This window comes from uncultured Polaribacter sp., assembly GCF_947495205.1.
GTDB lineage: Bacteria > Bacteroidota > Bacteroidia > Flavobacteriales > Flavobacteriaceae > Polaribacter.
This window is the reverse complement of the sequence record NZ_CANLXV010000016.1, coordinates 1-50,007: the sequence shown is the minus strand read 5'-3', so window position 1 is coordinate 50,007 and position 50,007 is coordinate 1. Positions and strand designations below refer to the sequence as shown.

The 50,007-nt window shown below is 29.6% G+C and carries 31 protein-coding genes; 17 read left to right on the top strand and 14 right to left on the bottom strand.

Features of this window, described 5'->3' with window-relative positions:
• Positions 1-93: 93 nt before the first annotated feature.
• Positions 94-1,800, bottom strand: a complete 1,707-nt coding sequence (dnaX, locus tag Q0762_RS13245; RefSeq protein WP_298767487.1) for a DNA polymerase III subunit gamma/tau — start codon at positions 1,798-1,800, stop codon at positions 94-96.
• Positions 1,801-2,085: 285 nt separating this feature from the next.
• Here dnaX and msrA point away from each other — a divergent pair, with 285 nt between their 5' ends.
• Positions 2,086-2,745: a peptide-methionine (S)-S-oxide reductase MsrA gene (gene msrA / locus Q0762_RS13240; RefSeq protein ID WP_298767484.1), complete on the top strand. Its 660-nt coding sequence runs from the start codon at positions 2,086-2,088 to the stop codon at positions 2,743-2,745.
• A gap of 159 nt (positions 2,746-2,904) precedes the next feature.
• On the opposite strand, the gene Q0762_RS13235 is transcribed toward msrA, so the two are convergent.
• From Q0762_RS13235 to Q0762_RS13225, 3 genes are all read right to left on the bottom strand, one after another.
• The gene (locus Q0762_RS13235; RefSeq protein WP_298767482.1) at positions 2,905-4,086 is read right to left on the bottom strand and encodes an aspartate aminotransferase family protein; all 1,182 of its coding nucleotides are present in this window, start codon (positions 4,084-4,086) and stop codon (positions 2,905-2,907) included.
• The gene (locus Q0762_RS13230; protein WP_298767481.1) at positions 4,087-5,694 is read right to left on the bottom strand and encodes an OstA-like protein; all 1,608 of its coding nucleotides are present in this window, start codon (positions 5,692-5,694) and stop codon (positions 4,087-4,089) included.
• A gap of 73 nt (positions 5,695-5,767) precedes the next feature.
• Positions 5,768-6,472, bottom strand: coding sequence for a DUF542 domain-containing protein (locus Q0762_RS13225; RefSeq protein WP_298767479.1), 705 nt, complete (start codon positions 6,470-6,472; stop codon positions 5,768-5,770).
• A gap of 134 nt (positions 6,473-6,606) precedes the next feature.
• Between Q0762_RS13225 and Q0762_RS13220 the strand changes: the two genes are divergently transcribed.
• Entirely contained in the window at positions 6,607-8,403 is a 1,797-nt protein-coding gene (locus Q0762_RS13220; RefSeq protein WP_298767477.1) for a hypothetical protein, read from the top strand.
• 68 nt (positions 8,404-8,471) lie between these two features.
• Here the strand turns inward: Q0762_RS13220 and Q0762_RS13215 are convergent, their stop codons facing one another.
• From Q0762_RS13215 to Q0762_RS13175, 9 genes are all read right to left on the bottom strand, one after another.
• Entirely contained in the window at positions 8,472-9,743 is a 1,272-nt protein-coding gene (locus Q0762_RS13215; RefSeq protein WP_298767475.1) for an adenylosuccinate synthase, read from the bottom strand.
• Positions 9,744-9,812: 69 nt separating this feature from the next.
• Positions 9,813-10,259, bottom strand: a complete 447-nt coding sequence (locus tag Q0762_RS13210; RefSeq protein ID WP_298767473.1) for a Fur family transcriptional regulator — start codon at positions 10,257-10,259, stop codon at positions 9,813-9,815.
• Between the two features lie 72 nt (positions 10,260-10,331).
• Positions 10,332-12,554: a RelA/SpoT family protein gene (locus Q0762_RS13205; protein ID WP_298767471.1), complete on the bottom strand. Its 2,223-nt coding sequence runs from the start codon at positions 12,552-12,554 to the stop codon at positions 10,332-10,334.
• A gap of 70 nt (positions 12,555-12,624) precedes the next feature.
• Positions 12,625-13,857, bottom strand: coding sequence for a M48 family metallopeptidase (locus Q0762_RS13200; RefSeq protein WP_298767469.1), 1,233 nt, complete (start codon positions 13,855-13,857; stop codon positions 12,625-12,627).
• A gap of 11 nt (positions 13,858-13,868) precedes the next feature.
• A complete protein-coding gene (ppgK, locus tag Q0762_RS13195) occupies positions 13,869-14,612 on the bottom strand; it encodes a polyphosphate--glucose phosphotransferase (RefSeq protein ID WP_298767467.1) in 744 nt (247 codons plus the stop codon).
• A 20-nt stretch (positions 14,613-14,632) separates the two neighbouring features.
• Positions 14,633-15,424 carry an RNA methyltransferase gene (locus Q0762_RS13190; protein WP_298767465.1) on the bottom strand — a complete coding sequence of 264 codons (792 nt, stop codon included), beginning with the start codon at positions 15,422-15,424 and terminating at the stop codon, positions 14,633-14,635.
• A gap of 221 nt (positions 15,425-15,645) precedes the next feature.
• A complete protein-coding gene (locus Q0762_RS13185; RefSeq protein WP_298767463.1) occupies positions 15,646-16,938 on the bottom strand; it encodes an amidohydrolase family protein in 1,293 nt (430 codons plus the stop codon).
• Positions 16,939-16,942: 4 nt separating this feature from the next.
• Positions 16,943-19,903, bottom strand: coding sequence for an amidohydrolase family protein (locus tag Q0762_RS13180; RefSeq protein ID WP_298767461.1), 2,961 nt, complete (start codon positions 19,901-19,903; stop codon positions 16,943-16,945).
• Positions 19,904-19,995: 92 nt separating this feature from the next.
• Positions 19,996-21,072, bottom strand: a complete 1,077-nt coding sequence (locus Q0762_RS13175) for a DUF3810 domain-containing protein (RefSeq protein ID WP_298767459.1) — start codon at positions 21,070-21,072, stop codon at positions 19,996-19,998.
• A gap of 138 nt (positions 21,073-21,210) precedes the next feature.
• Between Q0762_RS13175 and dnaB the strand changes: the two genes are divergently transcribed.
• From dnaB to Q0762_RS13110, 13 genes are all read left to right on the top strand, one after another.
• Complete coding sequence (gene dnaB, locus Q0762_RS13170) at positions 21,211-22,722, top strand: replicative DNA helicase (RefSeq protein WP_298767458.1); 1,512 nt, start codon at positions 21,211-21,213, stop codon at positions 22,720-22,722.
• Positions 22,723-22,784: 62 nt separating this feature from the next.
• Positions 22,785-23,042 (top strand): DUF6364 family protein, encoded by a 258-nt coding sequence (locus tag Q0762_RS13165; protein WP_298767456.1) that lies wholly within the window; start codon positions 22,785-22,787, stop codon positions 23,040-23,042.
• Between the two features lies 1 nt (position 23,043).
• Positions 23,044-23,463 (top strand): PIN domain-containing protein, encoded by a 420-nt coding sequence (locus Q0762_RS13160; protein WP_298767454.1) that lies wholly within the window; start codon positions 23,044-23,046, stop codon positions 23,461-23,463.
• 8 nt (positions 23,464-23,471) lie between these two features.
• Positions 23,472-24,731 (top strand): asparagine synthetase B, encoded by a 1,260-nt coding sequence (locus Q0762_RS13155; protein WP_298767453.1) that lies wholly within the window; start codon positions 23,472-23,474, stop codon positions 24,729-24,731.
• A gap of 234 nt (positions 24,732-24,965) precedes the next feature.
• The gene (locus tag Q0762_RS13150) at positions 24,966-25,811 is read left to right on the top strand and encodes a transketolase (protein WP_298767451.1); all 846 of its coding nucleotides are present in this window, start codon (positions 24,966-24,968) and stop codon (positions 25,809-25,811) included.
• 190 nt (positions 25,812-26,001) lie between these two features.
• On the top strand, positions 26,002-27,132 hold the full coding sequence (bshA, locus tag Q0762_RS13145; protein WP_298767449.1) for an N-acetyl-alpha-D-glucosaminyl L-malate synthase BshA: 1,131 nt from the start codon (positions 26,002-26,004) through the stop codon (positions 27,130-27,132).
• 87 nt (positions 27,133-27,219) lie between these two features.
• The gene (locus Q0762_RS13140; RefSeq protein ID WP_298767448.1) at positions 27,220-30,117 is read left to right on the top strand and encodes a sensor histidine kinase; all 2,898 of its coding nucleotides are present in this window, start codon (positions 27,220-27,222) and stop codon (positions 30,115-30,117) included.
• Positions 30,118-30,119: 2 nt separating this feature from the next.
• On the top strand, positions 30,120-30,875 hold the full coding sequence (locus Q0762_RS13135) for a LytTR family DNA-binding domain-containing protein (RefSeq protein ID WP_298767447.1): 756 nt from the start codon (positions 30,120-30,122) through the stop codon (positions 30,873-30,875).
• Between the two features lie 90 nt (positions 30,876-30,965).
• The gene (locus Q0762_RS13130; protein WP_298767445.1) at positions 30,966-32,009 is read left to right on the top strand and encodes a hypothetical protein; all 1,044 of its coding nucleotides are present in this window, start codon (positions 30,966-30,968) and stop codon (positions 32,007-32,009) included.
• A gap of 106 nt (positions 32,010-32,115) precedes the next feature.
• The gene (locus Q0762_RS13125) at positions 32,116-35,745 is read left to right on the top strand and encodes a T9SS type A sorting domain-containing protein (protein ID WP_298767444.1); all 3,630 of its coding nucleotides are present in this window, start codon (positions 32,116-32,118) and stop codon (positions 35,743-35,745) included.
• Between the two features lie 176 nt (positions 35,746-35,921).
• Complete coding sequence (locus Q0762_RS13120) at positions 35,922-38,825, top strand: sensor histidine kinase (protein ID WP_298767442.1); 2,904 nt, start codon at positions 35,922-35,924, stop codon at positions 38,823-38,825.
• Positions 38,826-38,832: 7 nt separating this feature from the next.
• Positions 38,833-39,585, top strand: coding sequence for a LytTR family DNA-binding domain-containing protein (locus tag Q0762_RS13115; RefSeq protein ID WP_298767440.1), 753 nt, complete (start codon positions 38,833-38,835; stop codon positions 39,583-39,585).
• A 165-nt stretch (positions 39,586-39,750) separates the two neighbouring features.
• The gene (locus Q0762_RS13110; protein WP_298767438.1) at positions 39,751-45,486 is read left to right on the top strand and encodes a choice-of-anchor Q domain-containing protein; all 5,736 of its coding nucleotides are present in this window, start codon (positions 39,751-39,753) and stop codon (positions 45,484-45,486) included.
• 84 nt (positions 45,487-45,570) lie between these two features.
• Here the strand turns inward: Q0762_RS13110 and Q0762_RS13105 are convergent, their stop codons facing one another.
• Positions 45,571-46,209 (bottom strand): DUF937 domain-containing protein, encoded by a 639-nt coding sequence (locus Q0762_RS13105; protein ID WP_298767436.1) that lies wholly within the window; start codon positions 46,207-46,209, stop codon positions 45,571-45,573.
• A 123-nt stretch (positions 46,210-46,332) separates the two neighbouring features.
• Between Q0762_RS13105 and Q0762_RS13100 the strand changes: the two genes are divergently transcribed.
• Positions 46,333-47,661, top strand: a complete 1,329-nt coding sequence (locus Q0762_RS13100; RefSeq protein ID WP_298767434.1) for a dicarboxylate/amino acid:cation symporter — start codon at positions 46,333-46,335, stop codon at positions 47,659-47,661.
• Between the two features lie 231 nt (positions 47,662-47,892).
• Positions 47,893-49,665 (top strand): translational GTPase TypA, encoded by a 1,773-nt coding sequence (typA, locus tag Q0762_RS13095; RefSeq protein WP_298767432.1) that lies wholly within the window; start codon positions 47,893-47,895, stop codon positions 49,663-49,665.
• Positions 49,666-50,007 lie beyond the last annotated feature (342 nt).

Genomic DNA, 50,007 nt, shown 5'->3' with positions numbered 1-50,007 from the left:
AAACCATCTAAAATTTATAAATTTTAAATGGTTTTTTTTAGAATTGTTATTTATAAGTCTGCTACTTCTGAAAGTGCCTTTTTAAAAGTGCATTTACAAATCCAGCTCAAAAGTTTGCCTTAATTTATCTAAAAGCGGATTTTTCTCTTTCAGTTTGTTGTATTTTTCTTGCGGAGTGTAAGCAAATTTCTTTTCAACTTTTTCATTAAGAATTACGTCTATGGCAATACCATAATTGTTTAGTTTTTCTCTTAGAAAATTTAATAATTTAGGTCTTCCTTTTTTAAATTGATCTTCCATCAATTTATTGGGTACTGTAAAATTGATTGTAAATTGTCCTTGTATTTTTGGCAAATCTGTACTTACAATAGAAGCCATACTTTTTTCGCCATTCTTAAATAACATGGCTGCGTAAGATTTCCAAAGTGTTTGCAGTGTTTGTTCATCAAAAGCATCTTTTGGGTGACTTTCAAAGTTTTCTTCTACAACTTTTTTCTTCACATTGCTTTGTTGATTAAAGCCTTTTAAAGAATACTTACTGGGTTGTTTACTTAAACGACCAATATTTTTAAGTATAGGTTTTTCTGCGGTTACTTTTGTGGGCGCACTAATTTTAGCTGTTTTTACAACTTCCTGTTCAGGTTTATTTGTTATTGAAGAAGATGGTTTCTTTTTTTTAGGAGAAAGTGCTTGGAAAAATGTTGCGGGAATTATGTAGTTAGCTGGCTTTTTTTTTTCTCCATCAAAAGTGATAGAGGCAATTTGCATTAAAGTCAATTCCACCAGCAAACGTTGGTTTTTACTAGCTCTATAATTCAAATCACATTGATTTGATTTTTCTATAGATTGCATTAAAAACGGAATACTTGCTTTTTCTGCTTGTTTTAAATATTTCTTTTTTGCATTATCACCAACTTCTAATAAAGGTATTGTTGCCTTATCTTTTGCTACTAATAAATCTCTAAAATGACTTGCCAAACCATTTATAAAATGATGGCCTTCAAAACCTTTGCTTAAAATGGTATTAAAAGCATTTAAAACGTCTGGTATTTTGTTCTCTAACAACAAATCTGTCATACCAAAATAAGTATCGTAATCTAAAACGTTTAAATTTTGTGTTACAGCTTCCCTTGTTAATTCTTTACCAGAAAAACTAACCACTCTATCAAAAATAGACAAGGCATCTCTCATAGCGCCATCTGCTTTTTGAGCTATAATATGTAAAGCATCATCATCTGCAGTAATATTTTCTTTTTCGGCTATTTTTTTAAGGTAATTTTTAGCATCTAAAACCCCAATTCTTTTAAAATCGAAAATTTGACAACGCGACAAAATGGTCGGAATAATTTTATGTTTTTCTGTTGTAGCTAAAATAAAAATAGCGTGTGCAGGTGGTTCTTCTAAAGTTTTTAAAAACGCATTAAATGCTGCTTGAGAGAGCATGTGCACTTCATCTATAATATAAACCTTGTATTTACCCGTTTGTGGCGGAATGCGCACTTGATCTGTTAAACTTCTAATATCATCTACAGAATTGTTAGATGCAGCATCCAATTCAAAAATGTTAAAAGCAAAATCTTCTTCTTCTGCATTTGTTGCTTCTTGCTGATTTATTTTCTTTGCTAAAATTCTAGCACAAGAAGTTTTACCAACACCTCTAGGACCTGTAAATAATAAAGCTTGCGCTAAATGATTATTTTTTATAGCATTTTCTAACGTATTGGTTATGGCTTGTTGCCCAACAACATCCTCAAAGTTTTTAGGACGATATTTACGTGCAGATACTATAAAATGTTCCATTTATTTTATTTTTTATTGACAAACCTTGGTTTACCCAAATAGTAATGATTTTAAAACCTTCAAACTAAAATTTTATAGAATAATTGTTTCAATTTTTAAGTAAATCAACAATTATAAGCGGTTCTATTCACAACCTTTTAACAAAAATAGCCATCTAAAACGGTTTAAGCAAAAAGGTTTCTTAACAAAACGCTAAAGTTGTAAACAACTGTAAAAAGTTGTGTAATTTAGCGTCAATTAAATAAAGAACCTTTTCTTTTACCTTTAATTTTAATAATAAAAACGATGAAAAAAAAAATAAAAAATATATCTATTGCAGGCTTTAGTATTTTGGTATTGGTTGTAATTTTTAGTTTTTCTATTGATACAGAAAAAGAAGAATCAATAAAAAACTATGAACCTACAAAAAAAACAAAAGTAGCTTATTTTGCAAGTGGATGTTTTTGGTGTGTAGAAGCCATTTTTGAAAGTGTAAATGGAGTTGAGGAAGCAATTTCTGGTTATGCAGGTGGCAATACTTTAAACCCAACTTACCAAAAAATAGGAACAGGAACAACAGGACATGCAGAAACAGTTGCAGTGTATTATAATCCCAATAAAGTAACGTTTAAAACATTGGTAACCGTTTTTTTTGGTTCTCATAATCCTACCACAGTAAATGGGCAACATCCAGATTATGGCACTCAATATAGATCTATTGCGTTTTATGAAACTGATCAAGAAAAACAAATTATTGAAAGTGCTATTAAAAACTTGAACGAAACGGTTTATCAAGGAAAAATAGCTACAGAAGTTGCTAAACTTAAAAAGTTTTATAAAGCAGAAGATTATCATCAAGATTTTGAAAGAAGAAATCCTAATCAGGGTTATGTAAAGGCTGTTTCTATTCCTAGATTAAATCGTTTTAAAAAGAAATTTCCAGAACTTTTAAAGGAAGAGCATTAAAATACTTAAATCTCTTTTATTTTAAGAATTATTAAAATTTATGAATTGAAATTGTTGTGAAAAACAATAATATAGCTTAAAAATTTTTACAATTCTGTGGAGATTTCAGAATATTTATAGAAATGAAAAGTTTTAATTTTTTTTACTGAAAATTTATGGTTAGCCTGTTACTTCATCTAAAGTATCTAAAATAATCTTACAACCTTGTATAATTTCATCGTCAGAAATGGTTAAAGGAGGTGTTATACGTATTGCTTTTTGTTCAAATAATAAAAAGAAAAGAATTAGTCCTTTATCTAAACATTTTAAAATGGTTTTTGTTGCTAATTCTGGTGTTTCTAATAATACTGCTAACATTAAACCTTTGCCTCTAATTTCTTTTATTGCTTTGTGTTGCAAGTGTTTTTTAATTAATTTTTCTTTTCTAAGACTTTCTTTAATTAGTTTTTCTTCTAAAATAGTATTTGCTGTTGCTAAACCTGCAGCAGCAATAACAGGATGACCAGCAAAAGTAGAAATATGACCTAATTTGGGGTTGTCTTTTAATAAATTCATATGATCAAAAGACGCCATAAAAGCACCAATTGGCATTCCGCCGCCCAAACCTTTGCCTGTAATTATAATATCTGGAACAACATTATAATTTTCAAAACCCCAAAACTTACCTGTTCTGCCAATTCCTGTTTGAATTTCATCTAAAATTAATAATGCACCTACAGCTTTACATTTTTTGGCTACTTTCTGTAAATAATTATTATATGGTTCTACAAAACCAGCGCCACCTTGTATGGTTTCTAAAATTACGGCGGCTGTTTTTGTTGTAATTTGTTCCAAACAAAAATCACAATTAAAAGCTATAAATTTTGTACCAGGAATTAAAGGTCTAAACGCTTGATTTTGTTTTTCTACACCAGAAACACTCATAGATCCCATGGTATTGCCATGGTAAGAATTTTTTGCGGCAATAATTTCTGCTCTGTTGGTAACTCTTTTAGCTAATTTTAGAGCACCTTCTGTAGCTTCTGTTCCTGAGTTAGTGAGGTAAACAGCGTTTAAATTTTTGGGAGAATTTTCTACTAAAACCTTACACAATTGTACTTGTGGTTGTTGAATAAATTCGCCATAAACCATTACATGTGCATAATTATCTAATTGGTTTTTAATAGCTTTTGATACTTTTGGGTGATTATGGCCCAAACTATTTGCAGAAACACCGGCAACAAAGTCTAAATATTTTTTACCAGATAAATCATAAATATAACTGCCTTTTGCATGATAAATTTCTATAGCAAGTGGGTGTGGAGTAGTTTGTGCTTGATATTTAAAAAAATCTGATTTCATCTACTTATTTTTAGAAGAAACGGCTTCTTTTTGCTTTTTTTCTTGATTTCCCAAAATAGGTTTTATAAGATCTTTATCACTTTTGGGTTTTTCTTGTTCGTTATCTTTTTTAAAGATGTCCTCTTTTGTTTTGGGTTGCTCATCTTCTCGCCAAACAAATCCTTTTAACTTTTTTACATCTTCTGGTAATAAAGAAGGTGGATAGGTTTTACCTTCTGATGTTTTTAAATATTTTATGGTTTCTATTTGACCATCTACCATAGTAAACTCAATGTTGCTAGAAATTTCTTTAGTAATGGTTTCTATTTTACGAGTTTCTTCACTTCTGTTATAATAAACAGATTCAGCATCACCCTTTACTAATAGCAATTTTAATTTATTATTATAAAATTTACCAAACATATTTCTACCTTTTATTTGGTTGTACTCTTCTACAGATAAAGAATCTTTAGAAACAATAAAGGCTTTATTTAAAACTTTTAAAGAGTCTAGTTGTTCTGTTTCTGTATTAGAAATTAAATAAATGGTATCTCCAGTAATTTGGTTGCCATCTGACCATAAAACAGGTTTTCTAAACATTTTGGTGTATCCTGTTTCTTGATTGGTGTGTATAGAATCGCATTTACCTTGTAAATCAGATTTAAAGATTTTTACGTGTGGATAAATACGTACAATTCTTTTTTCTGGAACACCTGTAACCAATAAAGTATCCCCATGAATAAAGGTAGAATCTAAATCTACAATACTTATAGCCACTGCTTTTTTTACAATAAAAAGAGAGTCTTCTTCCTCAAAAATTTCTGCGTAATTACCTTTGGTAACAAAGTTTTTTACGGTGTCTATAATTTGAATATTATTTGTTGCAGATGCAAAACCTTTATTTTTATCATAATACAAACTATCGCCTTCTATAGTTCTTTCTTTTAAAAATAATTTTGCGTTTTTCACAAAATAAGAAATGTCTGTTTTGGTATTGTAAAAACCTCTTTCACAATAAATTTTATTTTCATTTTTTCTATTTGTTATGGTAGAAGGACCATATAAATATGCCAAACCAGAGTTGGTATAATAATCTAAATGATTAGATTCTAAATTATGATTTGGGTTTACAAGGCTTACTTTAGTAGTCGCAGTAAATTTTTTAGTTTCTAAATAATAATTACCATTTTTACTTTTTAAAGTATTGGTTTGGTCTTTAATATTCGCAAAACTTTGGTAATATAATTTTTGGTTTAGTCTATCAAATTGCAAAGTATCTGTTGTTAGCGTCATTTCTGGGTCTTTTAAAACTACATTACCCCAAGACAAAGCCTGTTCAGAATTTGCATCATAATCTACATAATCACTTGTTTGTGTTATGGTATCGCCTTGTTTTATAATTACATTTTGCAGTGCAATAAAAAAGTTCTCCTTTTGATAATAAAAGGCTTTTTTACAAGTTAACACAATGCCTTTATGCGTCATTTTAACATTACCTGTTAATATGGTTGCACCCGGATATTTTTCTTCATCTACTTCTTGCAATGCAGCACCAAATGCCATTTTGTTAGATTGAGAAAAGCCTTGTAAAAATGATAATAAAAAGACGGAAACAAATATTTTTTTCAAAAAGAACTATTTTAAAACAAAAGTACAGAAAAGTTTAACGCAAGTCCTTAAAGAAATCTAAAAAAAAAAGGGTTTAAGCAATAGTTTTAACTCCTAAAATTAATTTTAATACTTTAGGAAAAAGAATATTATTTTCTAAGTGTAAATGTTTTTGAAAATCTAAGTCGAAACTTTTTAACGTATAAAAAAAAGCGTGAACCGTTTTACAATCAATTTCTGGCTGTTTGTAGTGGTTTGTTAATGCTCTTATTTTCTCAATTTTACGAAATAATTCAAAATGATCTTTTCTTGAATTTTCAATTTGAGTTTTAAAATCCTGATGATAATTTTGTTTGGTAATTATATCTGCAATAGCAGGAAAAACCACATATTCTTCGTATTTCATTTGCTTGGTTAATTCTAAAGAAAAATCAAGAAATATTTTTTGTATTGCGTAAAGTTTTGGAAAGGTATTACCGTGTTTTTCTGAAACTGAGTTGCTAAGGTTTATGGCAACAGGTATTCTGTCTTCTGCATATTGATGCTGAATTTTTAAAATATAATCTATTAAAAACTCTAAAGACCAACCGTTGTAATTTTTAAAAAAAGACAGTTTGCTATCAATAGTCTTTAATTCTTTTAGTAAACGTATTGGATTTACATCTTTATTCTTGCAAACCTCTATGAGGTTTTTATCACCATTTAAAGAATAATTGATGTGATACTTTTGAAATATCGATGCTGTTTTTATGTTTTCTACAACATAATTGGCTATGGTTTTGGTTTCTAAAGTCTGCATCTTATATGAATTTAGTTCTTACAAAGATCAACTACTTTACAGCTGTAAAATATGATATTAATCATATTATGATACTTATTTTAAAAATATATTGCGAACCTATTTAAAAATTAATAGAACTCTTAAATATAATAATGAAAAATACACATTCCTTTCATATTCCTGTAATGGGAATTGGTTTTACAATAGATTCTCCTTTAAAAGTTGCGCAATATGGCATTGACTCTGTTATTTCTTTAGTTGATGATATTCTGATAGAAAAAATGCGAAAACTGTACAGTGAAAAATTTAAACTTCCTTATAAAGAAATTACAGATAAGGTTGCAGATTTTAGAGCCAAACGAATTACAGCGTATTTAAATTTTTTACATGATCAAACTGAAGTAAAATTGAAACAGCTTAAAAATAAAGCTTTTGAAGATAACAAAAATTTAAAAGAATATATGGCCATGTTACCTGAGTATTCTACATTAAAAATAGATTTTTTTAGATTATTAGAAGCAGGTTTTGATTTTTCTGAATTAAAAAAATGGACTGCAGCCCATTTAAAAATGGGTAGTATTGATGTAAATATAATGACGAAGGTTGATAAAGATAATTACACCAAAAAAGAGTTATTACCAATAGAATATAATGATGCACATGCCGCTTTAAGAGGTTTTGCCAAAAGTAAATTGGCATCTTCTGTGGTACTTTCTGCAGGTATGAATCCAAGATTATATAGTTACATTAGTAATTTTAATGACTTTTTTCCCGATGAAAGTGGGTACATTAAAAAGAAAATTATATTAAAAGTAAGCGATTATAGATCTGCTTTTATACAAGGAAAATTTTTGGCTAAAAAAGGATTATGGGTTTCAGAATACAGAATAGAATCTGGTTTAAATTGTGGTGGTCATGCTTTTGCAACCGAAGGTTTTTTATTAGGGCCTGTTTTAAACGAATTTAAAGAAAATAAAGAAAAGTTAAAAAGTGAAACACAACAACTTTTAATAGAAGCTTTAAAAGAAGCAAATAAAGAAATACCAACCTTTAATTTAGATTTAAAAATAACTACACAAGGTGGCGTTGGTACAGACCAAGAACACGAGTTTCTAATAAAAGAATATCAATTAGATTCTGTGGGTTGGGGTAGCCCGTTTTTATTAGTTCCTGAAGCCACAAGTGTAGATGATAGCACTTTAGAAAAATTGGTGAAAGCTAAAGAAGAAGATTTGTATTTAAGCAACACATCTCCACTTGGTGTTCCATTTAATACGTTAAAAGGAAATACGAAAGACGCTGAAAAACAAAGTTTTATTGCTAAAAATAGACCAGGTAGTGCTTGTCCAAATAAATTTATTGCTTTAGACAAAGAGTTTAATGAGTCTGGTTTATGTACAGCATCTAGAACATATCAATTTTTAAAATTGAAACAATTAGAGGGTTTAGCATTACAAACTGATGAAAAAGAAAAAAGAAAAAATGATATTACTGCAAAATCTTGCATTTGTGTAGGCTTAAGCACATCCACATTATTGTTAAATAAAATGGATACCAAAAAAGTAGGAAATGGAGTTTCTGTATGTCCTGGCCCTAACATGGCTTATTATGATAAAATAGTAAGTCTGCGTGGTATTACAGATCATATTTATGGTAGAAAAAATATGATGACAAGGGCAGATAGACCAAATGTATTTGTAAAGGAATTGTCTCTTTACACAAAACATCTACAGGAAAAAGTAGAAAATATGAAAACAAATTTTGATAAAAAGCAACTTAGATCTTTGAAGAAATTTAAAAATAATTTAGAGGATGGTATCAATTACTATATAAATATATTTACCACACAAAAACAAACGTTTGTAAGTCAGAAAAAAATGCTTTTAGCATCTTTAAAGATAGCGCAAGATAAGTTAACAGTTATTAGTTTAGCTTTAGAAGAACTGTAATGTTTCACTATACAAAAAGCATCTTTTAAAAATAAAAGATGCTTTTTGTATAAAATTTAAGATTAAAATTATCTTACAATAGTTTGCTTTCTATCTGGACCAACAGAGACTATTTTTACAGGAACACCTGTTTCTTTTTCTATAAATGCTACATAATCTAATAAATTTTGTGGCAATTCTTCCGCAGAAGTCATTTTTGTTAAATCATCTTCCCATCCTTTAAATTCAGAATAGTTTACAGAAACATTTTCTGGTTCTATGTTATAGGGTAAATGAGAAATTTCTTCACCTTTATAATTATAAGAAGTACAAACCTTTAAAGTATCAAATCCAGAAAGTACATCACCTTTCATCATCATTAATTGGGTAACACCGTTTACATCTACAGCATATTTTAATGCAACTAAATCTAACCAACCACAACGTCTTGGTCTTCCTGTAGTTGCTCCAAATTCATGTCCAATTCTAGCCATATCTTCACCATCTTTATCAAATAACTCAGTAGGGAATGGGCCAGAACCAACTCTGGTTGTATAGGCTTTAAAAATCCCAAAAACTTCACCAATTCTGTTTGGAGCTACACCTAAACCTGTACAAGCACCTGCAGCAGTTGTGTTAGACGATGTAACAAAAGGATAAGTACCAAAATCTATATCTAATAAAGAACCTTGTGCGCCTTCTGCTAAAATTGTTTTTTTATCTTTTATAGCCTTATTTAAAAACTCTTCACTATCAATAAATTGTAATGTTTTTAATTTATCAATTCCTTTTTTAAATTCTGCTTCTAGTTCTGCAAGATTGTAATCTATTTTTACATCAAAAAACTCTAACATTTTAATATGCTTATCTGTTAAAGTATCGTATTTTTCTTTCCAGTTTTCTAGTTCTAAATCTCCAACACGCATTCCATTTCTTCCAGTCTTATCCATATAAGTTGGTCCAATTCCTTTTAAAGTAGAGCCAATTTTAGCTTTTCCTTTAGAAGTTTCTGATGCTGCATCTAATAATCTGTGTGTTGGTAATATTAAGTGTGCTTTTCTAGAAATTAATAATTTAGTAGTATAATCTATATTATGCTTGTCTAAATTTTCTAATTCCTTTTTAAAGATAACTGGGTCTATAACCACACCATTACCAACAACATTTAATGCTGTTTTATGAAAAATTCCTGAAGGAATAGTATGTAATACATGTTTTGTTCCGTCAAAAATTAAAGTGTGACCTGCATTTGGTCCGCCTTGAAAACGAGCAATAATATCGTAATTTTTAGTTAATACGTCTACTATTTTTCCTTTTCCTTCATCTCCCCATTGCAATCCGAGTAATAAATCTACTGCCATTTTTGTTGTGTAATTGTGTGTTGTTTGTGTAATTATTAAATTGTAAATGAATAAGCTGTAAATAACAGTTTATTTTTTCTTTTTAGTACCGTAAAAATAAAGTGAATGATTATGAATATCGATATCAAAAATATCTTCTATAGTTTTTTTTATGGTTTGTATTCTAGGGTCGCAAAATTCTTTTACATCTCCAGAATCTGTAAAAATTACATGATCGTGATTTTTATCAAAATAACTTTTTTCATAGCGTGCCATTGATTGTCCATCAAATTGATGTTTTCTAACCAAACCGCAATTTAAGAGTATTTCTATAGTGTTGTAAAGGGTTGCTCTACTTACTCTATAGTTTTTATTTTTCATTTTTATATAAAGAGATTCTATATCAAAATGTTCATCTGCACTATAAATTTCTTGCAAAATAGCATAACGCTCAGGCGTTTTTCTATGCTTATTTTCCTCTAAATACGTTGTAAAAACGTTTTTTACTACTTCTTGGTTTTCAAGAGAACTACTCATTATCTTAAAATTTTTCTAAATGACAAATTTACAGTTATTTCTGAATATACACTCTTTTTTTAAAAAGGATATTTATAAAGTATTAACACGTTCTACTTTTTTAATGCCTTCTATTTTTTGTAAGCTTTTTATCATTTTAGATAATTGTGTGCTATTCTTAACGCTTAGGCTAATTTTACCATCAAAAACACCTTCGTTTCCAGAGATATTTATACTGTTAATAAAAATATCCATATTGTTAGATATTACTTTTGTAACGTTGTTTACTATTCCTTTATTATCTACACCACTTAAATGTAAAATTGCTTTAAAATCTTGTTTTGTAGAATCTATCCATTTTGCAGGCATTATTCTATAAGCATAGTTAGATTGTAAAGAAATTGCATTTGGGCAATTTTTCTTGTGAATTTTTAAACCATCAGTAATGGTTAAAAAACCAAAAACTTTATCTCCAGCAATAGGGTTGCAACATTTAGAGAGTGTATAGTTTAATTTTTCTTCATCTTTTCCAAAAACTAAAGCGTCGTATTTATGGGTTACTTCTTCATTATCTATAAGATCTTTATTTGCAGTAGGTGATCTTTTTAACTTTGTTTTAAAGAAATTAATAATAGTGCTGCTTCTTTGTGTAACAAAAGCCTTTAATTGTGTATTATCTATGGCTCCATTACCAATTCTGTAAAATAAATCGAAACTTGTTTTCAATTGAAAAAACACAACCAATTCATTTATTGTTTTTTCACTAAAAGGTATTTTTAAATGGCGTAGTTTTCTTTTTAAAATAGCCTTACCTTCTTCTGCAATTTCTTTTTCTTCTTCTTTAAGTGCTGCTCTAATTTTTGTTTTTGCTCTTGCTGTAATTACAAAATCTAGCCATCTAGCGTTGGGTTTGTTGTTGCTAGATGTTATTACTTCTATTTGGTCGCCACTTTTTAAAATAAAACTAAGTGGTACTAGTTTCCCGTTTACTTTTGCGCCTCTGCATTTTAAACCTACATCTGTATGAATGGCAAAGGCAAAATCTAATGCAGATGCATCTTTAGGTAACGATTTTAAATCGCCTTTAGGTGTAAAAACATAAATTTCTTTGGAGTAAAGGTTTAATTTAAATTCTTCTACAAAGTTTACAGCATTAAGACTTTGGTTTTCTAAAGATTCTTTTAATTTATTTAACCACAATTCTAAACCACTTTCGTTGGTGTTTCCTTGTTTGTATTTAAAATGTGCAGCATATCCTTTTTCTGCAATTTCATTCATTCTTTCAGAACGAATTTGCACTTCTACCCATTTAGCATCTGGCCCAACTACGGTAATATGTAAAGCTTCATAACCCGTAGATTTTGGTTGAGAAATCCAATCTCTTAAACGTGTAGGATTGGGTTTAAAAAAGTCTGTTACAATGGTGTATATTTTCCAAGCATCAAATTTATCATCACGAGAAGATGGTTTATAAATGATTCTAATTGCGTATTTATCGTAAACTTCTTCAAAGGTTACATTTTGATTTCGCATTTTTTTTCGAATCGAATAAATGGATTTAAAACGACCTTTAATTTCGTATTTAAAATTTTCTTGATCTAAACCTTCTTGTAATGTTTTAGAAAATGTTTCTAAGTAATTTTGTTGTTCTTCTTTACTTTCTTTTATTTTTTGAACTATGGATTTAAAAACATCTGGCTCTGTATATTTTAAACCTAAATCTTCTAATTCTGTTTTTATATTATACAAACCTAGTCTGTGGGCTAGTGGTGCATAAATGTATAAAGTTTCAGATGCAATTTTTACTTGTTTATGCGCTGGCATTGCATCCATAGTTTGCATATTGTGCAACCTGTCTGCAATTTTTATTAAAATAACTCTTACATCATCATTTAATGTAAGTAGCATTTTTCTAAAATTTTCTGCTTGTATAGAGGCGTCTTGTTCTTTGTTTAAACGAGATATTTTGGTTAATCCATTTACAATTCTTGCAATGGTTTGTCCAAACAATTGCTCCATATCATCTAAAGTATACTCTGTATCTTCTACAACATCATGTAAAAGCGCAGCAGCAATAGATGTGGCACCCAAACCAACTTCCATAGCTACAATTTTAGCTACTGCAATAGGATGAAAAATATAAGGTTCACCAGTTTTTCTGCGTTGTTTGGAATGGCCATCTACAGCAATTTCAAAAGCTTTCCGTATTAGTTTTTTATCTTCTTCAGATAATACTTTATACGTACCTTTTAGCAGGTCTTTATACCTGTTTGCTATTTCTTTATTTTCTTCTTCTATGGTTGCCGTATACGCCATAAATTACCTAAGCTTTAGTAGTTTGTAATCTTAAGTGAAAATAGGTATAACTAAATAAATAAACAACTAATTAGCGTTCTAAATTTTTTACTCTTTCCAACAAAGTTGGATGTGAATAGTGCATAAAAGCATAAGCTGGATGTGGTGTTAAATTACTTAAACTGTTTTTAGATAACTTCTTAAGTGAGGTAATTAGTGGTTTAGAAGCGAAGGTTTCTTTGGCAAAATCATCTGCTTGATATTCAAATTTTCGAGAAATATAGTTCATAAATAAACCTGTAATCTCTGAAATTGGAGAATATAAGATCCCAAAAGCTATTAAGCCAATATGAAAACTAGGAATATGAACACCTAAAGCATTAGAAAGTAAAGGGGAATTTATAAATAACGACAAAATAAATAAGGTAAAACCCGTGAGTAAAATGGAAGCAATTAAATTAAAAATGATATGGTTTCTTTTATAATGCCCAACTTCATGTGCTAAAACAGCAACAATTTCGTCTGTTTCTAAATCATTAATTAAAGTATCAAAAAGTGTAACTCTTTTTTGACTGCCAAAACCAGAAAAATATGCGTTTGCTTTTGTAGATCTTTTAGAACCATCAATTACAAAAATATTATTTAGTTTAAAACCAACTTTAGAGGCATATTTTTCTATGGCTGTTTTTAATTCGCCATTATCTAAAGGTTTTTGTTTGTTAAAAATTGGCACAATTAACTTGGCGTAAAACAGATTCATAAATAACGTAAAAACAGTAACTAAAAGCCATGCATATAACCAGAAATTAGCGCCGGTAAATTGATAAAACCAAATTATTAGCGATAAAATAGTACCACCTAAAACAATACTCATTAACCAACCTTTAATTTTATCTAGCCAAAATATTTTTTTCGTGCTTTTGTTGAAACCAAATTTTTCTTCTATAACAAATGTTTTGTAGTAGGAGAGAGGCGTGGTTAAAACGTCTGAACCAAGCATAATTATACCAAAAAACAGCAGTGCAACTAAAATAGGATTGTTGGTAAAATTGCGTGCGAAATTATCTACATATTTAAAACCATCTAACAAAAAAAAAGCTACTGTTAAAATAAATGAAAATGTGCTGGTAATGTTGGCAAATTGCGCATTAGCTTTTTTATATTGTTGCGACTTTTGGTATTCTTCAGCATCATACACATCCTTTAATTCTTTTGGTATATCTTGATTAAATCTTGTTGCATTTAATGCATTGATAATTTTATCAAAAATAAAACTGATAACCAATATGGTAATTAATAAGAAAAACAAATTGTTAGCGGTCATGATATTTATTTTTATTTACTCATTTTACGAGCATAAAGAGCTGCACCAATAATACCTGCATTATTTTTAAATTCGGCAACTTTTACTTTTACATCTGTAGTTAAGTGTTCTTTAAAGTTATTGAACTTTTTACTAATTCCGCCACCTAAAACTACTAAACTTGGAGTGTATACAATTCTAATATATTCCAATAATTCATCAAATCTTTTTGCCCAATCGTCTAACTTTAAGTTTTCTTTTTTTCGAACAGAATCGGCAGTATATAATTCTATAATATTACCATTTTGGTGTAACATTTTACCCACTTCTAAATTCGGAATTAATTTTCTGTCATAAAAAAGTCCAGAGCCAATTCCTGTGCCAATGGTAATAACAATTACAACTCCTTTCTCTTTTTTTGCTGCGCCTAAATTTACTTCTGCTAAACCCGCCAAATCTGCATCATTACTGATATAAAAAGAGCGTTTACATTCTTTTTTAAATAACTTTTCTACATTTATATTCAGCCATTTTTCACTTAAATTTCCTGTGTGAATGCACTTTCCATCAACTATCGTTGTTGGAAAACTACAACCTACTTCTTTTTTCCAATCGAAATGTTTAATCATTTCTTTTACAACGCCAGCAACAGCCTCTGGAGTAGCTGGTTTTGGTGTTGGAATTCTAAATCTTTCAGATAATAAATTTCCTGTTTTTGTATCTACAATGGCTCCTTTAATTCCTGTGCCACCAATATCAATTCCTAACATTTTCATTAAAATATATTTTTTATTAATTAAAAACCACGTTGTCTTTTGGCCTCAAAAACCACAATAGCCGTTGCCACAGAAACATTCATAGAATCTATTTTACCTTGCATGGGAATGTTGATGTTTTGTGTGGCTTTTTCTCTAAAGACATCACTTAAACCCGTAGCTTCTGTACCAACAACAATTGCAGTTGCTACAGTGTAATCTTCTTTACAATATTCGTTAGAATTTTGTAAAGTTGTGGCAAAAATATTTACCTTATTTTTTTCTAAAAAAGCAATAATTTCTTCAGAAGTTCCAACACCTATTTGATTGGTAAATACACAACCCACGCTAGAACGAATAATATTTGTGTTATACAAATCACTTTTAGGATTTGCTATAAGTACAGCATCTACATTTGCGGCATCTGCAGTTCTAAGTAATGCTCCAATATTTCCTGGTTTCTCCAGACTTTCTGCTACTATAATAAGAGGGTTTTTATTGTTGAGACTTATGTTTTTTAAACTAAAATCTTTTGATTTGGTAACTGCTATTATACCTTCTGTTGAAGATCTATACGCTAATTTTTGATATACCTCTTTAGAAATTACAATTCGGTTTACATTTTCATTAAAAAGCGTTAAAATATCTTGTTCAGAAATTAAATCTGATACAAATAGAACGGTATCAAATGTATAATTTGATTGTATTGCCAAAGAAATTTCTCTTTTTCCTTCAATTAGAAAAAAACCTTTCTTTTTACGTTCTCTAGCTTTTTCTTGAAGTTTTAGCAACTCTTTAATATACGTATTGTGAATACTTGTAATTTCTTTCATTATTACAAATATACCTATTTGTAGGTATTGTTTATAATTACATTTTAACGAATATTTGTAATAGTAATAAGGAATAGGTTTTCAACTCACTAATTATTTGAATTGTATTGCTGAGAAAAAGGAAAGTTAAAGTTGATCTTTATTACAATTAATTGTTTTTGAAGAGAAAAGGCTCGCAATTTGCGAGCCTTTTTGTTATTTTAACTATAAATTGTATTTATTTAAGATTTGTACTTTTTTGCATAACGTTTCCAAAGTTTTGTTTGGTGTGTTTCTAAGCTAATTTTTCTACCTTGTATAAAGGCTGCTGTAAGTCTGTTTCCTCTCATTTCTAAAGCATCTCCTTCAGAAATAAATAAAGTAGCATCTTTACCAACTTCTAAAGAGCCTGTAAATGCGTCTATTCCTAAAATTTTAGCAGCATTTAAAGTGATTAGTTTTACAGCTTCTTCTTTTGCCAAACCATGTGCTGCAAATGTACCAGCATAAAAAGGAATATTTCTAGTATTCATACGTTCCATTTGGCCTTCCATACCAATACTAACAAGAACACCTTTATCCGTTAAAGTTTTTGCAATTGTGTATGTAACATCATAAGCATCATCTTCACTATCTGGATTTCTGTGTGGTCTGTTTAAAATTACAGAAACATTTTTACTCACTAAAAAATCGGCTATTTTATCAGCACCTTCACCACCAACAATTGTAATTTTTGCTATGCCTAGTGTTTTAGCCATTTTTACAGCGTCTGTAATTTCTTTTTGACCATCTGCATGAATATAAAATCTTTTAGAATTATTAAATAAACCTGCTGTTGCTTCATAAGGTAAATGTGTTTTTTCTTTTTTACCTGCCAAATATAGCTTTGCGTTTTCAAAATACATTTTTAATTGTGTTGTTCTTTCGCTGTATTTTGTATCTGGTTTTAAAGCAGGATCTTCGCCCAACCACCATCTACCACGTGTAAAACTACTTGGCCAATTTATGTGAATACCGTCATCTGTTTTTATTGCAGCGTCTTCCCAATTCCAAGCATCTAATTGGACAACAGAAGATGTGCCAGAAATAACACCACCTCTTGGCGTAATTTGTGCCATTAACACACCGTTTGGACGCATAGATTCTACCACTTTACTTTCTGCATTATAAGCAATAATACTTCTAATATGCGGATTCATTGCGCCAATTTCATCTTCATCATCACTTGCTTTTACAGCATCAATTTCAACTAAACCTAAAGTGGCATTAGCAGCTATAAAACCAGGATAAATATGTTTTCCTGTTGCATTAATTACGTTTCCAACTCTTGCAATTTTTGCCATTGCAGACCCAACAAAAGTAATTTTACCTTTGTTAAACATAATTAATGCATTTTCTATTACTTCTCCGTTTCCTAAATGTGCGGTTGCACCTTCAATAGAAAAAGGCATATTTTGTTTGTCTGCTGGCGTTTGTTGTGCTAAAATATTTCCTATTAAGAAGAAAAATAGCAAACTATATATTGTTTTTTTCATGGTTTTAGTTTTTAAGTTCTTCTAAAGTATCACATTCAAAATTTCTGTCTTCTCTAATCATTGGTGGTTTGGTTTTACCACCATTCATTTTTTCATTCAGCATCATATTTATTAGTGTACTTTTTTCTTTTTGAATTGCTACGCGCTTTTCTTTGTCTTTTGTTCTATCAAAGAAAATTCTACCATCTATAATGGTTTTTTCTGCTTTGGTATAAATAGACATTGGGTGATGGCTCCATAAAACTACATCTGCATTTTTGCCTTCTTTAATACTACCAACTCTATCATCTAAATGTAACAATTTTGCAGGGTTTATTGTGACTGTTTTCCATGCATCCAATTCAGACATTCCACCATATTTTATAGTTTTAGCGGCTTCTTGATTCAAACGTCTAGACATCTCTCTATCATCTGAATTTATAGCAACAGTTACACCTGCGTTATGCATAATAGCTGCATTATATGGTATGGCATCATTTACTTCGTATTTATACGCCCACCAATCAGAAAAAGTAGAGCCGCCAACACCATGTTGTTTCATTTTATCTGCAACTTTGTAACCTTCTAAAATATGCGTGAATGTATTTACTTTAAAGCCCATTTTGTCTGCAACTTTCATTAGCATATTAATTTCTGACTGCACATAAGAATGACAAGAAATATGACGTTCTCCGTTTAAAATTTCTGCTAATGTTTCCATTTCGTCATCTTTTCTGTAAGGTTTTCCACTTTTTTTAAGCGCATCATATTCTTTTGCTCTTGTAAAATAATCTACAAACAATTGTTCTACACCCATTCTTGTTTGTGGAAAACGCGTTCCATTAGGACTTCTAGATTGTTTTACATTTTCTCCTAAAGCAAATTTTATAAATTTTGGCGAATTGTTATAAATCATATTTTCTGCGTTTTCTCCCCATTTTAATTTAATGATTGCAGAACGTCCACCAATAGGATTTGCAGAACCGTGTAAAATTTGAGCAGTAGTGGTTCCTCCAGAAAGGTTTCTGTAAATATTAATATCATTAGGATCAACCACATCTTCTATAGTAACTTCTGCTGTAGAATTTTGTGCCCATTCATTTACTGCAGATGTTGCAATATGAGAATGTTCATCTACAATACCCGCCGTTAAATGTTTGTTGGTACCATCAATTAATTTAGCACCTCTTGCTTGTAAATTTTTACCAATTTTTTCAATTTTTCCATCTTTTAATAAAACATCTGTGTTTTTTAAAATTCCTGCATCTTCACTTGTCCAAACGGTAGCGTTTTTAATTAAAATAGTTTCTGTTTTCGGTAATTCGTAATTTCCAAAACCTAAATTAGGGTAACTTACAGGAAGCACAACAATTTTTTTCTCTTTTGTTTTTTTGCTACTTTTTTTCTTGCTTTCTTTTTTTACTTTTTTGCTGGCAGACCAATAAGTTTCATTTCCTAAAGTATCAAAAGCAGTACCTTGCATAACGTTTGCAGCATTAATAGTTTGCCCCATCATTCTTGTGTAACCACTATCTTCATTTAACGTAATGGAAATCCAATTGTCTTTAAAAGAAAATGTAGACTTTATTTTTTTATCGTCTAATTTTACAACAGCGGTTTGTTTGGCACCTTTTCCTGAAATAATTAAATTATAAGACTTATTATTTACAGAAAGCATGTAGTTACCAGATAAATCTTTAATAGACATATCATTTACTATATTTTTTGCGCCTTGAACCCAGTTTTCATAAAGTGTAGTTTTAGCATCAAAAATATCACCAGAAGTAATTATAAAATTGGCATAACTGCCTTGGTTTAAATTACCAATTTTAGAATTTCCTAAAATATTTGCAGGAATAGAAGTTAGAGCCTCTAAAGCCTTTTCTTTACTAAAGCCATATTTGATAGCTTTTTGCAAGTTCTTGTGAAATGATTTAATAGATTTTAAGCTATTTGTTGTTAAAGCAAAGTTTACTCCGTTTTCTGCTAAAACTTTTAAATTAGACGGTTCTTGATTCCATTTACGCATATCTCTTAAAGAAATTTTTTGCGCTAAAAGCGGATTAGAAACGTCATAAGCACTGCTAAAATTAATAGGAATTACAAAATTTGCATTGGTCTTTTTTACATCCTTTACTCTTTCATATTCGTCTCCAGAACCAACAATTGTGTATTGAATTCCAAATTCGTCACCCACTTTATCTGCTCTAAAAGCGTCTAACAAGTTAGAAGTTTTAAATATTTGTACTAAATTTTTATTATCATTCAATGCCTCTAAAGCCAAATCTTTATTTTTCATGTTTCCTTTAGCATACCAAGAAGCATCATTATAGGTTTGCCTTAACAAAGCCATTGCACCCATTATAGAACCAGGATACACTTGCAAAGAAGTAGCACTTTTATTAAAGGATAAATATTGCGCAGATTTGGTATTTAAAATTCTGTATGCATCAGAAGAATTAGGATTTAAAGCAACCAATAAACCATTACCTCTTATAATACCATCTTCCATATGAGTATTTACTACACCAAAACCAGCATCTATGAATTCTTTAGCTTGTTTTGCATCAAAAGAAAAATCTTTTAACGGATTTACATCTGGCCTAATATGATCATTCCAATAATAGCCTTCTCTAGAAGCTTCATATTGTGTTCTTCTAGAATTGCTTGTTTTTCTGCTTGGTTTTTTAATTCCGAAGTTTGAATAAATATCTACAAAAGAAGGGTAAATGGTTTTGCTTTCTAAATTGATGGTTTTTGCATTGTTAGGCACTTTTACAGATCTTCCAATGGCAACAACTTTGCCGTTTTCTATAAGTAAAGTTCCCTTTTTAATAACTTTTTTGGATGTTACATAAATAGTAGCATTGGTAAATGCTGTTTGTGTGTTTTCTGTGGTTTTTACTCCTGCATCTGTTGGAAAATAATCTTGCGCATTTGCGATGGAAAGCGACAAGAAAAAGAGTAAGAAAAATAGTTTTTTCATGAAGTAGATATTAATTTGAATTATTGATAAATTTATTACTATGAAATTGGAAAGCAGTTAAAATGATTCATTTTAACATATTTTTAGGAAATTTAGAGATTTTTAGAAGTTTCAAAATAAGTAATCAACAAATCCACTACATAATTATAAGAAGCAATGCCTTTGTCTTGTTTATTGGCTTTTAAGTAGGCATTGTAACCTTTTTTCACAATAGGTTCAAACGGATTTTTATATTCTTGCCAAAACTGATAACTAGCATTAAAATCTTTCACTATTCCTTTATTTACCTTTTGCCAAAGTTTTTTTGATAATTTAGAATCTCTTTTTCGTAATTCAGAAATACAATAACTAAAAGCCATTCTGTAACTTGCATATTTAAAATAAATATCTTCGTTATAATTGGCAGCTAAGAAACCCACAAAATTTGCTTCATTTTCTGCAGCAAAACCAATTTGATGCGCCATTTCATGACAAACAGTGGTTGGGTAACTCGTTTTTGGAATTTTATCATTTACTTGAGCCTCGCCAGTTAGCGGATTTAAATAACCTGAAGTGCCATTATACGTTTGTAACAAACTCATTAAAGAACTTTTTACAGATTTGTATTGATATTTTAACTGCGGAAAATCGGTTTCTAAATTGGTATATCCTAAAACAGCCATTTTGTACATTTCCTTTTGCTTGTATGGGTTTACAACCTTTACAGTATCATTATTTGTAATTTTAAATTGATAAAAATTTAGTTTTTCAACAATGCTTTCTGTTACTTTTAAAAGTTGTGTAGTGGTGTATTTTTTTTGTTGATAATTTAGATTTTCTGCTAATGGTTTTCTGTAATAGTTTAAGCCCCAGAAAAGATAAAAACAAAAATAAATTACGGACAAAACTGCAAAAAAATGTATAAATTTTGGGACACAATTTTTAAATTTGCTTTTTATAAGACGATATAAAAATAGCAAGAAAATAAATAGGAGGAAAGCCAACAAAACATCACCAAAAGAAAAAGGCAACCAACCCAAAACAATTCTTAAAAACTTAGAAATGTACGGGTAAATTCCGTTGGAATAATACCTTTCTATAAAATTAGGGTTATTAGCAGCCAATTGCACTAATAAAACCTGAAAAGGCAGTAAAATAGCCAGAAAAATATGTTTTTTATTCCATTTCATTTTTGCTAAAATAATAAATTGAAACAGAAGTGAACTGGTTATTAACAAGATAATAACAATTTAGTTTACAATAAATGTCAACAAATAAAAACCAAGTTTAACAAAGCACAATCAACCTAAAAAAGTACATTTGTAGCCATGGAAAAATCAAATGCAATTTCTGGTCAAAAAATAGATAAATCTAGAATTATTAGTCTTGAAAAAGGTAAAATTCCGCCACAAGCAGTAGAATTAGAAGAAGCTGTTTTAGGTGCAATGATGATTGACAAAAAAGGAATTGATGACGTAATTGATATTTTAAGTTCAGATGCATTTTACGATCAAAAACATCAAGAAGTGTATGCTGCCATTTATGAGTTATTCCAAAACTCACAACCTATAGATTTACTTACCGTTTCTAACCTTTTAAAAAAGAATGGAAAATTAGATTTTGTTGGAGGCGATTTTTTCCTGATTCGTTTAACGCAAAAAGTAGCATCTTCTGCGCATATTGAGTTTCATGCACGTATTATTCTTCAAAAATACATACAGCGTAAACTAATTTCTATTTCTAGTGAAATTATAGAAAACGCCTATGATGAAAGTACAGATGTATTTGATTTATTAGATGATGCCGAAGGAAAACTTTTTGAAGTTACCCAAGGAAACCTTAAAAAATCTTCTGAAGATGCAGGTTCTTTGGTGAAACAAGCCTTAAAAAAGATTCAAGAAATTGGTAATCAAGAAGGGATGTCTGGTTTGGCAACAGGTTTTACAAAATTAGATGCCTTAACTTCTGGTTGGCAACCGTCTGATTTGGTAATTATTGCTGCAAGACCTGGTATGGGAAAAACGGCTTTTGTAATTTCTATGGCAAAAAATATGGCCATAGATTTTAACCACGGAGTTGCTGTTTTCTCATTAGAGATGTCTTCTGTACAGTTAATTACACGTATGATTTCTTCAGAAACTGGCTTAACTTCAGAAAAATTAAGAAAAGGAAATTTAGAACCACATGAGTGGGAACAGCTAAACGTAAAAGTTAAAAAACTGTCTGACGCACCTATTTTTATAGATGATACACCATCGCTTTCTATTTTTGATTTACGTGCAAAAGCTAGAAGATTAGTATCGCAACACAATGTTAGAATTATTGTAATTGACTATTTACAGTTAATGACAGCTGGCGGAAAAGCAGGAGGAAACCGTGAACAGGAAATCTCTATGATTTCTAGAAATTTAAAGGCCTTAGCAAAAGAATTAGAAGTACCTGTAATTGCACTTTCTCAATTATCGCGTGCTGTAGAAACACGTGGTGGCTCTAAAAGACCATTATTATCAGATTTACGTGAATCTGGTGCCATTGAGCAAGATGCAGATATTGTAAGTTTTATTTTTAGACCAGAATATTACGGAATGACAGAGTGGGATGATGATGATCACTCACCATGTGAAGGCCAAGGAGAATTTATTGTGGCAAAACATAGAAACGGTGGTTTAGATAATATTCGTTTAAAATTTACGGGTCATTTGGCAAAATTCTCGGATTTAGAAGAAGGTTTTAGCTCAGAATTCCAATCTTCTATGAACAATCCTTTTGATGATGAAACTACTGTAAATCAAAGAATAGAACCAAAGGATGCTTTTGGAGAAGATGATGTGCCTTTTTAACATCTCTTAATTTAAATTATACGTAACAATTTATTATATTTGTACGTATAAATTAAAGTATTATGGATTCTAAACTCACATTAAAACTAGATAAAACTGTTATAGAACAAGCTAAAGCGTATGCAAAAGAGCAGCAAACTAGTTTGTCTAGATTGATAGAAAATTATTTAGCGGCTATTACTAGTTCAAAAATAGAAAGAAATAAAGAGGAGATAGAGATTACGCCATTAGTAAAAAGCTTAAGTGGTTCTATTAAAGTTCCAGAGGATTTTGATTATAACAAAGCTAAATATGAGTATTTAATGGAAAAATATAAATAGTTTGAAAGTTATCTTTGTTGACACAAATATTATCATAGACTTTATAACGAAAAGGAAACTTTTTTATAAGGAGGCAAATAAAATATTCTCGTTAGCAGATACTAAAAAAATAATTTTAAAAACAAGCTCACTATCCTTTGCTAATGCTTATTACATTTGTTCTAGATTAAAATTAAATTCTGATAAAGAATTAAGAAGTGTTTTTGCAAGTTTAAAAAGTTTAATTGAAATTATTCCAATAACAAGCGAAATTTTAGATAGGGGTTTATCAGACGATTTGTTTAAAGATTTTGAGGATGGCCTTCAATATTTTTCTGCCATAAGTTCAAATTGCGAAATTATATTAACAAGAGATTTAAAAGATTTCAAAAATGCTAAATTACCAGTAATGACCGCTGATAATTATATTTCGGGTCTATAAATTTATAAATGAAAAAACTACTAACAATATTAACATTCTTATTACTATCAAATGCTGTTTGGGCATCATTTATTTATGTTCCAATGAGTGATGATAACCAGAAAAACCACCTTAAAGCATACGGAATTGTCTATTTTTCTTTAGAAGCAGGCTTAAAATCTAAATGGTTGCTAAATTATGATGGTGGCGCATTTTTAATAGAAAACAACAAGTTAGTAGAAAACGAATGTAAAATTCGTGGTGTTTCTTATCAAGTTATATCAGACGCAAAATCGCAATTAATTTTGCAAGAAATTGCCTCACCATCTTCTAATCAAGATGCTGTAACTTTAGAAAAAGCACCAAAAATAGCCGTATATTCTCCAAAAGACAAAATGCCTTGGGATGATGCTGTAACTATGGTCTTAACCTATGCAGAAATTCCGTTTGATGTAATTTACGATAAAGAAGTTTTGGAAGACAAACTCTTAATTTACGAGTGGTTGCACTTGCATCACGAAGATTTTACAGGACAATATGGCAAATTTTACGGTTCTTTTAGAGCAACACCATGGTACATAGAAGGCAAACAAAGAGCAGAAAAATTAGCAAAAGAATTGGGTTACAACAAAGTTTCTGAACAAAAATTGGCAGTTGCAAAAAAAATTAGAGATTATGTTGTTGGCGGTGGTTTTATGTTTGCCATGTGTTCTGCCACAGATAGTTTTGATATTGCTTTGTCTGCAGAAGGCGTAGATATTGCAGAGGCTATGTTTGATGGAGATGCTTCTGCACCAAATTACCAATCACTTATCAACTTTAATAAAACCTTTGCGTTTAAGAATTTTAATTTGGTAAGAAGTCCAACAACCTACGAGTTTTCTACAATTGATATGACAAGAAAACGTAAAATTCCAAAAACATCAGACTATTTTTCTTTAGTAGAATTTTCTGCAAAGTGGGATCCTGTGCCAACAATGTTAACACAAAATCATACCGTTTTAGTAAAAGGTTTTATGGGACAAACCACTTCTTTTGATAGAAATACCGTAAAAAGTAACGTGCTCGTTTTAGGAGAAAATAAAGTAAACAGAGAAGCACGTTATATTCATGGTACCAAAGGAAAAGGCATGTTTACTTTTTATGGTGGTCATGATCCAGAAGATTACACGCACAGAGTTGGCGATCCAAAAACGGAGTTAGATTTGCACCCAACATCACCAGGATATCGTTTAATTTTAAATAACGTTTTATTTCCTGCTGCAAAGAAAAAGAAACAGAAAACCTAATATTTAAATATTTTTTTGGGCGTTTTAACGGGCTTTTCGCACTCGCTTTTTTTCAGAAAAAGAAAAAAGAGCTCAAACAATTGCTACAATCCCTAACGCACTTACTCAATTCCAATAAAAATATTTTTTTAAAGAAAAAACAGACTGTTAATAAAAGTAAAATAAATAGTTGGTAAAAGTATTTCAAATTCAATCACTTTTGTATTTTTGTCAACATAAAAATACAATCACAAAATGCCAACAACACAACAATTACAAGATTTTACACAACAAGTTCGTAGAGATATATTAAGAATGGTACATAAAGTAAATTCTGGTCATCCAGGAGGTTCTTTAGGTTGTGCAGAGTTTATTACCTGTCTTTATCAAGAAGTAATGGATTATTCTACAGAATTTTCTATGGATGGTAAAAACGAAGATTTATTCTTTTTATCAAACGGCCATATTTCTCCTGTTTTTTATAGTGTTTTGGCACATTCAGGTTTTTTTCCAGTAGCAGAATTAAATACATTTCGTTTAATTGATTCTCGTTTACAAGGTCATCCAACAACACACGAAGGTTTGCCAGGAGTTAGAATTGCATCGGGTTCTTTAGGACAAGGTTTGTCTGTAGCTTTAGGCGTAGCACAAGCAAAAAAACTAAATGGTGATGATAAAATTGTGTATACTTTACATGGAGATGGAGAGTTGCAAGAAGGTCAAAACTGGGAAGCAATAATGTATGCATCAGCAAAAAAAGTAGACAATTTAATTGCAACTGTAGATTTAAACGGAAAACAAATAGACGGTACTACAGATGATGTTTTACCAATGGGAAGCATTAAAGCAAAATTTGAAGCTTTTGGTTGGGACGTTTTAGAAGTAGAAAAAGGTAACGATATTGAAGCTATTTTAGCAGGTTTAGCAGAAGCTAAAGCTAAAACAGGTAAAGGAAAACCAGTTTGTATTTTATTAACAACAGAAATGGGTAATGGTGTAGATTATATGATGCATACACATGCTTGGCATGGTAAGGCACCAAATGACGAGCAATTAGAAAATGCTTTAGCACAAAACCCAGTTACTTTAGGAGATTATTAGAAATGCTAACCTTCCCAAAGGAAAGGAACTTTTATGGATAAAGAAGGTTTTTCTATAAAAAATATTTAATTTAAAAAAGAGTTTTTCAATTATTTGAAAAACTCTTTTTTTATGATTTCATTTAGTTTTATAAATTAATAATAAAAGTATCTTTACCGCAAAATAATTAATTTTAATAAGTAGTTACTTTATGAAAATAGGTATTGTATGTTATCCAACTTTTGGTGGTAGTGGAGTAGTAGCCACAGAATTAGGAATGGCTTTAGCAGATAAAGGGCACGAAGTCCATTTTATAACTTACAATCAACCAGTTCGTTTAGATTTTCTATCTCATAATTTACATTTTCATCAAGTAGTTATAGAAGAATATCCATTATTTGAATACCAACCTTATGAACTAGCTTTGTCTAGTAAAATGGTAGAAATTACCAGAAAATATAAATTAGAAGTTTTACATGTACATTATGCAATACCACATGCATATGCTGCATTTATGGCAAAACAAATGCTAAAAGAAAAAGGCTTAGATGTAAGAGTTGTAACTACTTTACATGGTACAGATATTACTTTAGTAGGCAGCCATCCAACCTATAAAACTGCTGTAGAATTTAGTATTAATAATTCTGATGTTGTAACCGCTGTTTCTAACAATTTAAAAGAAACCACAAACTCTTTATTTAATATTACAAAAGATATTGCAGTCGTTTACAATTTTATAGACACTATTAAATATGATAATGCGCATAAACAAGAATGTAAAAGAAGTGCATTAGCAAAACCACACGAACGCATTTTAACGCATATTAGTAATTTTAGGCCGGTAAAAAGAGTAGAAGATGTAATTAAAGTTTTTAATGAAGTTAGAAAAACAGTACCCTCTAAATTATTAATGGTTGGTGAAGGTCCAGAAAAAATAAAAGCAGAAAAACTAGCTAAAAAATTAGAAATAAACCAAGATGTTTTCTTCTTAGGAAATAGCACAGAAATAGAAAAAATTCTTTGTTATACAGATGTATTTTTATTGCCATCTCAAACCGAGAGTTTTGGTTTAGCAGCATTAGAAGCTATGGCTGCTAAAAGTGCTGTTATTTCTACAAATACAGGTGGTTTACCAGAAGTAAATATTCATGGAGAAACTGGTTTTTTAAGCAATTTGGGAGATGTTGAAGATATGGCTAAAAATACCATATCTATTTTAAAAGATGATGCTACGTTAACACGCTTTAAAGAAAATGCAAAAGCCCATACCAAAAGATTTTCTTTAGAAACTATTTTACCAGTTTATGAAGATTTGTATAAATCTTGCTATGTACGTCAATAAAGTAGTTTACTAAGAAAACAGCACCTTTCACTAAGTAAAATCTTTTTATTTTTTTAATTAATTGTATTTTTGAGACAAAGCTAATTTGTGAAAAAAAATATAATTTTTCTCTTCTCTTTACTCTTGTTTACATTCTTATCGAATGCACAACAACCACTTGCTATACATTTAACAGAAAAAGATGGCTTACCAGATATTGAGTTTTATGATATTTTTAAAGACGATAAAGGCTTTATTTGGTTGGCTGCAGACAAAGGTCTTTACAAATATGATGGAAGAACTTATCAACTTTTTGAACACCCTTTAAAAAGAGGACGCTCTTTGTTTTCTTTAAAACAAGATAAAAAAGGAAGAATTTGGTGTAATAATTTAGCAGGTCAGTTTTTTTACGTAGAAAAAAACAAACTACATTTATTCGAAAATTTTGCTTTCATAAATAATTTAATCGATTACTATATTTTTAAAAACTACTTGGTTTTAAACAATACTAGAAAACTGTATTTTATTGATATTGACTCAAAAAAAATAGTAAAAACAATACATAATGTAGAAGGGTTTATATCAGAAGAGTTAAATAATCAAGATAAGGAATTTTTCTATTCTTCTAAGAACAATATCTTTAAAATTACTGATTTAGAAACATCAGAATTTATTAATAAAATAAAAATTGAAGATAAATTTAAACGGAATAAAAGGTTTGGGTTTGAATTAAATTCTGAAAAATATGTACTTCAACAATCTGAAAAAGAGTTAGATATATCAATTACTAAAATTGTAAATAAAAGTGCTGATAATATATTTATACCTCATAAATTAAGTGGCAAAGCAATTTCTAAATTAGCAGTAATTGGCAAATATTTATTTATTGCAACCAATAAAGGTGTGTTAAAAACGGCAATAATCAACAATAAATTAAAAATTTATAATTGGTATTTTAAAGATAAGTTTATTACCGATGTTGTTTTAGATAAAGATTATAATTATTGGTTTTCTACACTTAAAAATGGCATTTTTATAATACCAAATGAAGCTATTAAAAATTATAATAATGTATTTCAAAAAGTAGTTTTAACAGAAAAAAAAGATGAAAAAACTATTTTTATAGCAAATGGAGATGGAGAGGTTTTAGAATTTGATCTCTTATCAAAAAAAATAAAAAAACTAAATTTTATTACAAATACAGTAATTAAAACGTTGCTTTATAACAAGAAAAATAATACACTAATTATTGGTTCTTCAAATTATTCTGTAAATTACAATTTATCTAACAATACATCAACACCTTTTAAATCTAATAATGTCTGGAAATCTATTTCTTACGTAAAAAAAAATAAATACGTTGTAAGCACGCCTAATAACTTTTCTGAAATAGATATTTTAACTCAAGAAATAAATCCAATATTAAAGAAAAGATCGTACGCCTCTTTATATTTAAAAAAAGAAAATAGCTATTACACAACTATGATAGATGGTTTGGTAAAATATAATATTGGCAAAAAGAAAGAAACATATCTGTTATACAATAAGCAAAGAGTATATGGCTCTAAATTGGCAAAATTGCAAGATGGTACTATTTGGATAGCAACTCACAATAAAGGATTGTTAGCTTACAAAAACAGTAAGTTTATAGATAGTTTGGTCTTAGAAAACGGATTAGCTTCTACTGTTATCAACTCTTTAAAAGCTCATGACAATAAACTTTGGATTGCTACAGACAGAGGCTTGCAAAGTTATAATAGCACTAATAAAACAATAAAAACACTTAGCAAAACAGATGGCTTAAATACTTATGGAATATCTAATTTAACATTCTTAGATTCGTTAGTTTTTGCCAGCACCAATAAAGATTTGTTAAGTTTTCATGAAGACAAAGTTTTTAAAAAAAGAAATAAACCTATACTTTATTTCACAAATTTATTTGTGAATGATTCCATTAAAAGCTTTCCGGAAATTTTAGAAATTGTAGAAGGTAAAACTAATTTTAAGGTTGAGTTTAACTGTAACGGATTTCAATCTCTAAATAATATTGTATATGAATATGTTTTGGTGGGTTTGTCTAATAAATGGACAACCATAGATAATTTAACAAACTTTATTAAATTTAATTCCTTACCCGCAGGCAAGTTTCTATTAAAAATTAAAGCTAGAAATATTTACGATAAAAAATATTCGAATACTTTAAAATTACCAATTGTGGTAACCAAACCATTCTATAAAACCTTTTGGTTTTTATTATTAGTTTTAATTTTTGTTGTGTTTTTAGTTTTTAGCTATTTTAAAAAGCAAAATAGTAGATTAAAAAAAGAACAAAAAATTGCTTTAGAAAAAGCAGAAATTAGTAAAGAGTTGGTGTTTTCTCAATTAGAAAATTTAAGGTCTCAAATGAATCCGCATTTTATTTTTAATGCGTTAAATTCTATTCAAGACTTTATTATTTTAAATGAAAAAAAATTAGCAAGACAGTATTTAGTCAAGTTTTCTAAATTAATTAGAATTTACTTAGAACACAGTCAAAAAAACGAAATAACTTTAGAAGAAGAAATAAAAGCGTTACAACTTTATTTAGAACTAGAAAAAGATCGTTTTAATGATGGTTTATTATATGAAATAAATGTTGACAAAGCATTAAATACAAGTCTTGTTTATTTACCATCTTTATTTTTACAACCTTATGTAGAAAACTCTTTAAAACACGGGTTATTACATAAAACAACCGATAAAAAAGTACAAATTGATTTTATAAAAAACAAAGAAAATCTAGTTTGTACTATAACAGATAACGGTATTGGTAGAGCAGCATCAGCAGAAATTAATAAAAAAAGAAATAACAAACCAAAATCTTTTGCAACTTCTGCAAACCAGAAAAGAATAGATTTATTAAATCTTGCAAATAAGACCCATTTAACGCTACAAATAGAAGATTTGTATAAAGGAAATGTAGCAACAGGAACCAAGGTTATAATTAATATCCCCGAAAAAAAATAACTATGAATGTAATAATTATTGATGATGAAAGCAGAGCAAGAAACGTTTTAAAAACTTTATTAAAAGAAGAATGTGCAGGAATTACAACAATTTTAGAAGCTTCTAATTTATTAGATGGTGTAGCTTTAATTAAAAATAAGCAACCTAAAATTGTTTTTTTAGATGTGGAAATGCCACAGCATTCAGGTTTAGAAATTTTAGATTTTTTTAAAAATGAACCCATAAATTTTCAAATAATTTTTACAACAGCATATAGTAAATATGCCATAGAGGCATTTCGTTTGTCGGCAATAGATTATTTAATGAAACCTATAGATATAGAAGATTTAAAATTAGCGTTACAAAAGGCAAAAGATGCTATTAAAGAAGAAAACATCAACCATAAATTACAAAATTTAGAAAAAGCATTTCAACAATTATCTTTAAACAAAATAGCTTTAGAAATACCTAAAGGAATTATTTTTGCTTCGCATGACGAAATTTTATTTTTTGAAGCAGATGGTGTATATACCAAAGTGCATCTTAATGATGGTAAAAGTCAGTTAATTTGTAAAACCTTAAAACACTTTACAGACCAGTTAAAAGACAAACCACTATTTTATAAACCACATAGATCTTATTTAATAAATTTAAAATTTATGAAAGAAGTGGTTAAAAAAGATGGCTTACATGTGATTATGCAAAATAAAAAAACCATTCCTATTGCTAGAGATCGTAAAGATGCATTTTTACAAATGATAAACACTTCTTTTAATTAAGTACAGTTTATAAACAAATGCTTACCATTCACTAAATAGTTAGCTCTTAAAGGTAGCATAATTCTATATTTAATGTAAAATATAGAAATTATGAAAACACTTACAACATTAGCAGTATTCTTTATTGCACTCTCATCTTTTGCCCAAACTTCGTTTTTTGAAACTATAGAAAAACATGGTAAAGATGCAGTTTACAATCGGTATTATTCGGTTTATAAAGATGATGCTGGTAAACAACAAATTAAAGGAAAGCAATACCAACTAAAAGCAGAAATTTTAAAATTTAATGGCGTTTATACAGGTTTAAAAATGGTAGCTGCATCAAAAAATGACAAAGCAGGTATTTTTACTATTGATGCAACCAAATCAAAATCAAGTAAAATTATTGGGTATCCAAATGTATCTCATATTGTAGACAGAATATCTCGCAAAGGTTTTGTAGCCATAGACGATTATATTTTTAAAATAGGTAACGTTTGGAAAGCCAAAGATGGCCATGGTTTTAATTCAATTGATGAAATTTACATTAGAGTAGGGGCATCAGATAAAGAAAACAATACAGCATCTAAAGATAAAAAGAAAAAGAAGTTTGGTGCCTTTATGAAAAAGTTGAAAGATGCTGCAATAAACAAAGCACCTTCTGAATGTACAAGTCCTGCTTGTAAAAAAGCTGCAAATATGGATTTGGTTGCTTTTGTAAGAAAATATTTAAAACAAATGGAAGCAAAACAAAACCGTTATGTTTTAACAACGAAGGATAAAGCAGATATTGCCAAAATAAAAAATGCTGTAAATGCTTATTATGGCAAAGTAAAGTCTAAAAATGATGCGTATTGGAAAAGTCCAGAAGGACAAGCGATTTTAGAAAATAGAAGAAGAGCCAATGGTTATGCTAAAAAAAATGAAGTAACACTTACAAATAAAACAGGACGCACAATATATATAGCAGATAAAGGATCTAGAAATCAAGGTACTTTAGTAGGCGTTGGGCAATCTATTAGTTGGAACTGCTCTAGAGATGCTTATTTGCAACAAAAACTTAAAAAAGACACAAATACATATTATTTTAGAACAACAAGCAAGAAAGTATACCGTGCAAATAATAAATGTGGTGGTAAATTTATAATTAATTAAAAAACTATTTACAGTTTACTAGAAAAAACAAACGGTTTACTAAAAAATACCAAATGCAACCTAACATAGGTTGCATTTTTGTTTTATAAATAAATAAAAAACTATTATGAAACTAAAATTATTATTACTCTTACTTTTTGTGTTTGGTATTTCATTTGCACAAATACCAACAAACGGACTAAAAGCATACTACAAACTAGAAAACTTAAGCGGGGCAGATGTATTGGGTTTGGCAGATTTATCTCAAACAGGAGCAGCAAGTGTATCAACTTCAGACAGAGTAGGAACAGCAAATACAGCAATTACTCTTAATGGAGATAGTTTTTCTAGAAGTAATATTTCTTATCCATCTGCTTTTAATGATTTTTCTATAAGTTTTTGGGTAAAAACAGCTACCAACACTGGAGATTTTAAAGTGATTTTAGATGATCGTAATAATCCAGCAGGTTTTGGTGGTTCTTCAATTACAGTTGGTAGTCTTTTATTTTTAAGAGATGGAAAAATAAGTTTTAGGCTACGTTATGCATTAGGTTCAAACACAGGAATACAATCTACTATTCAATCAGATTTTATTGCTGATGATAATTGGCATCATATAACTGTTGTCTCAGATCAATTAAAAACAAGAATATATACAGATAATAGATTATCTAATTCAGCAGGAAATAATAATGCACCTGCATTTAACAATCGTCTTGCAGATCCTGTTGGAAATGTTATTATAGCACAAAATGCTACCAATAATCTAGCTCAAACAAATCAATATCAAGATGCACTAGACGATATTTTATTTTATGATAGAGTCTTAACTCAAACAGAAATAGAAAATATAGGAAATAATAATTTTTGTTTTCCTCCATCAGATTCTGAAATTACGATAACTAATGTAACAGAAAATAGCGCTACAGTTAACTGGGTTGCTTCTGGAACTTATGATATTGCCTATGGGTTTGAGTCAGATTCTTTTGCAAATTATACAACTGTGAATGGTATTTCTGGAAACTCTTTTTCATTACAAAACTTAGATGCTACAAGAAGGTATTCTGTGTATATTAGGCAACAATGTTCTTCTTCTTTAAATTCTAATTGGAATACTGTTTCCTTTGCAACAAGTGGTACTGTTTATGTAAATGCTAATGCAACAGGAAATAACAATGGTAGTTCTTTTGCAGATGCTTACACTGACTTAAATACAGCAATAACAAATCATCCTGGAGAAGAAATATGGATTGCTGCAGGAACGTATATTCCAGAAATAAATGGAGTTACCAATAGGAGTTCTTCTTTTATTATTCCTGAAGGCACAGAACTTTATGGAGGTTTTAACGGAACAGAGACGCAACGCTCTCAGAGAGATTTTAGAACTAATACAACTATATTATCGGGAGATATTAATGGAAATGATGATGGAGTTCTAGCCCATAATAATTCTACTTATGATGATAATTCGTTTCAAGTAGTAACAGTAAATGAAAATAATGTTGTACTAGATGGGTTAACAATAAAAGGAGGAAATGCTAATGGAACAGAAACCTCTGGATCTGCATTAACATTTAACCATAAAGCTCTTTCTTTAAATATTAATAATGTGATATTTGAAGATAACAGAGCATCAGCTGCTGGAACAGTTTATGCAAATAATTCAGTAGCAGATTCTGCCATACATGAAATTAACTTTAAAGAGTGTGTTTTTAAAAATAATATAGCACGTTTTGCAACAGTAATTTACGTTCAAAATCCCTTAACATCAAACACTTACACAACAAGTTTTATAAACACACTTATTTCTAACAATTTTGTAAGAGACACAGCTTCAAATACCGGTACAAATACTTTATTTTGGTTTAGAAATGATAGATCTACAAGTAATATTGCTTTTTTTTACAATTGTACAATTACAAAAAATCGTTTTTTTGGAACAAACACACAAAATGCAGGTATCATATCTTCATCTAGAGTTAATGCTTTTGCTGGCCAAAGTCAAGTTAGAATTTACAACTCTATTATTTGGGATAATTTGGTGTTAGGCATTAGTGAGCAAGTATCTGTTGATAGATGGGGAACATTTGCTTTACCAGGAAATGTACAAATAAGAAATAGTATTGGTGCAGATAGTTTTAGCAATTGGTCTCCAACCAATTCTAGTAATTCAAATCCTTTGTTTACAGATGTAGTAAATAATGATTTTACACTTCAAGCAAACTCACCAGCAATAGATGCAGGAGATAACAATTTATCAACAGCTACAACAGATCTTTTAGGGAATTCTAGAATTTTTAATGGTACAATTGATATAGGTCCATATGAATTCGGTTCTTCAATTCCAATGGATAGAACATTAACAATTACGGCAACAAACGGATCAGTAAGTGCAAATCCAACTCCTGTAAACGGAACGTATGATGATGGAACAGTTGTAACTTTAACAGCAACACCAGATGCAGGGTATAAATTTGTTGGTTGGTCTGGAGATGCAACAGGAACTACAAATCCGTTAAATATTACTATGGATGCAAATAAATCTGTTACAGCATTATTTAGCAGAATTCAAAGAACACTTACAATCACAGCAACAAACGGATCTGTAAGTACAAATCCAAGTCCTGTAAACGGAACCTATGACGATGGAACCGTTGTAACTTTAACAGCAACACCAGATGCAGGATATCAGTTTGATGGTTGGTCTGGAGATGTAACAGGAACTACAAATCCGTTAGATATTACTATGGATGCTGATAAATCTGTAACAGCATTATTTAGCAGAATTCAAAGAACATTAACAATTACAGCAACAAACGGAACTGTAAGTACAAATCCAAGTCCTGTAAACGGAACCTATGATGATGGAACCGTTGTAACTTTAACAGCAACACCAGATGCAGGCTACCAATTTGATGGATTTAGAGATGATATTTCTGGAGCAAATTTATTGCTTAATAGTGGTAATCGTTTATCAACAACTATTACTTTAAATGCAGATAAATCTGTTACAGCATTATTTAGTAGAATTCAAAGATCCTTAACAATTACAGCAACAAACGGATCAGTAAGCACAAATCCAAGTCCTGTAAACGGAACCTATGACGATGGAACCGTTGTAACTTTAATAGCAACACCAGATGCAGGATATCAATTTGATGGATTTAGAGACGATATTTCTGGAGCAAATTTATTGCTTAATAGTGGTAATCGTTTATCAACAACTATTACTTTAAATGCAGATAAATCTGTTACAGCATTATTTAGTAGAATTCAAAGATCCTTAACAATTACAGCAAAAAACGGATCTGTAAGTACAAATCCAAATCCTGTAAACGGAACCTATGATGATGGAACTGTTGTAACTTTAACTGCAACGCCAAATGCAGGTTTTGCATTAGTAAATTGGACAATTGATGGAGCTACTTTAGATAATTCTACATCTGGTCCAGCAACTTCTATAACAGTTACTATGAACGCAGATAAAACAGTTGCTGCAGTATTTGACGCAACAGCAAGTGTTGATGATGAATTTTTAAACAGTTTTAATCTTTATCCAAATCCAACAAATAATGTATTAAATATTAGTACAGATTTAGAGATTAAAGATTGTAAAGTGTATAATGTTATTGGTAAAAAGGTTTTAGAATCAAAAAGTAAAGAAATAAATGTTACTAATTTACCAAAAGGTATGTATTTAATTCAAATAATAACAGCAAAAGGAAAAAGTGTTACCAAAAAGTTTGTGAAAAAGTAAATTTGTTAATTTTCCCTCAAAAGAAAAGGTCTTTCAAAATTTTGAAAGACCTTTTTATCTTTCTATTAAAAATGTTTTTTAGTAAAATTTGTTTTCCATTCCGTAAAAGCAACACTTTATAAAGTTTTTTAGTTTCATCATTTTAAATAATAGTATTTTTAATGAAATTTATTTTTTTGAAAAAACATTTACTTTTTATATATTTTATTTTACAAACTTTATTAAGTATTGCTCAGCAACCTGTTTCTATTCATTTAACAGAAAAAGATGGCTTGCCAGACATTGAGTTTTACGATATTTTAGAAGATAAAAAAGGCTTTATTTGGTTGGCAGCAGATAAAGGTTTGTATCGTTATGATGGTAAAACATACAAACTCTTTACGCACCCAAAAAAAAGAGGGCGTTCTTTATTTGGACTTACTTTAGATGATAAAGGTAATGTTTGGGCTAACAATTTAGCGGGGCAATTTTTTTATACAGAAAATGATAGTTTAAGGCTTTTTAAAGATTTTAAAAATATTAAAAATTTAGTAGACTTTTATATTTATAAAAATCATCTAATAATTCAAAATTTTGGTAAGGTTGTTTCTGTAAATATAGATACAAAAGAACAAGTTGCTGTATTAGAAAACAATTCTATTTTATATTTAAAAGATATAAATACGAATCCTAATCCTAATGGTTTTTATTTATATATAAATGATGCTTTAAAATTTACAAAAGATGTTCAATTTAAAAAAACAGAACAACTACATCTAAGCAAGTTGTCAGATTTAAAAGTGCGTGGTTTTCGTAATTTTTTTAGGTATAAGAATACTTTTTATTATTTTTTTAAAACTGAAGTTTTAGCTAATACAGAGCTTTTTAAGTTGGGTACAAAAGACATTAAAAAATTAGAAACTCCTACTAGAATTTCAAATTCGTTTATAAACCATATCTATACGATTCATAATAAATTATGGGTATTAACAAACAAAGGTGTATTTATTTGTTCTTTAGAAAACAATACTTTAAAAATTGAAAAAAGTTATTTTAACAACTTATTCATCACAGATCTTTTAGTTGATAAAAACAATAATTATTGGTTTACAACTTTAAAAAATGGAGTTTTTGTAATGCCTAATTTAGCATTAAAAAAAATAGAAATCCCGGAAAACTTAGGTGTTACAAGATTAGAAAAATTAAATAAAAACGAGCTGCTTTTTGCTACTTTAAAGCATGAAATTTTTAAATATTCTTTAAATACCGATGCATTAGAAAAGAAAAAAATTACATTTAGAAATACCATTTACGATATTGTTTATAACGATGTAACTAAAAATCTTATTGTTTCTGCTAAATTAAAATCTGTATTCATTAATAAAAAAGGAGACAAAAATATATCTAATAAATTAATGGGTACAAAAACAATATCTGAAATAGATGCTAACAAATATTTAATAAGTCAAGCTTTTTCATTATCAATATATGATAAATTTAAAGATACTGTAAAAAATTTAAGAGAGGTTAGGAGTTTTGGTTCTGTTTTAAATAAGAACAAAACAAAAGCTTATGCCAACTTTATAGATGGTTTGGCTACAATTGATTTAGAAACAAATAAATACAAACAAATTCTACATAAAAACAAACCTATTTATGCTTCTAAAATTGCATTAAGTAAAGATAATATTGTTTGGGTAGCAACAGAAAATAAGGGCGTATATGGTTTTGATAATGATACCTTACGTTATCAATTTACAAAAGCAACAGGATTAGTATCTAATTTAATAAATGTAATACAACCAGATTATAATACATTGTGGCTAGCAACAGATAAAGGCTTACAAAATTATAACTATAAAACTAAAAAAATTTCTATTTTAAATAAAGAAGACGGCATAGATTCTTACAATATTAATGCAATAGAAGTATTAGCGAATCATGTTTTTTTTGCTTCAAATACGGGTTTGTTCCAGTTTAATAAAGCGCAAATATCTAAAAGTAAAAATATGTTTAAACCATATTTTACCAACATTCGTATTCAAGAAAAAGATACTTTATTAAAAAAAACATATCAATTAAAGCAAACAGAAAGTCAAATAAGGTTTGGCTTTAATACAAATGGATTTCAATCCAATAAATTTGTAAGTTATGAATATCAATTAGAAGGATTTAGCGACAATTGGGTAAAAGTAGAACAAGGTTTAAATTTTGTGAAGTTTAATACCTTACCCGCAGGTAATTTTAATTTTAAATTGCGTGCAAAAAATGTTTATCAAAATAAATATACAACACCCATACAAATTTCTCTAAAAGTACTTTTACCTTTTTATAAAACATGGTGGTTTTTTAGTTTTATTTTTTTAATATCTATAGTATTCATTTGGTTTTTTTTTGATAGAAAAACCAAGCAATTACAGGCAAAACAAAAAAGAGAATTAGAACAGGCAAAAGTAAATCAACAACTCGTTTTTTCTCAATTAGAAAATTTACGTTCTCAAATGAATCCGCATTTTATATTTAATGCGTTAAATTCAATTCAAGATTATATTATTCTAAACGAAAAAAAATTAGCCAGAGTTTTTTTGGTGAAATTTTCTAGATTAATTAGAATCTATTTAGAGCATAGCCAAAAAGCACAAATTTCATTAGAAGAAGAAATTAAGGCACTAAGGTTATATTTAGAATTAGAAACCGATCGTTTTGATGATGGTTTTGAATTTAATATAAATGTTGCTAAAGATTTAGAGCTAAAAGATATTTTAGTGCCTTCTTTATTTATACAACCTTATGTAGAAAATGCAATTAAGCATGGTTTATTGCATAAAAAAGAAAACAAACGCTTGCAACTACAATTTTTTAAAAAAGCTGGTTTTTTAGTTTGTACAATACAAGATAATGGAGTAGGTAGAGCAGCAACTGCAGAAATTAATAAAGAATTACACCCAAAACATGCTTCATTTGCTTCTAGTGCAAACCAAAAAAGAGTAGACTTAATAAATAAAACACAACAACATAAAATTACGTTAGATATTGTTGATTTATACGATGATAAAAACAAACCAACTGGTACAAAGGTGATAATTAATATAAAATTATAAAAAAGCCATGAAAGCGATAATAATTGATGATGAAAAAAGAGCAAGACGCATTTTAAATACGTTAGTTGTGCAAGAATGCACAGAAATTACTACTATTTTAGAGGCAGATAATTTGATGGATGGAGTTGACTTGATAAAAAAAGAAAACCCAGAAATTGTATTTCTAGACATACAAATGCCAAATCATTCTGGCTTACAAATTCTTAATTTTTTTAAAAATGAACCCATAACTTTTCAAATTATATTTACAACTGCTTATGGCCAATATGCTATTGAAGCTTTAAAGATGGCTGCTGTAGATTATTTATTAAAACCAATAGATGTAGATGAATTAAAGCTTGCAGTAGTAAAAGCAACTGCTAAAATGGATGATGAAACCATCAAAGAAAAACTAACCAATTTAGAGTACAATTACCAACAATTGGCTTTAAATAAAATTGCTTTAGAAGTACCCAAAGGCATAAAATTTATCTCTCACGAAGAAATTTTATACTTTGAAGCAGATGGTGCTTACACAAAGGTTTTTTTACAAAATGGTAAAACGGAATTAATCTGTAAAATGCTTAAACATTTTGTAGAACAATTATCAAATAAGCCTTTGTTTTACAAACCACATCGTTCTTATTTAATCAATATAAAATACATGAGTGAAGTTATTAAAAAAGATGGTTTACAGGTAATTATGACAAATAATAAAAGTGTGCCAATTTCTAGAGAACGTAAAGAAAATTTTCTAGCAATGATTAATAATGTATTTTAGAACAACCATAAAATTGTTTTTTTATAAGTTTTTAAATAGAAAGCCAACAGGCTTTCTATTTTTATTTGCAGTTCATTCTTAAAAAGCTGCTGTTCATAAAAAAGTTTAAAATTTAAAGAGCTGTAGGTTTCATATTTGTACAAAATAAATTTTAATAAATTAATTATGAAAACAAGATTACTATTACTATTTCTCTCGCTTTTTACAAGCTGTTTAATGTTTGGGCAAATTCCAACTAATGGATTGCAATCTCAATACACTTTCACAAACGGAGCATTTAATGATGAAACAAATACTACAGATTTAGTTAAAACAGGTACAGCACTAACAAATGTAAATGGTGTTGATGGTTCTACAAATAACGCTGTAAGTTTAAATGGAGATTATTTAAAAAGAAATACACAAGCTTTTAACGATTTTTCAATATCATTTGCCATAAAAACATCTTTAGTAAATGGATCTGTAACAACTATTATAGATCAATCATCTAGAACTACAGATGCTAATGATAATGTAAAGGGTTGGTATGTTTTTATACAAAATGGAAAAATAGGTTTTGCAGGAAATTTAAGCGGAAGTGTTGGGGATACTTCTGGAGGTACTGGTTATAATGGGTTGTCTGGTTATCAAAATGTAATATCTACAACAAATATTGCAGATGGTAATTGGCACCAAGTAACAGTAACTGTAGATGAAAGTACTTTTAGAGGTAGTGGAGCAAGATTTTGGCGTTTTTCTGCACGATATAAAGTGTATATAGACAGAGTTTTAGAAAATAATCAAGAATTTACTATAGGCACTAATCAAAAACAAGCAAATAGTCCTTGGGCAAATAACGCCAATGTAGAAGTAAGTTCTAATAATGATATAACAATTGGTAATAACCATAACGCAACTTTGAATAATAGTTACGCAGGCATTATTGATGAAGTATTAATTTATAATAGAATATTATCGACTTTAGATATTGAGTTAATTGCAGATGCTTCTGGTTTTTGTTTTAAACCCTCATCTGCAAATCTTACCGTACTTAAAGTTGATGCAAATTCAATTGAATTAAATCTTTCAGGAGCAAGTAAATATGATATTGCATATCATAAAGCTTCAGAAACCTTTTTAAATGCTAAATTTTTAAATAATGTAGATGGTGGAGAAATTATTATTCCTTATTTAGAAGCTTCTACGGCATATAATTTTTATTTTAGAAAAATTTGTTCAAATACTCAAAATTCAGAATGGTCAGACCCAATTTCTGCAACTACTTTAACAAGAATATACGTTGATGTAAACGCATCAGGAAATAATGATGGTTCAAGTTGGGCAAACGCACAAACCAATTTAAAAGACGCTTTAGATAACAACTTAAATGCAGAATTTTGGGTAAAATCTGGTACATATATTGCTGGTAATACTGGTAGAAATAATGTTTTTGCTTTAACTGATAAACAAGCTATTTATGGTGGTTTTAACGGAACAGAACTTACTTTAAGCGATAGATTACCTACAACACCAAAAACAATTTTATCTGGAGATATTAACGGAAATGATGACAATACAACCCTATCATTTTCAAATCCAACAAGACTTGAAAACAATCATAGAATAATTGTTATAAATGGAGATAATATAATTTTAGATGGTATAACAATTAGTGGTGGTAATGCAGATTCCTCCACAAATTCTGGCGCTGCAATTTGGGTAAATTCAGGTAATCAAAACCTTACAATTAACAATTGTGAAATTAAAAATAATTCTTGTTTATCTGCAGGTATAATAAGAGCTTTAGATACCAATAACGGAACAAATCTAACCATAACAAACACTAGTTTTAGTTATAATTTTGCAAGACTTGCAACCATATATTATTTAAGACCTGCTAATGGTAAAACATTAAATTTTGAAGGAACAAACAATTTATATTTTAAAAACAAGACATTAGATTCCTCAACAGATTTAGGAAACAATACGCTAACTTGGTTTAGAAATGATACAGGAAATGCTGCAAAAATAAACGCAACTTTTATCAATTCTACTTTTGCAGATAATTCGTTAGAAGCCACTGGAGCCAGTTTTGATTCTCCTATTCTTTCAGTTCCAAGACAAAACATTTTGCCTAATGTTAAAATTTACAATTGTATTTTTTGGGGCAATACAAACAATACAGGAGCAACTACAGTTTCTGTTGGGCGTTTTCAGGGAACTAGTTACAACCATCCAATGGATATTCAAAATTCTATAGATGAAGATGGTTTTTCAAAATATGTAGGTGATACGCAACAAATATTAACTTCAGATCCATTATTTGTAGATACTTCAAATGATAATTTTAAATTAACTGCTACTTCTCCTGCAATAGATTATGGTAATAATTCTTTAATCCCAATAGATATTACAACAGATCTTAATAAAAGAGAAAGAATTTTTAATACTACAGTAGATTTAGGACCTTATGAATTTAATTCTACTACTTTACCAACACAAAGAATTTTATCTAAGATAGCTGATAACGGTTTTATAGTAACAAATCCAAATCCTAATAACGGTTCTTATGATGATGGAGCTGTTGTAACTATTACAGCTAAACCCAAAACAGGTTTTAAGTTTGACAGTTGGTCTGGAGATGTTACAAGTACAGATGCAACCACAACAATTACAATGGATGCAGATAAAAGTATAGTTGCTAATTTTTCTGTTGCAAGAATATTAACTTTAGTTGCTACAAACGGTTCTGTTTCAATAAACACAAGCCCTACAAATGGTTATTATGAAGATAATACACAACTTACTTTAACAGCAATACCAGATGCAGGTTATCAATTTTTTGAATGGACTGGTGATGCCTCAGGAACAACAAACCCTTTAAGTATTACAATGGATGCAGATAAAACGTTGGTCGCAAATTTTATACCAACTCAATATGCATTAAATATCACATCATCTGATGGTACAATTACTACAAATCCAAATCCTACAAACGGAACTTATGATATTGGTACTGTAGTAACTGTTACAGCAACGCCAAATACTGGTGTAAACTTTGTAAATTGGACAGGTGATGCATCAGGAAATTCAAATCTATTAGTAGTAACAATGGATTCAGACAAAAATATTACAGCAAATTATGCTAAAAAGAAAGTTTATGTAGATATAGATGCTACCGGTGGTAATAATGGAACCTCTTGGGCAAATGCTTATACTTCTTTAGCTACAGCTTTAACAGATAATAACGCAGCAGATTTTTGGGTTGCAGAAGGAATTTATATACCTGGTAGTAATAGAACAGATTTTTTCACATTAAAAGAAAGTCAGCATATTTATGGAGGTTTTAATGGAACAGAAACCATGCAATCCGAAGCAAATTCAGTCGTAAATGAAACCATATTAAGTGGTGATATTAACAGAAATGATAATGCTACTTTTAGCACATCAGATGCAAATAGATCAGAAAATAGTTATAGAATAATAAATATAAATGGAGCGAATGTTATTATTGATGGTTTTACTATTTCAAATGCCAATGCAAATGGTTCTTCATCATCAACACAAGAAGGCTCTGGAATTAATGTTAGTGTGAATGCAACATCAGTTAAAATTAATAATTGTAAATTTAAAAACCACACTTTATCTAGAGCAGGTATTATTAGATCTATTGATATTGGAGGCACAATAAATATTTCTATAAAAAATACTGTTTTTGTAGATAATCAGTCTGTTTTTGCAACATGTTATTTTGGTCGTTCAGGTGGTGGTAGTCTAAATTTAAATATTGAAGGTGCTTTAATTACTAATAATACTGCTACAACAAATAGTAACGGTTCTTTATTTTGGTTTAGACAAGATAATGGTGGTTCTCAAACTGCACAAATTGTAAATTCAACTTTTGTGAATAACAACATATTGTCTGGTACACCTATTATTAATTATTTGAATTCTGTACCAACAATAAATATTTATAATTCTATTTTTTGGGAAAATACTAATGGAAATACAACCTTGGTTAACGCTTTACAAAGTGGTACTTTAGGTGTAATTTCTAACTCAATTTCTAATAAGGGGTTTACTGGAAATGGAAATACATCAAATATTTCTACATCAGATCCATTATTTGAAGACTCTGTTAACAGGAACTATATATTAAAATTTAATTCTCCTGCAATTGATACTGGAGATAATAGTTTTGTAACAGTGACCAAAGATTTATTTGGTACAGATCGTGTTCTTAATACAACTGTAGATATTGGTGCTTTTGAATTTGATCCTTCTACAATTATAAATAGAAATTTATCAACTACAGCAACTAACGGAAGTATAACCACTAACCCAAATCCAATAAACGGAGTTTACATAGATGGTACAACTGTGTCGCTAACAGCAACACCAGATGCAGGGTATCAATTTGATGGTTGGTCTGGAGATGCAACAGGAACTACAAATCCGTTAAATATTACTATGGATGCTGATAAATCTGTTACAGCATTATTTAGCAGAATCCAAAGAACATTAACAATTACGGCAACAAACGGATCTGTAAGTACAAATCCAAGCCCTGTAAACGGAACGTATGATGATGGAACAGTTGTAACTTTAACAGCAACACCAGATGCAGGATATCAATTTGATGGTTGGTCTGGAGATGCAATAGGAACAACAAATCCGTTAGATATTACTATGGATGCTGATAAATCTGTTACAGCATTATTTAGCAGAATTCAAAGAACATTAACAATCACTGCAACAAACGGAACTGTAACAACAAATCCAAGTCCTGTAAATGGAACCTATGATGATGGAACAGTTGTAACTTTAACAGCAACACCAGATGCAGGATATCAATTTGATGGTTGGTCTGGAGATGCAATAGGAACAACAAATCCGTTAGATATTACTATGGATGCTGATAAATCTGTTACAGCATTATTTAGCAGAATTCAAAGATCATTAACAATCACATCAACAAACGGATCTGTAAGTACAAATCCAAGTCCTGTAAATGGAACCTATGATGATGGAACAGTTGTAACTTTAACAGCAACACCAGATGCTGGTTACCAATTTGATGGATTTAGAGATGATATTTCTGGAGCAAATTTATTGCTTAATAGTGGTAATCGTTTATCAACAACTATTACTTTAAATGCTGATAAATCTGTTACAGCTTTATTTAGCAGAATTCAAAGAACATTAACAATCATATCAACAAACGGAACTGTAACAACAAATCCAAGTCCTGTAAACGGAACCTATGACGATGGAACGGTTGTAACTTTAACAGCAACGCCAGATGCAGGATATCAATTTGATGGATTTAGAGATGATATTTCTGGAGCTAATTTAGCGCTTAATAGAGGCAATCCTTTATCAACAACAATTACTTTAAATACTGATAAATCTATTACGGCATTATTTAGCAGAATTATTCAAAGATCCTTAACAATTACAGCAACAAACGGAACTGTAACAACAAATCCAAGTCCTGTAAACGGAACCTATGATGATGGAACTGTTGTAACTTTAACAGCAACACCAAACGCAGGTTTTGCATTAGTAAATTGGACAATTGATGGAGCTACTTTAGATAATTCTACATCTGGACCAGCAACTTCTATAACAGTTACTATGGATGCAGATAAAACAGTTGCTGCAGTATTTGATGCAACAGCAAGTGTTGATGATGAATTAATAAACAGTTTTAGTCTTTATCCAAATCCAACAAATAATGTATTAAATATTAGTACAGATTTAGAGATTAAAAAATGTAAAGTGTATAATGTTATTGGTAAAAAGGTTTTACAATCAAAAAGTAAAGAAATAAATGTTACTAATTTACCAAAAGGAATGTATTTAATTCAAATAATAACAGCAAAAGGAAAAAGTGTTACCAAAAAGTTTGTGAAAAAGTAAATTTGTTAATTTTCTCTCAAAAGAAAAGGTCTTTCAAAATTTTGAAAGACCTTTTTAATATATTAAATTTTAGGTTATTTGTTTTTATTTTCCTAATAAACCACCTAACATTCCACCAAGACCTCCAGACTTTTTTTCACTTCCTCCTAAAAACATACCAGCAACATCGTCTATAACACTTCCATCACCATCTGCATCTAATATTTTTTCTAGGAAACTTTGGTCGTTTGAAGCAGAACTTCCGCCTAACATACCACCTAAAAGACCACCTAAACCATTAGAATCGCTTATATTTTGTTCTTTTTTCTGTTTCCCTAACATTCCCATTAACAAAGGAGCGGCAACTTTTAAAATATTACCAACAGAACCAGCATCTAAACCTGCTTTTTGCCCTATAACTTGTTCTACACCTTGTTGTTTAGCACCTAAAACGTGTTTTAAAATTCCTGCGCCATCTTGTTTTACAGATTCATCAACACCACCTCCAAATAAACCACCTAAGTTGTCTAAAATACTACCATCATGTTTGTTTTCTAAAGCGCTTTGCAAGCCTTGTGCACCTTCTGGTGTTGCTGCATTTCTTTGCATTGCTTTCATTAAAACAGGCATAGCCATGGTTAAAACACTACCTGCTTTACTAGAATCTGTTCCTGTAGAACCTGCTACACCAGATACAATTTGTTTTCCTAAGTCACTGTTTAATAAATCTAAAATTCCTGCCATTTTTATGTTTTTATTAATTAATCTATATGTTTTCTAAAAATATGACACAATATACAAATAAAGTCACGTGAATTTTAATTATTTTTTTATCTTTCAAGTCTTATCGAAAATTTAAAATAATTAATGAAAAAATTAGCATTACACTGGAAGATTTTAATAGGAATGGTATTGGGAATCATTTTTGGTTTTATAATGAATACTATTGATGGAGGTAAAAGCTTTGTTACAGATTGGATAAAACCATTTGGTACTATTTTTATAAACTTATTAAAACTAATAGCTGTTCCATTAATTTTAGCTTCTTTGGTAAAAGGAATTTCTGATTTAAAAGATATTTCTAAAATTAAAAAAATGGGTTTTAGAACAATTGGTATATACTTGTTCACCACTATTATTGCTGTTATTATAGGTTTGGGTATTGTAAATTTGGTGCAACCTGGCACAGGTATGTCTACTGAAACCATTTCTAAAATTAAAGAAAAATATGCTACATCTTCTGGCGTTACAGATAAGTTAACAAAAGCTAATGTTCAAAATGATGCAGGTCCTTTACAAGCTTTGGTAGATATTTTTCCAAGTAATATTTTTAAAGCCTTTACAGATGCTAGTATGTTACAAATAATTTTCTTTGCTTTATTTGTAGGGATTTCTTTATTGTTAATATCAGAAAAAAAAGCAAAACCATTGGTAGACTTTTTTGATTCTTTAAATGAAATGGTAATGAAAATGGTAGACTTAATTATGCTTTTTGCGCCTTATGCTGTTTTTGCATTATTAGCAAACGTAATTATAGCTTTTGATGATACAGAAATTTTAATAAAACTAGTATCGTATGCATTTTGTGTAATTGGCGGTTTGTTGTTGATGATTGTTTTTTACCTTACTTTAGTGAGTCTTTACACAAAAAAATCTCCTATCTGGTTTTTAAAACAAATTAGTCCTGCACAATTATTAGCTTTTTCTACAAGTTCTAGTGCAGCAACTTTACCTGTAACTATGGAAAGGGTAGAGGAGCATTTAGGTGTAGACAAAGAAGTGTCTGGTTTTGTTTTACCAGTTGGAGCCACTGTAAATATGGATGGTACAAGTTTATACCAAGGAATTGCCGCGGTTTTTATAATGCAAGTTTTATGGCCAGAAGGCTTAACATTTAGCAATCAATTGGTAATTATTGGTACTTCTGTTTTAGCTTCTATTGGTAGTGCTGCAGTGCCAAGTGCGGGTATTGTAATGCTGGTAATTGTATTAGAAACTATTGGTTTTCCTGCAGATTTTTTACCCATTGGTATTGCACTTATTTTTGCAGTAGATAGGCCTTTAGATATGTGTAGAACTGTTGTAAATGTTACAGGAGACGCTACAGTATCTATGTTAGTAGCAAAATCTTTAGGAAAATTAAAAGAAAATCCGAAAGCAAAAGAGTGGGACGATAATTATGACAACGTAAAATAATCCTTAGCTCTTTGTTTCTAAAGTAATGTCTTACTTATAAATGTAAGTTTTATTGTGATTAGGAATAACTAAGAATATCTACATAGGTTTTTATTGTATTTATTACACTATAATACTATAATTATTGCACAGAATTTATATAGAGTATTTTTTTGTGCATAAATAAACGTCAATAAAACGTTTAAAATGCATAAAAACAACTACTTTTGCACGAAATTTAAGAAATTACCAATGCAAGAAATCAGAAATATTGCAATTATTGCCCATGTAGATCATGGTAAAACAACTTTAGTAGATAAAATTATAGATCAAGCAAAAGTCTTAGACGAACGTAAAGAGCGTACAGATTTATTGTTAGATAATAACGATTTAGAACGTGAAAGAGGAATTACAATTCTTTCTAAAAACGTTTCTGTAAACTACAAAAACACAAAAATTAACGTAATTGATACACCTGGTCACGCCGATTTTGGAGGAGAAGTAGAACGTGTATTAAAAATGGCTGATGGTGTTTTGTTGTTAGTTGATGCTTTTGAAGGCCCAATGCCACAAACACGTTTTGTATTAGGTAAAGCATTAGAATTAGGTTTAACACCAATTGTAGTTGTAAATAAAGTAGATAAAGAAAACTGTACACCAGATTTAGTGCACGAAAAAGTTTTCGATTTAATGTTTGCCCTAGAAGCTACTGAAGAGCAATTAGATTTTGCAACTATTTATGGTTCTGCAAAAAACAATTGGATGTCTACAGATTGGCAAAACGAAACAGACAATATTGTACCATTATTAGATGCTGTTTTAGAATCTATACCAGCAACAAAATACAATGAAGGTACATCACAAATGCAAATTACTTCTTTAGATTTTTCTTCTTTTACAGGAAGAATTGCTATTGGACGTGTTTTTAGAGGCGACTTAGAAGTAGGTAAAGATTATATGCTTTGTAAAGCAGATGGTTCTACTAAAAAAGTAAGAATTAAAGAATTACATGTTTTTGAAGGAATGGGTAAAGCTCAAGTAGATAAAGTTCCTTGTGGAGATATTTGTGCCATCACTGGTTTAGAAGGTTTTGAAATTGGAGATACTATTGCAGATTTAGAAAATCCAGAAGCATTACCAAGAACAGAAATAGACCAACCAACTATGAGTATGTTGTTTACAATTAACAACTCTCCGTTTTTTGGTAAAGAAGGTAAATTTGTAACATCTCGTCACTTAAGAGATCGTTTATTTAAAGAATTAGAAAAAAACTTAGCATTAAAAGTAGAAACTACAGATTCTGAAGATAAATTTAACGTTTACGGACGTGGAGTTTTACACTTATCTGTATTAATAGAAACAATGCGTAGAGAAGGGTATGAGTTACAAGTGGGAAGACCACAAGTAATCATAAAGGAAATAGATGGCGTAAAGTCAGAACCTTATGAGACTTTATCTATAGATGTACCAGAAGACGTTTCTTCTAAAGCCGTAAATTTAGTTTCCTTGCGTAAAGGAGATTTAATGATTATGGAACCAAAAGGAGATTTACAACACTTAGAATTTACAATTCCTTCTAGAGGTTTAATAGGTTTACGTAATAAAATTTTAACAGCAACATCTGGACAAGCAATTATAAATCACCGTTTTTCTGAGTATGGTCCTTATAAAGGAGATTTTACAGAAGAGGTTAAAGGCGCTATTGTTTCTGCTGCTGCTGGTAAAGCAACTGCTTATGCTTTAGACCGTTTACAAGATAGAGGAAAATTCTTTATAGATATTAATGAAGAAATTTATATTGGCCAAGTAATTGGAGAAAATAGTAAATCAGATGATATGGCTGTTAACCTAATTAAAGGAAAACAATTAACAAACATGCGTAAATCTGGTACAGATGATGCTATGAAAATTGCACCAAAAATAGATTTTTCTTTAGAAGAGTGTATGGAATATATTAAAGCAGATGAGTATTTAGAAGTTACTCCAGAAAGCTTACGTATGCGTAAAATTACTTTTAAAGCATAAATTGATATTTTCTGTAAAAACAGAAATCTTATACAATTTAGATTTATAAAAAAGCTCAAGATTTTTTTCTTGAGCTTTTTTTTGTTTTCAAATGATAAATTTAAAGCCATTAAAATTTAGTAGATAGTTTTATACTTTTTTTGCAATAATATATTTCCCTGCTTATTACAAAATAAATTAAATCCTATTTATTTTGCGCTTGTGTTAAAAATGGAAATGAACGTTGTTGTATACGGTTTGTTGCGTGTTTCAAGCACCTAATTTAGTAACCTGAGTTCGATTAATAAAACGCAAGTTGATTAGTATTAACTGTTTGGTATTTTATAGAAGGTTTTTTAGGCA

Bases quoted from the DNA above. Each gene is read 5' to 3' on its own strand.
- dnaX (WP_298767487.1), bottom strand. From the start codon at position 1,800: ATGGAACATTTTATAGTATCTGCACGTAAATATCGTCCTAAAAACTTT.
- msrA (WP_298767484.1), top strand. From the start codon at position 2,086: ATGAAAAAAAAAATAAAAAATATATCTATTGCAGGCTTTAGTATTTTG.
- Q0762_RS13235 (WP_298767482.1), bottom strand. From the start codon at position 4,086: ATGAAATCAGATTTTTTTAAATATCAAGCACAAACTACTCCACACCCA.
- Q0762_RS13225 (WP_298767479.1), bottom strand. From the start codon at position 6,472: ATGCAGACTTTAGAAACCAAAACCATAGCCAATTATGTTGTAGAAAAC.
- Q0762_RS13220 (WP_298767477.1), top strand. From the start codon at position 6,607: ATGAAAAATACACATTCCTTTCATATTCCTGTAATGGGAATTGGTTTT.
- Q0762_RS13215 (WP_298767475.1), bottom strand. From the start codon at position 9,743: ATGGCAGTAGATTTATTACTCGGATTGCAATGGGGAGATGAAGGAAAA.
- Q0762_RS13210 (WP_298767473.1), bottom strand. From the start codon at position 10,259: ATGAGTAGTTCTCTTGAAAACCAAGAAGTAGTAAAAAACGTTTTTACA.
- Q0762_RS13205 (WP_298767471.1), bottom strand. From the start codon at position 12,554: ATGGCGTATACGGCAACCATAGAAGAAGAAAATAAAGAAATAGCAAAC.
- Q0762_RS13200 (WP_298767469.1), bottom strand. From the start codon at position 13,857: ATGACCGCTAACAATTTGTTTTTCTTATTAATTACCATATTGGTTATC.
- ppgK (WP_298767467.1), bottom strand. From the start codon at position 14,612: ATGAAAATGTTAGGAATTGATATTGGTGGCACAGGAATTAAAGGAGCC.
- Q0762_RS13190 (WP_298767465.1), bottom strand. From the start codon at position 15,424: ATGAAAGAAATTACAAGTATTCACAATACGTATATTAAAGAGTTGCTA.
- Q0762_RS13185 (WP_298767463.1), bottom strand. From the start codon at position 16,938: ATGAAAAAAACAATATATAGTTTGCTATTTTTCTTCTTAATAGGAAAT.
- Q0762_RS13180 (WP_298767461.1), bottom strand. From the start codon at position 19,903: ATGAAAAAACTATTTTTCTTACTCTTTTTCTTGTCGCTTTCCATCGCA.
- Q0762_RS13175 (WP_298767459.1), bottom strand. From the start codon at position 21,072: ATGAAATGGAATAAAAAACATATTTTTCTGGCTATTTTACTGCCTTTT.
- dnaB (WP_298767458.1), top strand. From the start codon at position 21,211: ATGGAAAAATCAAATGCAATTTCTGGTCAAAAAATAGATAAATCTAGA.
- Q0762_RS13165 (WP_298767456.1), top strand. From the start codon at position 22,785: ATGGATTCTAAACTCACATTAAAACTAGATAAAACTGTTATAGAACAA.
- Q0762_RS13155 (WP_298767453.1), top strand. From the start codon at position 23,472: ATGAAAAAACTACTAACAATATTAACATTCTTATTACTATCAAATGCT.
- Q0762_RS13150 (WP_298767451.1), top strand. From the start codon at position 24,966: ATGCCAACAACACAACAATTACAAGATTTTACACAACAAGTTCGTAGA.
- bshA (WP_298767449.1), top strand. From the start codon at position 26,002: ATGAAAATAGGTATTGTATGTTATCCAACTTTTGGTGGTAGTGGAGTA.
- Q0762_RS13135 (WP_298767447.1), top strand. From the start codon at position 30,120: ATGAATGTAATAATTATTGATGATGAAAGCAGAGCAAGAAACGTTTTA.
- Q0762_RS13130 (WP_298767445.1), top strand. From the start codon at position 30,966: ATGAAAACACTTACAACATTAGCAGTATTCTTTATTGCACTCTCATCT.
- Q0762_RS13125 (WP_298767444.1), top strand. From the start codon at position 32,116: ATGAAACTAAAATTATTATTACTCTTACTTTTTGTGTTTGGTATTTCA.
- Q0762_RS13115 (WP_298767440.1), top strand. From the start codon at position 38,833: ATGAAAGCGATAATAATTGATGATGAAAAAAGAGCAAGACGCATTTTA.
- Q0762_RS13110 (WP_298767438.1), top strand. From the start codon at position 39,751: ATGAAAACAAGATTACTATTACTATTTCTCTCGCTTTTTACAAGCTGT.
- Q0762_RS13105 (WP_298767436.1), bottom strand. From the start codon at position 46,209: ATGGCAGGAATTTTAGATTTATTAAACAGTGACTTAGGAAAACAAATT.
- Q0762_RS13100 (WP_298767434.1), top strand. From the start codon at position 46,333: ATGAAAAAATTAGCATTACACTGGAAGATTTTAATAGGAATGGTATTG.
- typA (WP_298767432.1), top strand. From the start codon at position 47,893: ATGCAAGAAATCAGAAATATTGCAATTATTGCCCATGTAGATCATGGT.